The organism is Blautia sp. OF09-25XD (assembly GCF_003482095.1).
In the GTDB taxonomy this organism is placed as follows: domain Bacteria; phylum Bacillota; class Clostridia; order Lachnospirales; family Lachnospiraceae; genus Fusicatenibacter; species Fusicatenibacter saccharivorans.
Map to the genome: position 1 here is coordinate 1 of NZ_QUMG01000025.1, position 54,401 is coordinate 54,401.

The 54,401-nt window shown below is 46.2% G+C and carries 41 protein-coding genes, 1 tRNA gene and 3 pseudogenes; 34 read left to right on the forward strand and 11 right to left on the reverse strand.

Annotated features, from left to right (window positions below; genetic code table 11):
- Positions 1-153 precede the first annotated feature (153 nt).
- Positions 154-2,106, reverse strand: coding sequence for a glycoside hydrolase family 31 protein (locus DXA93_RS16340; RefSeq protein ID WP_118741629.1), 1,953 nt, complete (start codon positions 2,104-2,106; stop codon positions 154-156).
- A gap of 151 nt (positions 2,107-2,257) precedes the next feature.
- Positions 2,258-3,166, reverse strand: coding sequence for an AraC family transcriptional regulator (locus DXA93_RS16345; protein WP_117509328.1), 909 nt, complete (start codon positions 3,164-3,166; stop codon positions 2,258-2,260).
- 130 nt (positions 3,167-3,296) lie between these two features.
- On the opposite strand from DXA93_RS16345, the gene DXA93_RS16350 reads away from it, so the two are divergent.
- The gene (locus DXA93_RS16350) at positions 3,297-3,641 is read left to right on the forward strand and encodes an MATE family efflux transporter (RefSeq protein WP_117509327.1); all 345 of its coding nucleotides are present in this window, start codon (positions 3,297-3,299) and stop codon (positions 3,639-3,641) included.
- Entirely contained in the window at positions 3,641-4,261 is a 621-nt protein-coding gene (locus tag DXA93_RS16355; protein WP_022462409.1) for a sugar O-acetyltransferase, read from the forward strand. Before DXA93_RS16350 ends, DXA93_RS16355 begins: the two co-directional genes overlap by 1 nt.
- Before the next feature lie 169 nt (positions 4,262-4,430).
- On the opposite strand, the gene DXA93_RS16360 is transcribed toward DXA93_RS16355, so the two are convergent.
- A tRNA-Phe gene (locus DXA93_RS16360) sits at positions 4,431-4,503 on the reverse strand.
- Between the two features lie 180 nt (positions 4,504-4,683).
- On the opposite strand from DXA93_RS16360, the gene DXA93_RS16365 reads away from it, so the two are divergent.
- The 6 genes from DXA93_RS16365 to trmL all read left to right on the forward strand — a co-directional run bounded on the left by DXA93_RS16365 (position 4,684) and on the right by trmL (position 10,655).
- Positions 4,684-6,435, forward strand: a complete 1,752-nt coding sequence (locus tag DXA93_RS16365) for a B12-binding domain-containing radical SAM protein (protein ID WP_119208796.1) — start codon at positions 4,684-4,686, stop codon at positions 6,433-6,435.
- Between the two features lie 41 nt (positions 6,436-6,476).
- Positions 6,477-7,214 carry a 3'-5' exonuclease gene (locus DXA93_RS16370; RefSeq protein WP_055220616.1) on the forward strand — a complete coding sequence of 246 codons (738 nt, stop codon included), beginning with the start codon at positions 6,477-6,479 and terminating at the stop codon, positions 7,212-7,214.
- 24 nt (positions 7,215-7,238) lie between these two features.
- Positions 7,239-7,397, forward strand: a complete 159-nt coding sequence (locus DXA93_RS17900) for a hypothetical protein (protein ID WP_022462412.1) — start codon at positions 7,239-7,241, stop codon at positions 7,395-7,397.
- Positions 7,398-7,452: 55 nt separating this feature from the next.
- Positions 7,453-9,006 (forward strand): VanW family protein, encoded by a 1,554-nt coding sequence (locus DXA93_RS16375; RefSeq protein WP_119208798.1) that lies wholly within the window; start codon positions 7,453-7,455, stop codon positions 9,004-9,006.
- A gap of 135 nt (positions 9,007-9,141) precedes the next feature.
- Positions 9,142-10,122: an AIR synthase-related protein gene (locus tag DXA93_RS16380; RefSeq protein ID WP_158583309.1), complete on the forward strand. Its 981-nt coding sequence runs from the start codon at positions 9,142-9,144 to the stop codon at positions 10,120-10,122.
- A gap of 32 nt (positions 10,123-10,154) precedes the next feature.
- A complete protein-coding gene (trmL, locus tag DXA93_RS16385) occupies positions 10,155-10,655 on the forward strand; it encodes a tRNA (uridine(34)/cytosine(34)/5-carboxymethylaminomethyluridine(34)-2'-O)-methyltransferase TrmL (protein WP_117509323.1) in 501 nt (166 codons plus the stop codon).
- Positions 10,656-10,697: 42 nt separating this feature from the next.
- Here trmL and DXA93_RS16390 read toward each other — a convergent pair whose 3' ends face one another.
- The 4 genes from DXA93_RS16390 to DXA93_RS16405 all read right to left on the reverse strand — a co-directional run bounded on the left by DXA93_RS16390 (position 10,698) and on the right by DXA93_RS16405 (position 15,825).
- Complete coding sequence (locus DXA93_RS16390; RefSeq protein WP_022461605.1) at positions 10,698-11,189, reverse strand: CinA family protein; 492 nt, start codon at positions 11,187-11,189, stop codon at positions 10,698-10,700.
- A 63-nt stretch (positions 11,190-11,252) separates the two neighbouring features.
- Positions 11,253-12,671, reverse strand: coding sequence for a sensor histidine kinase (locus tag DXA93_RS16395; protein ID WP_022461606.1), 1,419 nt, complete (start codon positions 12,669-12,671; stop codon positions 11,253-11,255).
- Positions 12,671-13,375 (reverse strand): response regulator transcription factor, encoded by a 705-nt coding sequence (locus DXA93_RS16400; protein ID WP_022461607.1) that lies wholly within the window; start codon positions 13,373-13,375, stop codon positions 12,671-12,673. Before DXA93_RS16400 ends, DXA93_RS16395 begins: the two co-directional genes overlap by 1 nt.
- 74 nt (positions 13,376-13,449) lie before the next feature.
- Positions 13,450-15,825: an endonuclease MutS2 gene (locus tag DXA93_RS16405; protein WP_119208802.1), complete on the reverse strand. Its 2,376-nt coding sequence runs from the start codon at positions 15,823-15,825 to the stop codon at positions 13,450-13,452.
- Between the two features lie 501 nt (positions 15,826-16,326).
- On the opposite strand from DXA93_RS16405, the gene DXA93_RS16410 reads away from it, so the two are divergent.
- The 7 genes and pseudogenes from DXA93_RS16410 to rhaD all read left to right on the forward strand — a co-directional run.
- Positions 16,327-17,781, forward strand: coding sequence for a S1C family serine protease (locus DXA93_RS16410; RefSeq protein ID WP_119208804.1), 1,455 nt, complete (start codon positions 16,327-16,329; stop codon positions 17,779-17,781).
- A 237-nt stretch (positions 17,782-18,018) separates the two neighbouring features.
- The gene (locus DXA93_RS16415) at positions 18,019-18,969 is read left to right on the forward strand and encodes a 3'-5' exoribonuclease YhaM family protein (RefSeq protein WP_055228015.1); all 951 of its coding nucleotides are present in this window, start codon (positions 18,019-18,021) and stop codon (positions 18,967-18,969) included.
- Entirely contained in the window at positions 18,966-20,354 is a 1,389-nt protein-coding gene (gene rlmD, locus DXA93_RS16420) for a 23S rRNA (uracil(1939)-C(5))-methyltransferase RlmD (protein ID WP_118594968.1), read from the forward strand. The genes DXA93_RS16415 and rlmD overlap by 4 nt, the downstream gene beginning before the upstream one ends.
- A 396-nt stretch (positions 20,355-20,750) precedes the next feature.
- Positions 20,751-21,044, forward strand: a complete 294-nt coding sequence (locus DXA93_RS16430) for a ParB N-terminal domain-containing protein (protein WP_055267517.1) — start codon at positions 20,751-20,753, stop codon at positions 21,042-21,044.
- A gap of 540 nt (positions 21,045-21,584) precedes the next feature.
- Complete coding sequence (locus tag DXA93_RS17905; RefSeq protein WP_158583310.1) at positions 21,585-21,734, forward strand: hypothetical protein; 150 nt, start codon at positions 21,585-21,587, stop codon at positions 21,732-21,734.
- Positions 21,735-22,148: 414 nt separating this feature from the next.
- A complete protein-coding gene (locus DXA93_RS16440; RefSeq protein ID WP_118700810.1) occupies positions 22,149-22,385 on the forward strand; it encodes a hypothetical protein in 237 nt (78 codons plus the stop codon).
- Positions 22,386-22,475: 90 nt separating this feature from the next.
- Positions 22,476-23,017, forward strand: a pseudogene (gene rhaD, locus DXA93_RS20770) (rhamnulose-1-phosphate aldolase); the annotation flags it as partial.
- 8 nt (positions 23,018-23,025) lie between these two features.
- On the opposite strand, the gene DXA93_RS16450 reads toward rhaD, so the two are convergent.
- Positions 23,026-24,063, reverse strand: coding sequence for an AraC family transcriptional regulator (locus DXA93_RS16450; protein WP_158565064.1), 1,038 nt, complete (start codon positions 24,061-24,063; stop codon positions 23,026-23,028).
- Positions 24,064-24,277: 214 nt separating this feature from the next.
- Here DXA93_RS16450 and DXA93_RS18040 point away from each other — a divergent pair, with 214 nt between their 5' ends.
- The 14 genes from DXA93_RS18040 to DXA93_RS17910 all read left to right on the forward strand — a co-directional run bounded on the left by DXA93_RS18040 (position 24,278) and on the right by DXA93_RS17910 (position 46,062).
- Positions 24,278-24,769: a hypothetical protein gene (locus DXA93_RS18040; RefSeq protein ID WP_199605767.1), complete on the forward strand. Its 492-nt coding sequence runs from the start codon at positions 24,278-24,280 to the stop codon at positions 24,767-24,769.
- A 17-nt stretch (positions 24,770-24,786) separates the two neighbouring features.
- Entirely contained in the window at positions 24,787-25,368 is a 582-nt protein-coding gene (locus DXA93_RS18045; RefSeq protein WP_330415199.1) for an alpha/beta hydrolase, read from the forward strand.
- 35 nt (positions 25,369-25,403) lie between these two features.
- A complete protein-coding gene (locus tag DXA93_RS16460; protein ID WP_055267527.1) occupies positions 25,404-27,656 on the forward strand; it encodes a glycoside hydrolase family 3 C-terminal domain-containing protein in 2,253 nt (750 codons plus the stop codon).
- 62 nt (positions 27,657-27,718) lie between these two features.
- A complete protein-coding gene (locus tag DXA93_RS16465) occupies positions 27,719-30,514 on the forward strand; it encodes an alpha-L-rhamnosidase (RefSeq protein WP_119208806.1) in 2,796 nt (931 codons plus the stop codon).
- 14 nt (positions 30,515-30,528) lie between these two features.
- Positions 30,529-33,159 carry an alpha-L-rhamnosidase gene (locus tag DXA93_RS16470; RefSeq protein WP_119208808.1) on the forward strand — a complete coding sequence of 877 codons (2,631 nt, stop codon included), beginning with the start codon at positions 30,529-30,531 and terminating at the stop codon, positions 33,157-33,159.
- 109 nt (positions 33,160-33,268) lie between these two features.
- Positions 33,269-34,081, forward strand: coding sequence for an SGNH/GDSL hydrolase family protein (locus DXA93_RS16475; protein WP_082426248.1), 813 nt, complete (start codon positions 33,269-33,271; stop codon positions 34,079-34,081).
- A 103-nt stretch (positions 34,082-34,184) separates the two neighbouring features.
- Positions 34,185-35,561 carry an MFS transporter gene (locus DXA93_RS16480; protein WP_055267533.1) on the forward strand — a complete coding sequence of 459 codons (1,377 nt, stop codon included), beginning with the start codon at positions 34,185-34,187 and terminating at the stop codon, positions 35,559-35,561.
- Between the two features lie 23 nt (positions 35,562-35,584).
- Positions 35,585-37,840 carry a beta-glucosidase gene (locus DXA93_RS16485; protein WP_119208810.1) on the forward strand — a complete coding sequence of 752 codons (2,256 nt, stop codon included), beginning with the start codon at positions 35,585-35,587 and terminating at the stop codon, positions 37,838-37,840.
- Positions 37,841-38,053: 213 nt separating this feature from the next.
- Positions 38,054-40,864 (forward strand): alpha-L-rhamnosidase, encoded by a 2,811-nt coding sequence (locus DXA93_RS16490; protein ID WP_055267552.1) that lies wholly within the window; start codon positions 38,054-38,056, stop codon positions 40,862-40,864.
- Positions 40,865-40,878: 14 nt separating this feature from the next.
- On the forward strand, positions 40,879-42,231 hold the full coding sequence (locus tag DXA93_RS16495) for an MFS transporter (protein ID WP_055267537.1): 1,353 nt from the start codon (positions 40,879-40,881) through the stop codon (positions 42,229-42,231).
- A 266-nt stretch (positions 42,232-42,497) separates the two neighbouring features.
- Positions 42,498-42,854 (forward strand): family 78 glycoside hydrolase catalytic domain, encoded by a 357-nt coding sequence (locus tag DXA93_RS16500; protein WP_010782296.1) that lies wholly within the window; start codon positions 42,498-42,500, stop codon positions 42,852-42,854.
- Positions 42,851-43,945, forward strand: a complete 1,095-nt coding sequence (locus DXA93_RS16505) for an alpha/beta hydrolase (protein WP_055267539.1) — start codon at positions 42,851-42,853, stop codon at positions 43,943-43,945. The genes DXA93_RS16500 and DXA93_RS16505 overlap by 4 nt, the downstream gene beginning before the upstream one ends.
- A gap of 889 nt (positions 43,946-44,834) precedes the next feature.
- On the forward strand, positions 44,835-45,665 hold the full coding sequence (locus DXA93_RS16515; RefSeq protein ID WP_147326096.1) for an alpha/beta hydrolase: 831 nt from the start codon (positions 44,835-44,837) through the stop codon (positions 45,663-45,665).
- 82 nt (positions 45,666-45,747) lie between these two features.
- The gene (locus tag DXA93_RS17910) at positions 45,748-46,062 is read left to right on the forward strand and encodes a hypothetical protein (RefSeq protein WP_010782299.1); all 315 of its coding nucleotides are present in this window, start codon (positions 45,748-45,750) and stop codon (positions 46,060-46,062) included.
- A 2-nt stretch (positions 46,063-46,064) separates the two neighbouring features.
- On the opposite strand, the gene DXA93_RS16520 is transcribed toward DXA93_RS17910, so the two are convergent.
- Together DXA93_RS16520 and DXA93_RS20775 are read right to left on the reverse strand one after the other, a co-directional pair.
- Entirely contained in the window at positions 46,065-46,382 is a 318-nt protein-coding gene (locus DXA93_RS16520) for a hypothetical protein (RefSeq protein WP_010782300.1), read from the reverse strand.
- Positions 46,383-46,385: 3 nt separating this feature from the next.
- Positions 46,386-47,303: pseudogene (locus DXA93_RS20775) on the reverse strand (ParM/StbA family protein).
- Between the two features lie 220 nt (positions 47,304-47,523).
- Here DXA93_RS20775 and DXA93_RS16530 point away from each other — a divergent pair.
- From DXA93_RS16530 to DXA93_RS16550, 5 genes are all read left to right on the forward strand, one after another.
- Complete coding sequence (locus DXA93_RS16530) at positions 47,524-48,198, forward strand: response regulator transcription factor (RefSeq protein ID WP_014080778.1); 675 nt, start codon at positions 47,524-47,526, stop codon at positions 48,196-48,198.
- A complete protein-coding gene (locus DXA93_RS16535; protein WP_119208812.1) occupies positions 48,186-49,364 on the forward strand; it encodes a sensor histidine kinase in 1,179 nt (392 codons plus the stop codon). Before DXA93_RS16530 ends, DXA93_RS16535 begins: the two co-directional genes overlap by 13 nt.
- Before the next feature lie 116 nt (positions 49,365-49,480).
- Entirely contained in the window at positions 49,481-50,551 is a 1,071-nt protein-coding gene (locus tag DXA93_RS16540; protein ID WP_119208814.1) for an ABC transporter permease subunit, read from the forward strand.
- Positions 50,548-51,204 carry a transporter gene (locus tag DXA93_RS16545; protein ID WP_227093628.1) on the forward strand — a complete coding sequence of 219 codons (657 nt, stop codon included), beginning with the start codon at positions 50,548-50,550 and terminating at the stop codon, positions 51,202-51,204. The genes DXA93_RS16540 and DXA93_RS16545 overlap by 4 nt, the downstream gene beginning before the upstream one ends.
- Positions 51,205-51,207: 3 nt before the next feature.
- Positions 51,208-52,080 carry an ATP-binding cassette domain-containing protein gene (locus DXA93_RS16550; RefSeq protein WP_117509305.1) on the forward strand — a complete coding sequence of 291 codons (873 nt, stop codon included), beginning with the start codon at positions 51,208-51,210 and terminating at the stop codon, positions 52,078-52,080.
- 67 nt (positions 52,081-52,147) lie between these two features.
- On the opposite strand, the pseudogene DXA93_RS16555 reads toward DXA93_RS16550, so the two are convergent.
- Positions 52,148-54,363: pseudogene (locus DXA93_RS16555) on the reverse strand (tetratricopeptide repeat protein).
- Positions 54,364-54,401: the final 38 nt, after the last annotated feature.

Here is a 54,401-nt window from a genome sequence, read left to right on the forward strand (position 1 = left end):
CGAAAACAGAATAAAGCGAAAAGAAAAAAGCGGACCGGAGAAACATAGAGGGTTCCCGCCTTTTTGCGTGAAAAAACTGCAGGAGCTTCCGGAACCTGATGGCTCCGGGAAGCTCCTGCAAAGGGGGAGATGATTCAAAAACTGTTTTCTGTATCAGATACGGGAAACTCCGTCATCGGTATAACGCTCATAGGAAGCGCCTTCGTATCCGACCATGCGGATGCTTTCCTCTTTGATATCCGGTACGGATTCTGCAAAATCGGCAACCGGGATTGCGCAGCCTTTGCGGATGAAGAGAGGAACCTCATTCAGGGCAACTTCTACGTAGTGGATACCTTTCGGAAGAACCTCCTGGAACATGTTTCCATTGCCGAGGAATTTTACAAACATCATTTCTTCCGGCAGATATACATAACGGCCGATGGCATTCTGAGTGTAAACCGGTGCAATCATGATCTCATTACCGATCATCAACTGATCTTCTGTATTTCTTGCCAGCTTGTCGTCCGGATAAACGAAGGCAAGCGGTTTGAAGTACATATCATCGTTTAAAGCAGCCTTCATGTACTCGCTGTACAGATACGGAACGAGGCGGTAGCGGACGCCGATGACGTTGCGGAAGTCTTCGATATGTTCAAACTGGTAAGGTTCCTGCTCACGTGTTCCGAGTGCAGCATGGTTTCTCATCAGAGGAGTGAAAACACCAAGTGCCAGCCAGCGGAGCAGCAGGTCTCTTGTGGTATTTGCACCGAATCCGCCGAGGTCGGCTCCGGTATAGAGGAAACCGCACATGTTGAGGGACGGCATCATCTTCAGGTTCAGCAGGATGTGTGACCACCACGAGCAGTTGTCTCCGGTCCAGATTCCACCGTAACGGTGCATGCCGATGTAGGAAGAACGGGAGAACATCAGGATTCGCTTATCCGGGGAAATTCGTTCAAAAGCTTCACCTGCAGAACGTGTCATGTTGTAGCCAAACAGATTGTGTACCTTGTCATGGCGGACCTGTTCGCCGTTTACGTTGTGATAGAAGCGTTTATAGTCCTCATGGTTGTTTGCCAGTGCCTGAAGCTTTCCGCCTACCATGTAGTGCGGAACCTCCGGATCACCTTCCACGTATTTCTTTGCAGTCTCCTTGAAATCAGCAAGGCCTTCCTGGGAATAGAAGATGGATGGCTCGTTCATGTCATTCCAGAAGGCATCGATTCCCTTGGAAACGAGAACATCGTATTTGTCACCAAACCATTTTCTGGCATCTGCATTTAAGACATCCGGGAAATGAGTCCAGCCCGGCCATACAGTAGCTTCGAAGTAGGAGCCATCCTCGCGGCGGCAGAAGTAGCCTTTTTCACAGCCCTCTTCGTAAATGTCATAACCCTCTTCGACTTTCACACCGGCATCGATGATCGGAACGAGATGGATCTTTTCTTTTTTCATATCCTGTACAAAGCCCTCGAAATCCGGGAAACGTTCTTCATTTACGGTGAAGTCCTTGTAATCCTGCATGTAGTCGATATCCATGTAAACCATATCGAGCGGTACATGGTTTTCGCGGTATTTTTTCACTACCGTGCGGAAATCATCCTCTGTTTTGTAGCCCCAGCGGCTCTGACCGTAACCGAAAGCAAACTTCGGAGCAATGTAGCTGCGTCCGATGATGCCGCGGAACTGTTTTACGATATCAAGATCGGAATCACCGGTGATCATGTAAACGTAGAGATCTGCGTTTTCGCAGGAAACGGTCATTGTATCGGAAGTCGTGTAGCCGATATCGAAACGCAGGGTGCCCGGATAATCGAAGAAGAATCCTACGTGTGTCTTGCCGGAGATGATGATGAAGTTGTGTGCTGCATACAGAGAGGTTTTGCTCTCTACGTGATTTGGATCATCGGCGCAGTCACTGATGTAAAGAAAGCCGCGTTTGTTGATGCCGCGATTGGCTTCGCCAAGTCCGAATACCATGTCATCGTCAGCAAGCTTTGTAGTGAAAGAGAAGCCGTTCTCGGTGGAGAAGGTACCATAATCCGGGTTTCCTTCGGAAGAGGGGATCTCTTTTACAACAGCTTCGGTTTCAAATGGGGTTCCGTAGACAAATTTTTTTACCATGTCATCCTCCTTGTAAAATAAATGGAAAATATAGTGTTTTGGTTAGGTTTAGCGCAACACCTTTGTAATTTTATTATAACAGGGATCGGAAAAATGTCTAGCAAAATTCTTCCTTTTTTTAACAAAAAAACGTGTACAGAAAAAAATCCGGTTATGTTGGCAGGACTTCTGCGCGTTTCCGGAAATCTCTCGGCGTACAATGGTAAGTACGCAGAAAGATTTTGGAATAATAGCTCTGATGATTGAAACCGCATGCGGTACAGATTTCCGCGATGGACATTTTGGTTGTGTTTAGCAGATGACAGCTCACTTCCAGACGGTAATGATTCAGAAAATCAATCGGGCTCTGGCAAAGATAGCGGCGGAAAATCTGACAGCATTTATTGCGGCAGACTTTTCCGGCGGCGGCGATCTCTTCCAGATTGATGGATTCACTGTAGTGGCTGTAAATATAGGAAACCATATCGCGCTGGATCAGAAGATCTGGATCCTGTGAGACGGCGGTGTTGCCGTCCGGCATCATCGGATGCGTGCGCAAAAGACGGCACCACAAAAGGGAAAGCAGAGCAGCAGCCTCGATTTCGTAGGCGGTCGGCTGTTCCTTCTTCAGCCGGAGAATTTCCGGGAGGGTCTGCAGCGCTTCAGTATCTTCCGGATTTTCCGGCTTCAGATGAAGATATTCCAGAGCCGGATTCGAAAGCACCGGCGTAATATAAGACTGGTACAGAACGCTGTTCGCGGTGAGGATTTTCGGATGGCACAGGATACAGATAAAGTCACATTCCTGGCCGTTTTCAGAATATCCGTAGTGCATCTGGCGGGAATTGACGATAATCGCCTCCCCGGCGTTTAAAAGGACTCTTTTTCCATTGATATAGTAGTTCATCTGACCGGAGCGGATCTGTACCCATTCGATATCCTCATGCCAGTGGCAGAGCGCCCGGTGATCCGGATAGGAAGAAAGCAGTCCTTCCCGGATATAAAGCGGAATGCCGACTTCATCGTAGCGGACGATCTCGGATGCGTCCTGCATGACTTTTGTAATTGGGTCATTCATCATAAAAACCTCCGTGAAAAAGTACAATTATTATAAAAAATAAGGAATATTGTCGTAGAAAAAACGCAAAACCTAAGATAATATGATTATAACATATACGTGTATGGAATAAAACAGAAAAAAGGAAAAAGAAATGAAAAATCAGAGGGAAATCAAGAAAAAAGATCCAGAATTCTACCGGAAACTTCTTGCACTGCTGATCCCGATGGTTGTACAGAATCTGATGAATGCACTGGTAAGTGCGTCCGATGCGTTAATGGTCGGTACGCTGGACCAGAATTCCCTGTCTGCAGTTTCGCTTGCCACACAGATTTCTTTTGTCCTGAATCTCTTTTATGCGGCGATTACGATCGGAACAACGGTCATGGTCGTTTATTTCCTGCTGAATCTGGATGAAATGATTAAGCTTCCTGCCGTATACAGACACTATAAAAAATATCAGTGGGTGAATAATATTACCAGGGAGGATACAGAATAATGAAAAACGTAGAGAGAAGAGACAGACAGTTACCGTACATTTCCGATGCAGAGGTCATGGAGCAGCAGATGAATGCGAGAAGACTGACGCAGAAACTGAACACCATCGACCGTTCGGATTTTGACGGAATCGCAGCCATTGTAAAAGAACTGTTTGGAAAATCCGAGGGTGCATTTGTCAATCCGCCATTTTACTGTGACTATGGCTTTCATATTGAGGTTGGAAAAAATTTCTTTGCAAATTATAACTGCACCATTCTCGATGTGGCAAAGGTAAAAATCGGAGACAACTGCCAGATGGCGCCGAACGTTGCCATCTATACTGCAGGTCATCCGGTGCATCCGGCGGCAAGAAACAGTGCGTATGAATACGGCATTGAAGTTACCATCGGAGATAATGTCTGGATTGGCGGAAATACCGTTATTTTACCAGGCGTACATATCGGAGATAACGTTGTTATCGGCGGCGGAAGTGTTGTAACAAAGGACATTCCGGACTGGTCGATTGCAGCAGGAAATCCGTGTAAAGTCATTCGGAAGATTACCGAAGAAGATAAACAGTACTATTTCAGAGATAGAAAATTTGATGATGAAGCATGGGAGGTCATCAAAAATCTGTAAAAACGAAAAGCTTTCTTGGGCAGTTATGCGATGAAAAAAACTCTGTACCGTATCCATCCGGGAATTTCCGGGGATGCGGTGCAGAGTTTTTTTGCGATAGGGAGACAGGAGATTCTGCCAGATTTTGCTGTGGCAAAAAATGTGAATCCTGCTTTTGTGCAGCAAAAAATGCCCAGAGCCGGAATCGAACCAGCGACACGAGGATTTTCAGTCCTCTGCTCTACCAACTGAGCTATCTGGGCATTTTGATTTCCTGTTGGAAACCTTTGTTAATATAACATGGATTCGCGAAAATTGCAACTGTTTTATCGAAAATCGCGAAAAAATTGTGCTTTTGGAGGAATGGCGGTGTATTTTCGTTCGAGAATGTGGTAGTATAAAAGATATGCAAAGAGGAACCAAGGAGAAGTATTAGAAAGATTATGAAAATTATTCTGACTGCGGTCAACGCAAAATATATTCATTCCAATCTCGCAGTTTATACACTGCAGGCGAGCGCGGAGAAAGCCGGCGTGTTCCCGGAGATCCGCGAATTTACGATCAATCAGTCAAAGGATTCCATGTTGCGAAGCCTGTTTCTGGCGCGTGCAGACGTTGTCTGCGTTTCCTGCTACATCTGGAATATATCAATCGTAGAGGATCTGATTACAGAATATCATAAAATCAGTCCGAAAACAAAGATCTGGCTTGGCGGGCCGGAGGTTTCGTACCATGCAGAGGAGATGCTGGAGCAGTATCCGTTCCTTGCCGGAATTATGAAAGGCGAGGGAGAAGTGACTTTCCGGGAAATAGCAGTTTATTATCAGAACCAGGAGAATGGGATGGAGGGGAAAACGCTGGAGGAGATCCATGGCATTACATACCGTGATGCAGACGGTGCAGTCAAAAGCAACCCGTGGCGTCCGGTTATGGATCTGTCCGAGGTGGATTTTCCCTATGCAAACCTGAAAAAATTTGAGAACCGCATCATTTATTATGAGTCGAGCCGTGGCTGTCCGTTCTCGTGCAGCTACTGCCTTTCTTCCATTGATAAAAGGCTCCGGTTCCGAAATCTCGGTCTCGTAAAAAAGGAGCTTGCCTTCTTTTTGGAGCAGAAGGTACCGCAGGTTAAATTTGTAGATCGTACCTTCAACTGCAAAAAAGATCACGCAATGGCGATCTGGAAATTCATCGCAGAACATGATAATGGTGTGACAAATTTCCATTTTGAAATTGCTGCCGATCTGATTACGGAAGAAGAGCTGGAACTTTTGAATACGCTGCGGCCGGGACTCGTACAGCTCGAGATCGGCGTGCAGTCTACGAATCCGCAGACGATCGAGGCAATTCACCGGAAGATGGATTTTGGAAAAGTGACAGAGATTGTCAATCGGATTGCGAAAGGAAGAAACATCCACCAGCATCTGGACCTGATTGCGGGACTTCCCTACGAGGACTATGCAAGTTTCCGCCGTTCTTTTGCGGATGTCTATGCGCTCCGGCCGCAGCAGCTGCAGCTCGGATTTTTAAAAGTGCTTCGAGGCTCCTTTATGTATGAGCATACGAAAGAATATGACTGCCATTATCAGGAACGGGAGCCGTATGAGGTGCTTTATACAAAATGGTTGCCGTATGATGATGTGCTGAAACTGAAAGACGTGGAAGAGATGGTAGAAGTCTATTACAACAGCGGTCAGTTTGTCCACACGCTGCCGATGATCGAGCGGTTGTATGAGAACCCGTTCGACTTCTTCCAGGAACTCGGTGATTTCTACCGGGCGAAGGGCTACAGTGAGGCGGCGCATAACCGGATCCAGCGGTATGAAATTCTGCTCGAGTTTTTACGGGACGAAAAACAGCAGGACGAAGCATTCTTCCGCCAGATGATGGTACTCGATCTGTATGCGCGGGAAAATATGAAGACGCGGCCGCATTTTGCAAAGGATCCGTCGGAATGGAAAAACGAGTCGCGTGATTTTTACCAGAAGGAAGCCGAAACGAGAACGCTTCTGCCATCGTATACGACATACGATTGGAAGCAGCTGCAGCGCATGACGCATGTGGAAGTTTTTGATTACGATGTGCTCGGAAACGGGGAAAAGGCGCGTACGGTACTCCTGTTTGATTATCAGAAGCGCGATCCGCTGACGGGAAATGCGGAGATGATCGACTGTAGTGAGCTTTTTTACGCTTGACATTTCAAAAGAACATGAGATACTAGAAAAGGTAATAAAAGATGAAAATACAAGATTTTGTAGTGCTCGATCTTGAGACAACGGGTCTTTCTGTAAAGGAAGACCAGATTCTGGAGATCGGTGCAGTAAAAGTGCAGGGCGGAGAGGTCACGGCATCGTATGAGACTTTCGTCAATCCGGGCAGAAAAGTGCCGGAGCGGATCACGGAACTCACCGGAATCCGGGATGAGATGATTGCGAATGCGCCCGATGTGGAGACTGCTGTCCGCGGCTTTCTGGATTTCTGCGGCGGCCTGCCGCTTCTGGGGCACAATATTCTGTTCGATTACAGCTTCATCAAGCAGGCAGCGATAAATGCCCGTCTGGACTTTGAAAAAGAAGCGTGGGATACGTTGAAAATTGCACGGAAAGCCCTCCCGGATCTGGAGAGCAGAAGCCTTGAAGCACTCTGCGGCTACTATCAGATCCCGCGGGAACACGCACACCGTGCAATGGACGATGTGCTGGAAACGCTGGCACTGTTCCGAAAACTGGAAGAAGGATTTTCGGAAGATCACCCGGAATGGTTTGCCGCAGCGCCTCTGAAGGCCAAAATGAAACGTGAGGTTCCGGCGACGGAGGCACAGAAAAAATATCTGGCGGATCTGATCCGGTACCATGAGCTGGATCTCGAACCGGAGTGGGGAGCACTCACAAAAAGCCGTGCATCCCGCATGATCGATCAGATTATTCTGGCACATGGAAGAATGGAAAAACGACAGAGAACTGAGAAAAAATAGAAGAGAAAAAGAAAGGATGGAACGATGAGTAATAAAGTCAATCGAAAAGCCCCGACAGAGGCACAGAAAAAGAAGAAAGATCCGCTGGCAAAGAAGAGAAATGCAGCAAAGATACTGGCATTGATTCTTGCAGTGGTTATGGTGCTTGGTATGGTTCTTCCAGCACTTTTATGGCTGGTGTAAAGAGATTCTGTAAAAGACAGAGTGAAATGGGAAACGGATCAAGAAGAGGCACAGTATGAAAAACAGCAGAAAAATGAGAGGCCTGCTGGTGATGCTTATCGCATTCGCATTCTGCTTTCTGGCAGAACCAGTCAAAGCGGATGGCCGGACAGCGCTGGACGGAATCTATGTAGAAGACATTTCCGTCGGCGGTATGACCGAAGAGCAGATCACACAGGCAGTAAACGACAAAATTGAACAGTTAAAACCCTCGGTTATCAACCTGTCTGCCGGAGAGCAGAATGCACAGGTGACAGCAGGGGATCTCGGACTTTCCTGTGCCAACCCGGAGGTGGCAAGAGAAGCCGTCACAATCGGGCAGGAAGGCAATGTACTGAAGCGGTTCCTGACACAGAACCGGCTCAAAAATGGAGAGACGGTGACGTTTTCCCTGAAATATACAGTCGATGGCGAGGCAGCGCGCCAGGCGGTAGAAAACAACACGGTCGTGCTGAACCGCGAGGCAACAGATGCAACGCTGACCCGCGAAAACGGCGAATTTATCGTCAATCCGGGCCAGACCGGATGCAGCGTCAACGTGGATGAGTCCACGGCGAAGGTTGTCAATTACCTGACGACAAGCTGGCGGGGCGGCATCGGCGGCGTAGAACTGGTAACAGAAGAAACACCGGCAGGCGGTAATCCGGAGCAGCTTGCACTTGTCAAAGATCTGCTCGGCGAGGGTACGACGGAGTATGGCAACGGTACGAGCGGCAGAAAACAGAATGTCGCAGTCGGCGCAGAGAAGATTAACGGAACGCTGGTACAGCCGGGCGAGGAATTTTCCGTAGAGGCGGTCGTTGTGCCGTTTGATGCGGAAAATGGTTATGCACTGGCAGCATCGTATGAGATGGGCAAGGTCGTCGATTCGTACGGCGGCGGTATCTGCCAGGTTTCCACAACGCTCTATGTTGCTGTCTTAAAAGCAGAGCTTGAGGTGACGGAGCGGTACAGCCATTCCATGATTGTCCACTATGTGGATCCGTCGATGGATGCGGCGATTGCAGAGGGATTGAAAGACCTGAAATTCATCAACAATACGGATGCGCCGATTTATATTGAGGCGAGCGCGGACGGAAGCACCCTGCATTTTGCCATCTACGGCCATGAGACGAGAGATCCGAACCGCACGGTCCGCTATGAGAGTGAGACGACAAACACGGAGGATCCGACGCCGAGCCTGACGGAAGATGCGAATGCATCGTTTGGAACAATTGAACAGACATCGTACGGCTATCAGGGTTCGACGGCGCGGCTGTGGAAGATTGTGAATGACAATGGAAATGAGACGAAGGAGCAGGTGAATTCCAGCACTTACCGCATGACATCGGATGTCTATACCGTGGGAACAAAGACGGACAATGCAGCGGCGCGTGCGGAAATGCAGGCGGCGATTGCGGCAAATGATCTTGCAAAAGCAAAGGAAGTTGCAGCGAAATACAGCCAGAGCAGTTCGTCATCGAGTTCTTCGGAGAAGAAGGAAGACAGCAGCGATGATTCGGATTCGGATGGTACGGAAAAGACGGACGACAGCAGCGATACAGAGAAAACGGAGGACGATGAGGACTAGGCGTTTTCTGGTTACAGTTCGCTGGGAACCAGTGAACTGTAACATTTTCCGTGAAAAATGGGAAAGCAGAGGGAAAAGGAGTACGGATTCCGTCTGCTTTTTCGTTTGAAACAGGAAGTTCGAGGAGGACAAGGGATGCGAAAGGGTAAATTACAGCAGAGCGTGCTGGTGCGCTCGGTGTTTAAGATGCTGGGGCAGAAAAGAGAGGACGCAGCAGGGCCGGCGGTCGGACGCGGGGTATCGGCACTTGCAGGAGAAAAGGAGACGCAGGTGTTTTCGTGTGCGCCGGTGCTGGTGAAGGATCCGGAGGACGCGGTGCTCGCGGTCTGCCGGGTGTGCAACAGTGTGGCCGCGGCGGGGGCATCGGCAAAAGGAGTGCTGGTGTCGCTGATGCTGCCGGAGGCGATGGAAGAAAAGGATTTAAAGGAGCTGATGCGGGCGGTTGACGGTGCGTGTGTGCGGTATGGAACTGCGGTGATCGGCGGGCATACGGAGGTGACGGACGGGGTTTTGTATCCGGTGCTTACCGTGACGGCGGCAGGCGGGACAACGCGTGCTGGGCTGTTTGATCCGTCGTGTGTGACAGCGGATTTGGATCTTGTCGTGACGAAGGGGATTGCGCTTGGCGCGGTGTCTTATCTGGCAAAGACAAGAAGGGATGAGCTTCTGACGAGATTTTCTCCGGGATTTATCCATGGGGCGGCGGATTTTTCGGAGGATTACTCTGTCTGCCGTGAGGCGGAGATTGCGATCGAGCACGGTGCGGCTGCGATGCAGGATCTCTCGGAGGGCGGGATTTTCGGGGCGCTCTGGGAGATGGCGGACGGCGCGGGTATCGGGCTTGATGTGGCGCTGAAGAGGATTCCGATCCAGCAGGAGACGGTGGAGATCTGTGAATTTTTCGGGGTGAATCCGTATCAGATGCTTTCGACGGGGGCGCTGCTGATTGCGGCGGCGGACGGCGAGGGGCTGGTGCAGAAAATGGCACTCGAAGGGATTCCATCGGCGGTGATTGGGCGGACGACATCCGGGAAGGAGAGGATTCTCCGGAACGGGGAAGAGGTCAGGTATCTGGATAAGCCGCAGATGGATGAGATGTACCGGGTTGGCAGATAAGGCTTAAATATACGACAGGAGTGATTGGTAAAATGGCACATTTGAATATTGTTCTTCATGAGCCGGAGATTCCAGCAAATACAGGTAATATCGGACGGACGTGTGTGGCGACGGGGACGAGGCTGCATCTGATTAAGCCGCTGGGGTTTGATATTTCGGACAAGGCGGTCAGGCGCGCGGGGCTGGATTACTGGTCGAAGCTGGATGTGACAGTGTATGAGAGTTACGAGGATTTTCTGGAGAAAAATCCGGGGGCGAAGATTTACTATGCGACGACGAAGGGGCCGCAGACGTATGTGGATGTGCAGTATGAAGAGGACTGCTTTATCATGTTCGGAAAGGAAAGCGCGGGGATTCCGGAGGATATTCTGTACGATAATCAGGAGACGGCGGTGCGGATTCCGATGATTAATGATATTCGGTCGCTGAACCTTTCAAATTCCGTGGCGATCGTACTGTACGAGGCACTGCGGCAGAATAACTTTGACCATATGCAGCTCGCGGGGCATTTGCGGACGCATGAGTGGAGGTAGACGGACGGGACTCTGGTGATCGTAGACGGAGCTGCATTCTTTTTATAAGGAAGAAGTTAAGATCATTTCCAATTCGGCAAAGACCTGCTCTGCGTAAAGCTGTTTGATTTCGTGGCGGGTCATGCCGGAGACGTTGGTCTGGAAGGTGAAGGTGTGGGCTTGGGCTTTGTATAAAATACAGAAGTAGACGACGCCCTGTACGCTGTCAGCGTTGTTGGGGTCGAGATTTCCGGTTGTGCCGGTGATTCCGATGGCGATGGCGGTGTGCAGGTTTTCTTGTACTGTGCGGGCCATGGCTTCGGCGCATTCGGGGGAGTAGACGCCGTGGATTTCGATGACGGAAGGGTCGACGCCGACGAGGACTTTGGTTTCGTTCAGATACGTGACGTAGCCGCCGGGGAAAATGGCGGAGGCGCCTTCGGTGTCGGTGATCAGGGAGGCGATCAGACCGGAAGTGCAGCTTTCCATGGTGGAAATGGTGGTGTGGGATGCAATGAGCTGTTTGATGATGGAATCAATGGTGTTTGGGTTCATAGTGAAAATTACCTCCAGAGTTAGTTTGATATGTCTGGCAAAAAAGCCCCTCGGCGGAGGGGCTTATTTTGGTGCTTCGCCTTTGGCGAGTGTAAAGATAAATTCGGTACCAACGCCCTCTGTACTGATGACATTGATATTCTGGTTATGCGCAGTGATGATCTCTTTGACGATCGAAAGCCCAAGTCCCGTTCCTTTGCGGTCCTTGCCGCGGGAGGCGTCGAGCTTGTAGAAGCGCTCCCAGATTTTCGTGATGCTTGCCTTTGGAATGCCGCAGCCGGTGTCCTTGACGGAGACGAAGACTTTACCGTGCTTCTCCGTTGTCTCAACTGTGATGGTGGAATCGTTGTTGCTGAATTTGATTGCATTATCAATGAGATTGTACAGCACCTGCTGGATTTTTCCCATATCGGCGCAGACGTATAAGGTGCGCGATGCGAGGATCAGTGAAATGGAAATCCGCTTTTTTGTGCAGGTTCCCTCAAACGAAGCGGCGGTATCCTTGATGACGGCGTTGATGTCAAACGAGGTCAGATCGAGCATATTCCCTTTATCGTCGATGTCGTTCAGCGTCAGCAGGCTCTGCGTCAGCTTGTGCAGCCGTTCTGTCTCAAACAGAACGATTTTCAGATATTTTTCCTGCATTTCCGGCGGAATCGTTCCGTCTAGGATTGCCTCCACGTAGCCTTTGATCGAGGTCAGCGGTGAGCGGAAGTCGTGAGAGACGTTCGCCACAAATTTCCGCTGGTATTCGCCGGTCTTGTTCAGCTCGCCGGACATGTAGTTCAGCGTGGAAGCGAGATACCCCATCTCATCGTGAGATTTAACATCAATTTTGTGGGTCAGGTTGCCGGAGGCATACTCCTTTGCACCGTTGATGATCTTTTTCAGCGGCCGGTACACGACGAGGGAGAAAAAGATCAGAATCACAAACGAGAGTCCGAACACGAGCAGGAACAGAAAATCAATCCGTGCCAGCAGACTTTCCCTCTGCTGATAGACGTCCTGCAGCGGAAGGTGGATGGCGACATAGCCATTGATCCGGAAATCGGAGGTGACGGGAACCATGACGCTCAGCATCTTGTCTTCGAAATAGCCGAAAAACGTTCCCGTGCTGTAATACTCGCTGCCGAGCGCAACTGGATCAAAACCGTCGATGATCTCCGGGTTTTCCTCATCGAGTGCAGCTGCCGTGTTCAGCAGAATTTCCCCGTCTGCGCTGATGAGCCAGATCTGGGAATTGTGATAGGAAGCCAGTGCACTGAGCGAATTGTAAAGATCCGTCAGGGAACGCTCACTGTGGTAATAAAGGTCGCCCTGTTTGGAAGCGATCTGCGTGGCCTCCCGGTACAGACTGGTGCTCGCGCTGGAGACCAGACTGTCCTCCACCATGCGGGAGCCGACCGTTGAGATCAGCGTAAAGCCGGCAATGGCGAGAATGACATAAATGAGAATTAATTTCCGGTAAAGCGTGCGTCGCATTATTTTTTAACCTCAAACTTGTAACCGATGCCCCAGACCGTCGTGATGGCCCAGGAGGCATGGTCCTTGATTTTTTCGCGGAGACGTTTGATATGAACGTCTACCGTGCGGGTATCGCCGATGTACTCATAGCCCCAGATATGGTCGAGGAGCTGTTCTCGCGTAAAGACCTGGTTTGGTGAGGAAGCAAGGAAGTAGAGAAGCTCCAGTTCCTTCGGCGGCATATCGACGGTGCGGCCCTGGTAAATGACGGAATAGTTCGTCTGGTTGATGATAAGATCCGGGTACTCGACACATTTTCCTGCGGTCGCGGACACCGGGATCGTGCGTGATGGCTGAAATCTCCGCAGCACTGCTTTCACACGGGCAACGAGCTCCTTGGAATCAAATGGTTTGATGATGTAGTCATCCGCGCCGAGTTCCAGGCCGAGGACTTTGTCGAACACCTCGCCCTTTGCCGAGAGCATGATGATCGGAACATCGGAATCGTGCCGGATTTCGCGGCAGACCTGGTAGCCGTCCATGCCGGGCAGCATCAGGTCGAGCAGAATCAGGTTCGGCTGGAAGGAGTGAAACTCCCGGACAGCCTCTTCTCCATCGTTTACAATTTTTGTGTCATAGCATTCCTTGGTCAGATAGAGAGAAATCAGTTCTGCGATATTGTTATCGTCATCGACGATCAGAATTTTCTGTTTGGAAGCCATAAAAGATTCTCCTTCACTGGGGACAGGACGGAACCGCATACAGTATGCGTTCCGTCCCATATTTTCCTGAGTTTTTATTTCTTAAACGTAACAATCGTAACGCCGGCATCGCCCTCGCCGAATTCCGCTAAATGGAAGTCCGCTACGTGTTTCTGGCGGCGCAGATAATTGTGAATGCCTTTCCGCAGTGCGCCCGTTCCTTTTCCGTGGACAACGCGGACACTCGGCAGATGGGAGAGATAAGCGTCATCGAGATATTTGTCGAGTTCGGCAACCGCTTCATCCACCGTTTTTCCGAGCAGATTGATCTCGGTAGAAATCGTGGCAGCCTTGGAAAGCTTCGATTTTCCGCTGCTTGTGCGGGAGATGGACGGGCCGGTGATGACAGCCTCGTCGATCAGCACAAGGTCGGAGATATGCACTTTGGTCCGCATGATACCCATCTGGACGAAGAGATTTCCCTTCGAATCCGGGCGGGTGCTGACAGTACCTTTGAGATTCATGCTTAAGACTTTGACGGCATCGCCGAGATGAAGATCCTGCGGGCGGAGATTTCCGGTGCGCTTCGGTACTTCCTTCGCCTTTTTCTTATCGAGCTTGTTCATCTTTTCACGCAGAGCGGTACGTTTCTGCTCCATTTCGCGGACGGAAACATTCTCTTTTCCAAATTTCTGGAAATCGCGCATCGTCTGGTCGGCGTATTCCTTCGCCTCGCGGAGAATTCTCTGTGCCTCCTCGGTTGCATTGGAGATCATCTTTTCTTTTCTTGCGTCGATCTGTTCCTGATTCTTGGCAAGGCTCTGCTTCAGGGATTCGACTTCCGCGCGGGTGCGGGCAAGCTCTTCTTTTTCGCGTTCCAGCGTGATCCGGTTCTGCTCGAGAGTGGTCAGAACGTCCTCAAACGATTCATCCTGCTCGCTGATTTCGTCTTTTGCCTTGTTGATGATGTAGTCCGGCAGGCCGAGTTTGCTGGAAATCGCAAACGCATTACTCTTTCCAGGAACGCCGACGAGCAGGCGGTATGTCGGGCTTAAAGTCTCGACATCGAATTCACAGCAGGCATTCTCCACGCCCGGTGTGGATAAGGCATAGATTTTCAGTTCACTGTAGTGTGTCGTTGCCATGGTGCGGATGCCGCGCTCGTGGAGCGTAGAGAGGATCGCGATGGCAAGCGCCGCGCCCTCTGTCGGGTCGGTACCGGCGCCGAGCTCATCGAACAGGACGAGGGAATTGCGGTCTGCCTTGTCGAGGAAGGAAACCACATTCGTCATGTGGGAGGAGAAGGTACTCAACGACTGCTCGATGCTCTGCTCATCACCGATATCGGCGTAAACCTCGTCGAAAACGGAAAGGGAGGAGCGGTCGAGTGCCGGAATGTGAAGTCCGGACTGGCCCATCAGTGTTAAGAGTCCGACCGTCTTTAAGGAAACCGTTTTACCGCCGGTATTCGGTCCTGTGACGATCAGAAGGTCGAAATCTTCGCCGAGCGACAGATCAATCGGAACGACTTTTTTCGCATTGATCAGCGGGTGGCGTGCCTTGCGCAGGTGGATTTTACCTTCGGTGTTGAAGATCGGCTCATTGGCGTTCTGCTCCATTGCAAGAGCGGCGCGCGCGAAGATGAAGTCAAGCTCTACCATGTTTTCGAGGTCGTAACGGATCTCATCGCGGTGCAGGTCTGCCTGGGCACTCAACGTAGAGAGGATGACCTCGATTTCTTTTTCTTCTTCAATTTCCAGCTCACGGATATCGTTGTTCAGTTTGACAACGGCCATCGGCTCGACAAAGAAGGTGGAACCGGTCGAGGACTGGTCATGTACCATGCCAGGAACCTGGCCTTTGTACTCGGATTTGATCGGGATACAGTAGCGGCCGTCGCGCATCGTGATGACGGCATCCTGCAGATACGTGCGGTAGGAACCGTTGACGAGCGAGATTAACTGGCTGTGGATTTTTTCCTCACACGATTTGATGGAACGACGGATGCGGCGTAGATTCGGGCTTGCATCATCGCTGATTTCATCCTCGGAGAGAATACAGCGGCGGATTTCCGTGGAAAGCAGCGTCAGAGGCTCCAGTGTTTCGAAGAGATCTTCGAGGCTGTCCGGCGTCTGGTCCGCATTTTCGCGGCGGCCGTACGCTTTGACGCGTGCCGTGTTTTCCAGAAGTGCGGCGGTCTGCAGAAGCTCCGTGATGTTCATGGAGCTGCCGATTTCGAGACGCTTTAATGCGCCGCGGATATCTTTGGCATCACCAAAGGAAATGTGGCCTTTTTTAAAGAGCCGGGTGAGCGCGTCGTGTGTTTCGTGCTGCATCCGTGTAATCTGGGAAAGGGAAGAGGAAGGAACGAGTTCCAGACATTTCTTCCGGCCCAGCGGAGAACTGGCATACGAAGCCAGTTGTTCGATAATTTTGTCGTATTCGAGCGTTTTTAATGCTTTCTGATTCATAATACTTACCTTTTCGTAATTCATAATTCAGTCATTGTCTACAGATAACGCGGTATTTTTGATGCAATACCGCACGGATCTGATGTTACAGTTCACAGGTACCCTGCGAACTGTAACATTCGCAGCCCTCATTTAAAGTTTTGCTTCGCAAAAGGAGGGCTGCTCACACCTGAATCACTTTCTTACGCAGCGAAACAGCAAGTGTTTCACTGCTGAGTGAACAGTAGCGATCTGATCATATATCTGCACGGGAAGTACAGACCGGAAGTGGAATGTGGGTCACAGGTTTTTCCACTCCCCCAATTATACCTTAAAAAAGGAAAGAAAGAAACCCCAAGAACGAGAAAATGCAGGATGTTGCGCAAATGAGAAAAAAATGTAACAGTCTTCATAAAATGTTCATATCTATCTGGTAAAGTTTTTTATATATGTGAAGATTGCGGAAGCGCATATGCGCAGAGCAGTTCGGTATGGAATACAGATGTATGGAGAAAGAAATGTATGGAAAATGACCCAAAACCTTACAAATTCATGAAAGAGAGCATCAAAAAGCAGCCGCCCGACTGGAAAAAGATTGTTCTTCTGATTGCCGGATGGCTGGCACTTGCGGCGCTTGGCGGTCTGGTTGCGGCTGCGGTATTTGCGGTGACAGAGCCAAAGATTGCAGAAGCAGTTACCAGGGAAGAGCCGCCGGCGAAAGTGGATATCCCGGGAGATGAGGATCCAAACAGCGGACAGGAGCCGGATGAGACAATTACCGCATCTTCGGCGAGTGCGTCGGTAGACAGCAGCGGCTCCGGTTCGGAAATCAGCAGTTCTACAGTGGATAGCAGTACTTCAGAAAGCAGTGTATCCGAAAGTACGGTTTCCGAAAGCACAGAGGAGAATGGAGCGGCAGAGGGAACGGAAAGCAGCACTTTCGAAGAGCCGGAGGAGGGCAGCGAGGTTTCCAGTGTCGATGGGGAAACGGATACGGAGGAAAAGGACAGCAGCCTGAAAAATTATGAAGCGCTCTACCAGGATATGCTGGAAGTAACGGAAAAATCAAAACGAGCGCTGGTTACCGTCATCGGCATTACCAATCAGATGGACTATTTTAACCAGAACTATGAAAACCAGCAGCAGATTTCCGGTCTGATTGTTGCGGACAACGGGCAGGATCTCTTTATTCTGACGGAATACCGCATCGTGGAAAATGTGGAGCGGATTCAGGTCACCTTCTGGGACGAGACGATGGTGGATGCCACATACCAGCGCCACGATCCGAGCACCGGCCTTACGATTGTGAAGGTGGATGAATCGAAGCTGGATGAGGAAACACGGGACGGTCTTGCGGTTGCGCCGCTCGGCAGTTCGTATCTCGTCAGCCAGGGTGACCCGGTCGTGGCTGTCGGAAGCCCGGTCGGCTACAGCAATTCGATTGCGTATGGTGTGGTGACTTCGGTTACGAACAAGATTTCCGCGCTGGACAATGAGTACAATCTGCTGACCACCGACATCCTCGGCAGCACGGACGGCAGCGGCATTCTGGTAAATCTTGACGGCGAAATCGTCGGCATTATTGCGCAGAGTTACAGTGCCAAGGGAAACAACGTGGTGACGGGCATTGCGATTTCCCAGATCAAAAAGCTGATCGAAAATCTTTCCAACAACGTGAGCCGCGCGTATATCGGCATCCGCGGACAGGATGTCACAGAAGAACTTTCCGATAAAACCGGCATTCCAAAAGGCGTTCTCATCAGCCGCGTCGCAGACGATTCTCCGGCGATGATGGCGGGCATGAAAGAGTACGATGTGATTGTAAAGGTCGGGGAGCACAAGGTTGAGACGATCAAACAGTACCATGAACAGCTTGGCAAATACAGCACAGGAGACGTGGTTACCGTGACGGCGATGCGGAAAGGCGCTGAAGGGTATGCGGAGATGACGTTTGATGTGACGATGGGGGAAGTATAAAAAACAGAGGCTTTCGGGAGCAGAAAAAGCCGGTTTTAGCCGGTGGGGCTTCCGGAAGCTTTTCTTTTCGAATGGTTTTCCACTGGCGGATGAAAAAATACGTGCATTCTGCAGGAAAATCTGGTAGAATTGGTAAGGCATGCAGGAGCACAGGCTTTGCATCATAAAAACGGCATCATAGAAACAAAAACGGAACACTGTGTCCGCATTTATTTTAGAAAAAGAGGATTTATTTTTATGAAGTATATCAACGAACTCCGGGAAGGAAACCGCATTTCCGGAATTTATCTCTGCAAACATAAACAGTCGGCTGTTACCAAAAACGGAAAACAGTACGAAAACGTGATCTTACAGGATAAAACCGGTACGATCGATGCGAAAATCTGGGATCCGAATTCTATGGGAATCCGTGAATTTGAAGCACTGGATTATGTAGATATTATGGGAGATGTTTCCAGTTTCAATGGAGCACTTCAGGTTTCCATTAAAAATGCAAGAAAAGCGGAAGAGGGCGAATATAATCCGGCGGACTATCTGCCGACGAGCCGTTACGACATCAATACGATGTATCAGGAGCTGCTCTCCTGGATCGGAACGGTGAAAAATCAGTATCTCTCCGAACTGCTGACGTATTATTTTATCCAGGATCAGGAGACCGCAAAACGGTTCCGCATGAGCTCTGCAGCAAAAAGCGTGCATCACGGATTCGTCGGCGGCCTTTTAGAGCATACGTTAAGTGTCACCCGTTTCTGCGATTTTATGGTAAAATCGTATCCGATTCTGAACCGCGATCTGCTGATTACGGCAGCAATTCTGCACGATATCGGAAAGACGAAAGAACTCTCCTTATTCCCGCAGAACGATTACACCAATGACGGACAGCTGCTCGGCCACATCATGATCGGTGCGGAGATGGTACACGATGCGGCGCAGAAGATCGACGGTTTCCCACAGGAACTCGAGAATCAGTTAAAGCACTGCATTCTGGCGCACCACGGCGAGCTGGAATACGGTTCCCCGAAAAAACCGGCAATGGTAGAGGCGGTAGCGCTGAACCTGGCGGACAATGCCGATGCCAAAATGGAAACCCTGACCGAGCTGTTTGACGCAGCGCCGGCCGGCAATGAGTGGCTTGGCTACAACCGGTTCTTTGAGTCCAACATCCGCAGAACAGGAGACTTTTCATGAGCTATCAGAAAAATGATGTACTGACGGTGAAAATTGAAGATATGGGACACGACGGAGAGGGTATAGGCAAATGCGAGGGCTATACCCTCTTTGTCAAGGACACCGTCATCGGCGATCTTGCCGAGGTAAAAGTGATCAAAGCAAAGAAAAATTACGGCTACGCGCGCCTGATGCGCCTGATCGAGCCGTCCGCGCACCGCGTCGAGCCGGTCTGCCCGGTTGCACGTCCGTGCGGCGGATGCCAGTTGCAGATGCTCGACTATGCGGAGCAGCTTCGCTTTAAGGAGAAGAAAATCGCCGGAAATCTCCAGCGCATCGGCGGCATGGCGGAGATCCCGATGGAGCCGATCGTGGGGATGGAAAATCCGTTCCGCTATCGAAACAAAGCCCAGTTTCCGATCGGGCAGGATAGAAATGGAAAGCTGATTACGGGATTTTATGCGGGAAGAACGCATCAGATCATGGAAAACCGGAACTGTTATCTCGGCGTGGAGCAGAACGAGGAGATTCTGAACCGCATTCTTGCCTGGATGGAGGAGAACGGCGTTCCGGCATACAACGAGGAGACCGGCAAAGGCCTGGTGCGCCATGTGCTGATCCGGTTTGGATTTATGACGAAAGAGATTATGGTCTGTCTCGTTGTGAACGGAAAGAAACTGCCGGCCGAGGAGAAACTCATCAAATCGCTGACAGAACTCGAAGGCATGACAAGCATTACCCTAAGCGTAAACCGTGAGCGGACCAATGTGATCATGGGAAAAGAAATCCGCTGCCTGTGGGGACAGGGGTATATCACCGACTATATTGGAACCGTAAAATATCGGATCTCCCCGCTGTCCTTCTACCAGGTCAACCCGGCGCAGACGGAAAAACTGTACGGTCTTGCCCTGGAATACGCAGACCTCACCGGAAATGAGACGGTCTGGGATCTCTACTGCGGCATCGGAACGATTTCCCTGTTCCTCGCGCAGAAAGCCAAAAAAGTCTACGGTGTCGAAATCGTCCCGGAGGCAATCGCGGATGCGAAGAACAATGCGAAAATTAACGAGATCGAAAACGCTGAATTTTTCGTTGGAAAATCGGAAGAGATTCTTCCGGCCTACTACGAACAGTACGCCAAAGACCACCCGGGCGAACACGCCCACGCGGACGTCATCGTCGTCGATCCGCCGAGAAAAGGCTGCGAAGAAAACCTCCTCCACACCATGGCCAGCATGCAGCCGGACCGCATCGTGTATGTATCCTGCGATTCCGCAACGCTGGCACGAGATGTGAAGGTGCTTGGGGAGCTGGGGTATGAAGTAAAGAAAGTCCGAGGGGTTGACCAATTCCCGATGACGTGCCATGTGGAGTGCGTGGTTGCACTACATCGGGTCGATATGTAAGAATCCTTGATTTGCGCGAAGGCAACGAGGAGAGTTCCGAAGAAATAACTGGCTGTAAAGCCAGTGTTTATGCGGAATTCGACGACTGCCCGCGAGTCGGGAAGTTTGTAAAACTTCTCGACTTCCGGCACTTTGAGCGACATATGATGTTCTCACAGAGTGATAGAAAAACCTACAAAAAAGCAATTTCAGACGGTGTGAATGTCTCAGTCGTATTGGATGTGGGGTGTGGAAACACATAAAAGTACAATTAATATTTTGAAGTTATTCAATAGAATACGAAGCGTGAAAGACCGTTCATTTTCAAGTAATTGGAGATGAGCGGTCTTTTTCTGTTTGCAGATAACATTGACGTAACTGAGTAGAAGTTATTCTACCGGAAGAACGGAGGTTGTAATGGAAGAGATAAAGAGTATCAGAATAAGCGAGTTAAAGGACTTTAAGAACCATCCTTTTCATGTGCAGCAGGACATAGAGCTGTGTGCCCTTATGAAAAGTATTGAAGATGAGGGTGTGATTGTACCTTTGCTTGTAAGACCGAATCCTGACGGAGAAGGTTATGAAGTGATTGCAGGACACAGACGAAAGGCAGATGCCGGCTGGGCTGGTCTTGCGGAGGTTCCGGCAGTTATAAGAGAATTGGATGATGATCAGGCGATAGTGGCGATGGTAGATTCTGTGCGCCCGTAAGCGTTTGGGGTGGACACCCAAGCGACGTGGGTCATTATGATTTTGTTTTGAGAAAACAATAAGAAAAATTATCAAGTGTGAAGAACACAGTCTTATCGCCAACAACTAACCTTGAATGGAAACATAAAGGGGACAACAGCACGTTTGTAAAGGCACAAGTCAACAAAGCTTCCAAGTTGCGACTGAGTGTCGAGGTGAAAGGTACTATATGAGGATGAAGCTAAACTGCTTGAAGGAAAGTCAGAGGCTAGAGCTAACCATCTCCGCACCGAAGGGAAGATGTTACGGTGATGTATTGGCAGATTAGTATTTTGCTGTCTGCAATCTGCGTGATAATCAATGCAAGCTAGCCATAGGTTCATTTGAGGATGCATCTGAAATCAAGGAAAAATTCAGAGTATTTCTCGAGGATACTCTGCATCTTGAGATGTCCGAAAAAAAGACCAAGATAACACATAGTCAAGATAAAGCAAGATTTCTTGGATATGATATCACCACCGCAAAGAACTCAGCGCTTATGCAATCATCAGGCATACAGAAATGCCTATTCAGGCGGTTGGACAGGAACAACCTGTGCCTGACGATAAGGGTGCTTCTGGGAATATGGATTACACAGAGGAGGATGTGAAGAAGTATCAGATGGATCCTGATATCAATGAGTTGCTGGATTTCAGTTTTTGCGGGGAATGACAGCAGAAGGCTACAAAACATTTATAAATGGAAGTGTTATGGCATCATTTATGGAAGGAATTGTAGCCTCAATTTTAGAAGAAAAAAGTGGTGCCGGATACGGCACGAATTGTAGCCAATTAAATACAGTTATCAGCGTAATTGAAGCCATGTATCTTTGCGAAGGTATGTGGCTTTTTCCTTTTTGCGCTGAGGATAGATTTTTTAACCAGCCCTCGTGCATTTATGCGAGGGCTAAGCCTCGCAGAGCGAAATACACCCATCGCACAAAACTTCGTTTTGTACTCTGTGTATTTCGCCCTTGCAGGGGGCTATCACGCCGGATACGGCGGTGGGTTCGTAAACGGACACCTATATGTCCACTCACATTGGCATTAGAAGTGAAAGAAAGAGTTGCAGGAGCAGATTGCTGTATTGGATAGAAAAGCAGGGAGGATGAAATCAGAGCTTTCAAATGTGCTTCAGGATGCAGACTATGCAAATGCTTCGGAGTTTTATACCGAGCTATTCATGGTTCGTGAGGAGAGGCAAAGGTATGAAGAGGCTTGTAAGGAATGGCAGCAGAAGTGTGTTGAGGTGGAACTTGTAGCGGTGAAGGATAGTAAGTATTTTGGGGACGTAATTCCGATTAGCAGGAATAGAGGGCGATAAAGTAAGGCGATGCTATTAGTGAATCTGATAGCATCTGTGTAACTACATAGTGACAATTTTGCATCTTCGAAGTGGTAGTCTATGCAAAATATCATCGAATTGGATGAAAAAGGAGAGAATTACCGCATCCTTTGGGGTCTGGTAAACGGAGGCAGACCGACCAGTGAGCTGCCGAGTCACCTGATGAACCATGAAGTGAAAAAAGGCGTTACCAATGTTTATCATGCACATACCACGAATGTGATCGCACTGACATTTGTACTGCCGTTGGAGGATAAAGTATTTACTAGAGAACTCTGGGAGATGGCGACCGAGTGCCCGGTTGTATTTCCTTCCGGAATCGGTGTAGTAGGATGGATGGTGCCGGGCGGCCGTGAGATCGCAGTGGCGACAAGTGCCTGATGAAAGAATATGATGTGGCAATCTGGGCGCATCACGGCATGTTCTGCTCAGGGGAAGACTTTGATCTTACATTCGGATTAATGCACACCGTAGAGAAATCCGCGGAAATCCTTGTAAAGATGCTGTCCATGAGACCGGATAAAAGACAGACAATCTCACCTCAGAATTTCAGAGATTTGGCGAAAGATTTTAAAGTAACTTTACCGGAAAAGTTTCTATATGGCAAATAATGTACATATCACATATTTGGCGTATCAGAAGCATGAAGCATGTTTCGATATTCCATAGGCGTACATCCGTATTTCTTGCGGAACAGCTGAAAGAAAAAGCTGGTATTCTGATATCCGACGGCAAGGCTGATATCATTTGTGGAAAGTGCGGTGCTCCTTAACAATTTTGCCGCCTGAGAGAGCCGGTGTGTCTGGACCAGCTCTTTGTAAGTGGTTCCGGTATGCTGGCGTATGTAGGCAGAGAGATAGTTTGGGTGCATATTAAAAAACTCAGCTGTAGAAGAAAGGGTACAGTCCGCAAAGTTTGTTTCGATATATCGGAGTATGGTATAAATCTGATCCACAGAGGCGTGATCTAGAACCATACCGTGCTGGAACAGATTGATCATCTCGCAGGTAATCAGCGTAAAAAGACTGTCTAAAAAAGGTCCGGATGTTACGGACGGAGAATAAAATTCACAGAGAAACTGGTTGGCAAGATCTGCCAGCCGGTTTTGTTTTTGTTCCGGGGAAAAGACAATATACATGCTTTCCTGCATCGTGGTGTTCAGAGCCTCAATGAAAAAGTGTGTAAGGTAATTATCCTGAGACAGGCGTTCAAAAAAAGTACCGTTCAGATATTCGCGCGTCAGCAGAAAATTGATGATAATATCATTTTCTGAACATCTTTTGACAGAATGAGGTGCATTCTGGCTGATCAGAACCATCTGCCCGGCTTTTAGCCTGAATGTAGTCTTATTTATCGTCATTGTGCAGGAACCAGAATAAATATAACTCAACTCCAGCCACTCATGGATATGCAGAGGTACGTTTTCAAAACGATCCTGTTTTACAACAGCGAAGTTGTAATAACTCGGAAGCACTTTCTTTGAAAGAAATAAAGAACGCAGATCTTCAAGGTTCGTATCAAAACGGTAACAGGGTGTATCAAACTTACCTCTGGCAACAGGAAATTGTGAATAATCTTTCTTTACACCATTCAGACGCTGGGTTTCTTCGGTAGTGTGCTGCTTCAGAAATTGATTCAATGCAGATAATGTCATCATATATAATCTCTCCTTTTCGAGATATGAATGAACTGTGATTATAGTCATCAGCAGTTTATTTAACCTGTCTAAAATATACCATATTGGGGGCAAAGGTGTACAGAGTAATCTCGGATATTTATTAAGTTTGGTCGGTAAATCACTTATGTTTCGTTGATGTAATTTTAGTCTGTATAAAGTAAGATGTCAGTAAGAAAAGGAGGCATAGGTTAGGATGAAGATATTTTTTGCAGTAGTGGTGATTGTTTTATTATTTGTAATCGGTGCGACATTATATGTCTATAAAAAAAGTGCCATGTTTTTGCCGGCACTTCTTGGCATCTGCGGATTTCCAAAAATAAAGGAAAGCAGCTATTACGATGAAAACGGACATTTCCGTCCGGGAACGGGGGAGGACAAAGTTGGATTTTTCATGCAGCATCCGGTATTCGGCGGTTTTAAACATATGTTTTTCAATGTGGAGGACAACGTGCTGAAAGCTATTGCGCCTGTAAAGTATAAGGATTTTTTAAAGGCGCCGGGCCGTGAGGAACAATTGGATGCAGCCTTGGAATCTTTCAATTATCTAACCGGACTTGTTGAGAAAGGTCAGGCAAGGCTGGTGTCGGATCTGTATCCTGCGGAAGCAGTGAAGGGTCATCCGTACAGGTCACATCTGACGGGAATGTTTTATCAGGACAACAGGGAAAACCACTTGCCATTGTAGTTCCGGGAGGCGGATTTATCAGTAATGTAACTGATTGCGAGGGGTATCCTGTGGCGATGAAGCTGCATAAAATGGGATATTCTGTTTTCGTCGTAAGTTATCCGGTCGGCAGACAGCTGGGTGAGACAGAACAGGTAAAGCAGGGACAGGCTGCCGCGAGGGAACTGACACAAGTGATCCGATATCTGACGGAGCATCAAAAACAGTTTTCTGTAAACATGGATGATTATGCCATCTTTGGTTTTTCAGCAGGAGGACTTATGACCACGGCGTATTCATTTGCCAATTATGAGGACTGCTGCCACAAGAATCATCTGCCAAGACCGAAGGTGATCTTCCCTATGTATGGTCTGGACTGGAATATCAAAGCTTTGCAGGAGGACAAGGGACTGGCGGTATTTTCTATCGTAGGGCGGGATGATGAGTTCGGTTTTGCAAATGTGGAAGATAAACTGCCGGAATTAGAGAAGGTACTGGGCAAAGAAAATGTGTCGGTCAGAATCGTTGACGGACTGGGACATGGATTTGGAATAGGAAATGAAACAAAAGTGAAAAACTGGCTTCAGGAAGCAGTCATCTTCTGGGAAGCCCACAGATAGGAACAGATAAGAATTTATTTAAGGAGGATTTCATAATGAGCAGCAACCTGAAAGAATTGATCAGACAGATGACACTGGAGGAAAAAGCAGGACTATGTTCGGGAGCGGATTTCTGGAACACGATGGGAATCGAAAGGTTAGGGATTCCTTCCGTTATGATGACAGACGGCCCGCACGGCTTGCGCAAACAGGAAGGCGCGGCAGATCATCTCGGCCTGAATAAAAGTGTGAATGCAGTCTGCTTTCCGGCAGCCTGCGCCACGGCATCCAGCTTTGACGTGGAACTGATGGAATGTATGGGACAGATCCTTGGGGACGAGTGTCAGGCTGAGAACGTGGGCATGCTCCTCGGCCCTGCAGTTAATATCAAACGCAGTCCTCTCTGCGGAAGGAATTTTGAATATATGTCCGAAGATCCATATCTGACAGGAAAGATGGCGTCAGCATATATCCGGGGCGTACAGTCGAAAGGCATCGGAACCAGTATGAAACACTTCGCCGCGAATAATCAGGAAACAGACCGTATGCAGATATCGTCGGAAGTATCGGAACGGGCTTTCCGGGAAATTTATCTGCCGGCTTTTGAGGAGGCGGTGAAGAAAGCGCAGCCAAAGACTGTGATGTGCAGCTACAATAAGATCAACGGAGTATTTTCTTCAGAGAATAAGAAGCTTCTGACAGATATCCTGCGGGATGAGTGGGGATTTGAAGGATATGTGGTCAGTGACTGGGGAGCTGTAAATGACCGGGTGAAAGGACTGAAAGCCGGTCTTGACTTGGAGATGCCGGGATCAGGAGGATATAATACAAGAAAGATTATTCAGGCAGTGGAGAATGGAGAACTGGAGGAAGAAATTCTTGACAGAACGGTGGAACGCATACTGAAAGTAGTCTTCTCCTACACAGATAACAGGAAAGCGGAGACTGTATTTGACAGGGAAAAGGATCACAAAGCAGCGGCAGATATCGAAACAGAGTGCGCCGTACTTCTGGAAAACAGGGGAGTGCTGCCGCTGAAAAAAGAACAGAAAGTAGTCTATATCGGGGAATTTGCAAAGAAACCGCGATACCAGGGCGGGGGATCGAGTCACATCAATACGGACAGCGTAGTGTCGGCTCTGGAAACTGCGGTGAGAAAAGGCAGGGCAGTGGAGTACGTGAAAGGCTTCTCGTCAGAGCGTGACGAGATGACAGAAGAGGATCTGAAACAGGCGTGTGAAGCGGCAGCGGGCGCAGATGTAGTTGTAATCTTTGCCGGACTGCCGGACAGCTTTGAGTCGGAAGGATATGACAGAACATCCATGGAACTGCCAAAGTGTCAGAATCGCCTTATAGAGGCTGTGGCTGAGATACAGAAAAATGTGGTAGTGGTTCTTCATAACGGAAGTCCCGTAGAAACTCCATGGGCGGAGTCTGTAAATGCCATTCTGGAGATGTATCTGGGAGGAGAAGGCATTGGGGAGGCCAGCGACCGGCTGTTATTTGGGGAGGCAAATCCAGGAGGACGTCTGGCGGAGACGTTCCCATATCGTCTGGAAGACAACCCGAGTTACCTGAATTTCCCTGGAGATGGCAGGACTGTTCTCTATGGAGAAGATATCTTTGTCGGATACCGTTACTATGATGCGAAGAAAGTACCGGTGCGCTGGGCATTCGGCCATGGACTGTCATATACGGAATTCAGCTACAGCAATATGAAACTCTCTTCTGCGGAAATGAAAGATGGAGATATTCTGAAGGTGAGCATTGATGTGGAGAATACAGGGAAGAGGGCAGGAAGTGAAGTGGTTCAACTCTATGTCAGTGACAAGGACAGCACGGTGCCAAGAGCAGTGAAAGAACTAAAAGGGTTTGCGAAAGTATTTCTGAATCCGGGTGAGAAGAAGACGGTTACAATGGAACTTTGCGCGAGAGATTTTGCTTACTACGAGACAAAGATTCACGACTGGTACACTCCGTCAGGTACATATGAGATCCAGATCGGGCATGCCAGCGATGAGATCAGAGAGGCTGCAGAACTTACATTTACTACTGATGTGCTGCTGCCGTTCACTGTGGATATGACCACTACAATGGGGGAATTGATGAACCACCCGAAGACAGCAGGGAAAATGATGGAGTATCTTGAGGGGATATCACAGGGAGAAGAACCTAAGAAAGAAGATGGGGAGGTACAGCTTGTGACTCCGGAAATTATTGCGCAGATGCCGCTGAAATCATTTTTAAGCGTTATTCCGGGCGAAGCGATCGAGCAGATGATCGTGGAGTTAAATGCTCTGTGTCAGTAGTGGGAGGAACGGTTGGCTTATTATTGGATGAAAAAGTATCAGCATGAAAATGAGGAAGAATTATGGGCAAGATTTATGCGGCAAAAACAAATCATATCACAAACCCTTTAGGGTTTTATCTGAAACCGTTGGTATTTTCATGGAAAGTGAAAGGCGGCAGAGGACAGGAACAGAAACATGCAAGGATTGTGATCAGCAAGAACAAAACCTTTACAGATATCTGTCACGACACGGGGGAGGCAGAGCTGGACAGTCTCTCTGCAAGAGTGGAATTTGAACCGCAGCCGTATACAAGATATTACTGGAAAGTTATTGTGACAACAGATGCAGAGGAAGTGATCGAATCAGACACGCAGTTCTTTGAGACCGCCAAAATGGATGAACCGTGGACGGGCAGGTGGATTACCTGTGACAGCAGTCAGGAACGGCATCCGATTTTCTCAAAGAGGATTCGTCCGGCAAAAGAAGTGAAAAGCGCAAGACTGTACATTTGCGGCCTGGGATTGTATGAGGCATATTTTCTTGGGGAAAATAAAGAAAATCCTAAGAAAATCGGTGAAGAGTATCTGACTCCGTACTGCAATAATTATGACCGGTGGATCCAGTATCAGACGTATGACATCACAGAACAGGCAGAACGAGGAGGTGTGCTGTCTGTTCTTCTCGGAAACGGTTGGTATAAAGGCAGGTTCGGTTTCAATGATCCGGAGCGGGAAGCATATTACGGTGACGAGTGGAAGCTGATTGCGGAGATTCACATAGAGTACAAAGACGGAACGAAAGATGTGATCAGTTCTGATGAAACCTGGTCAGTTACAAGAAGCAATTTGTGGTTTTCCAATATCTATGACGGTGAGAGAAGAGATGATACGCTGCCGCCGGTAGAGGAGTCTCCTGCGCGGATCGCAAAGGTTCCGAAAGGCCGGCTTATGGAACGGTTATCTCTTCCAGTTAAGGTACAGGAGGAGATGAAGCCGGCAGAGCTGATCCATACTCCTGCCGGAGAAGAGGTATTTGATCTGGGGCAGGAGATCACGGGGATCTTCCGGCTGCGGGTGCATGAGCCGGCGGGGACAACTATCAGGATTCAGACGGGCGAGGTGCTTCAGGACGGATGTTTCTACAACGAGAATTTAAGAACTGCACTTTCGGAGTACATTTATGTTTCTGATGGTACAGAAAAGGTGATTACGCCTCATTTTACATACTATGGTTATCGATATGTGAAAGTGACCGGGGTTAGGGACCTTTCGTGTGAGGATTTTACGGCGCTTGTTCTTTACAGTGATTATGAGAGCATCGGGGCAATCGAGACAGGGAATGATCTTGTGAACAAATTAATCTCCAATATCGAATGGGGAATGAAAGGGAACTTTCTGGATGTGCCTACAGACTGTCCCCAAAGAGATGAGAGGATGGGCTGGACAGGAGATACACAGGTATTTTCCGCGACTGCAAGCTATCTGGCTGATACCTATGCGTTTTACCGAAAATATTTATACGACCTGTATCAGGAACAGCTTCTGGCGGGCGGAATGGTTCCGGAGATTGTCCCCACATTCGGACCGACAAAATGTTCCTGCGCATGGGGAGACGCCGCATGTATCATCCCCTGGAACGTATATTTGTTCAGCGGGGACAAAACAATACTCGAAAACCAAATTGAGAGCATGAAAGCGTGGGTCGATTATATCCGGAGAATTGATGGAGACCATCATGGATGGAGACAGGTTTTCCATTATGGTGACTGGCTTGCTCTTGACCGTACAGGTGCCGCTGCGAACAGCGTGTATGGAGCGACTGATGAAGCATACATTGCAGACATCTACTACGCGGCAAGTGCACAGATTGTTGCAAAAGCAGCAGAGGTGCTTGGACTGGAAGAAACGAGACAGGAGTATCAGAAAATCGCAGACCGTCAGTGGCAGGTCGTGAAAGAAGAATATTTTACTGCTACAGGCAGATGTGCGGTGAAGACGCAGACAGGGCTTATTCTTGCACTGAAATATCATCTGTCTGAAAATGAAGAACTGACAAAGCAGATGCTGCAAAAGCTTCTCAGGGATAATAAAAATAAATTAAATACCGGGTTTGTAGGAACCCCGCTTCTGTGCAATGCCCTGACTGATCATGGAATGACAGACGCGGCATACCGGCTGCTTCTGAATAAGGAATACCCGGGCTGGCTCCATGAAGTGAAGCTGGGAGCAACAACGGTGTGGGAGCGTTGGAATTCACTGGATGAGAGCGGACATGTCTCCAGCACGGGGATGAACAGTCTAAATCATTATTCTTACGGCGCTGTATTGGAGTGGATCTTCCGTCATGCGGCCGGGATTGATGTGACGGAACAGAACCCGGGAGGCAGGGTGATGCGGATCAGCCCGAAAGTGAATAATGGACTGAAATATGTAAAAGCTGTTTATGATTCGGCAAGCGGATGCTATCAGTGCGGCTGGGAGATATCAGAGGATAATAAAATCACGGTCACTGTTACGGTTCCGTTCGGCGGAAGTGCAGAAGTGGTTCTTCCATATGCGTCGGAATCTGTATATGAAGATAAAGAAAATCCATTATTTGAAGAGGTGGAAAATGGAATCTGCCGTGTGAGAGCCGGAGAATATGAAGTCGCTTATGAGGCGTCACAGCCTTTAAAGAAGAAATACAGCATAGACTCGACAATGGAAGAACTGCTGAACCATCCGGATATCCGCGCGTTTCTTTCTCAAATGATGGAAGTGGATATGATCCCCGATATTGCATATGGGCTTTCGCTTAGAGATGTCGCGAAAACATTCGCAGGAGAGATAAAAAAAGATGAGGCGCAGATGCTGGATGCGGCACTGGCAAAATTCTAATCAGGAGGGTTGCTATGGAGCTTATAAGGCTTAAAGTAAACAGTCAATATAGACCATGCGTGGACGAAGCACCTTATTTTTCATGGGTAATCACTAGTGATGAAAAGAATGTGATGCAGACATCCTATCATATCACAGTGAAAAATATGGACGAAGTAATGTGGGATTCTGGAATGGTAGAAAGTGATAAAAGTATTTTTGTGGAGTACTCCGGGAAACCATTACAAAGTCTCAGTGACTACAACTGGACAGTGGAAGTGACAGTTAATAACGGAGAAAAGGCGGCGGCATCCTCATCCTTTGAGACAGGATTTATGAAGAAAGAATGGACGGCCGAGTGGGTGAAATCTCCGTTTCCTATGAAAAAGGTAAAACCCGGAACCGGCGGGCAGAACCCGGCAGAATATTTTCGCAAAGAATTTGATGCACGAGACGGCATAAAACGAGCGCGCGTTTATGCCACCTGTCACGGAGCATATCAGCTCAGCATGAACGGAATGCGTCCGGATGACAGAGAGTTTGCGCCGGAATTTACCGTCTATTCTAAATATCTGTGCTACCAGACTTATGATGTGACCCCGTTTTTGAGAGAGGGAGGAAATGTCATAGGAATGCTGGTGGGGGACGGCTGGTATGACAGCGCGAACTTTAAACCGAGAAGCAGGAAGTTTAAAGCCGAACATTCTGTGTTATTTCAGATAAAGATTGATTATGAAGACGGAACGAGTGAAATGGTGCTGTCAGATGATACGGTGAAAGTTTCAGAAAGTCCGATTCGTTCATCAGATCTGTTTGCAGGTGAACTCTATGACGCACGGATGGAACAGGAAAACTGGAACTGCTGCGGATTCGATGACAGCAGCTGGAAAACCGGTATTCCATGCGGAAAAATTTACGTGAACCTGGTGGCTCAGTACGGGGAACCGGTGCGCCCGGTAAAAGAAGTGCCGGCAGTAGGAATGACAGTTAGCCCGAAAGGCGAGACGATCATTGACTTTGGACAGAACTTGGCAGGTGTTCTGCGGGTAAAAAGCAAACTGCCGGCCGGAACAAAAATGGTATTAGATCATTTTGAAACTCTTGATCAATATGGAAACTATTTCAACAATATTTTCATGTCAGAGAAAACAGGGCACAAGCAAAGTGATATTTATATCTCAAACGGGAAATTCACAGAATACATACCGCATTTTACATATCATGGATTCCGCTATGTGAGAGTGACATGCGATCAGCCGGTGAGCCCGGAGGATTTCACAGCGATTGTCCTGTCTTCTGACAATGAGGATCTGGGAACATTTGAGACGTCCAACGAAGATATAAACCGGCTTTACGAAAATACAAGATGGTCTCAGCGGTCGAATCTGTTTTCAATCCCCACGGACTGCCCGCAGAGAGAAAAAGGCGGATGGACCGGAGATATCCAGATTTATGCAAGAACAGCCATGCTCAACGAAAATGTAACCCCATTTCTGACAAGATGGCTGCGTAATATGACCTTCAGTCAGCAGAAAAATGGGGCAATCCCCAATGTGATCCCCCTTACCGGAATCTATGAATTACTGGAGAAACTGAATCGGATCGTATACCGCAATTTTGAACCGGTGGGAGAAGCAGGATGGGGAGATGCCGCCTGTATCGTACCGTGGAGCATGTATCAGCTTACAGGAAATATCAGGATACTGAGAGAGCAGTATGACACAATGAAAAAGTGGTGCGACTATATCATCAACACTGCAAAGAAGCGTAGAGGCAAGATGAAACATCCAAAAGAAATTGACCAGTATCTGTGGAATACAGGACATCAGTACGGGGAGTGGCTCATACCGAGCCAGACAGTAGACGGAGCAGACCAAAGCGCTGCAAAACTTATCAATACTTCTACATACTGCGCGCCAATTTTTGGATGGAATTCCTGCCGGATCATGGCAGATACGGCAGCACTCCTCGGGCATACATCAGACGAATTATACTATGATGACATTGCGTCCAGAATGAAATCTGCCATTCAAAAAGGAATGATCGATGATGATGGGAAGATGCCTCTTGATTTTATGGGCAGTTATGTGCTGGCAATCGCATTTGATCTTGCTCCTGAAAGGAAGAAAAAAAGTATCGCTGGACATTTGATCCGCAAGATAGAAGAAAACGGGGATTGTCTGGATACAGGATTCCTGACGACACCGTATCTGCTGGATGCACTCTGTAAGATCGGCAGGATGGACAAGGCATATAAAATCCTGCTCCAGACAAAGTGCCCGTCATGGCTTTATGAGGTGAAGCAGGGAGCGACAACAATCTGGGAAAATTACATTTCTTACAAGGAGGACGGGTCTCCGGTTATGACAAGCCTGAACCATTATGCCTTTGGATGCGTGGACGACTGGATGTTCTGGAAGATAAGCGGCATTGATATGGCTGCTTCCGGATTTAAGAAGATTGTGATTGCGCCGGAGACGAATAATGCGTTTACAAGTGCAAAACGTACCTATATGAGTGAGTACGGTAAAGTAGGGGCAGAGTGGAGTATGGAAGAGGGGAAATTTAAATTGAAAGTGGAGATTCCCTGTAACACAACTGCCACTGTAAAACTGCCGGATGGCAGATTGTATGAGGTGGGGAGCGGAATATATCAGTTTGAATAAAAGTATCAAAGGAAATAAAATGACAGTATTTGTGAGAACTGACCGGCAAAAGCAGACGGTCAGTTTTTCTTAATACGAAAGTTGAAAATAATACGAGGAGTTTAGGATTATGAAAAAGAAAATATTGAAGATTACCTTAAGTGTCGTTTTAATTTTGATTCTGGCTGTGGGTCTAGGTCTGGCATATTTAGTAGGGGCGGCAGGCGGTGGTGGACCGTTTGATTTTGTTTGGAAGAACAAACTGAAAAAAATGCCAGGAAACGCAGAAAAATACAGTCTGGAAAATATAGAACCGTTAGAAAACAGCCCTCTTGGAGGGAAGCGCATCTGCTACCTTGGATCATCTGTAACATTAGGTCTGTACTCAATGGATGTTTCTTTTGCAGATTATATCTCTTACAGAAATGGCTGTGAGTATGTAAAAGAAGCCGTCAGCGGCACTACTTTAGTAGATAACGGAAAGACGTCTTATATCCAGAGGATGAAAAATAATATCGGTACAGATGAGAAATTCGATGCATTTGTCTGCCAGCTTTCCACGAATGACGCGTCGAAGGAAATGCCGATAGGAGAACTCAGCCGTTCAGAAAATTTGGAAGATTTTGATACACAGACGATAACAGGAGCAATGGAATATATCACTGTATATGCAAAGCAGACATGGAATTGTCCCGTGATCTTTTATACTGGAACAAAATATGACAGTAAACAGTATCAGCAGATGGTAGATGTATTATTTGAGCTTCAGGATAAATATGGAATAGGCGTGATCGACCTTTGGAATGACGAGGAGATGAATGACGTTTCTGAAAAAGAATATGAAGTTTATATGGCAGATCCGGTTCATCCGACGCAGGCAGGATATCTGGAATGGTGGACGCCTAAGATGGAAGAATACTTATATCAATTTTTAGAAAGATGATTATTATATTAAGTTTCGTCGGTAAACCGCTTATATATCGTTGGTGATTTGCCCTTTGGGATTATTTATAATTGAATCAAACAATGAAAGGACGGATAACGAAATGGAAAATGCAGTTACAAAAAGAGAAAAAATCAGTTATGGTTTGTATTTTATGGGACAGAATGTATTCTATGGACTGATAGGATATATGACTACATATTTTACAGATATCGGCATAACGGCAGCATTGGTTGCAATCGTGGCGCTGATCACGAAAGTGTGGGATGCCATCAACGATCCGATCTTCGGTATGATCATGGATAAGGTAAATTTTAAGAAAGGGAAATTCCTGCCGTGGCTTCAAATATCTGTCATAGCGATTCCGGTGGCGACCATTCTTCTTTTTACAATACCTACCGGGATTCCCATGATGGCTAAAATCATATGGGCAACACTTGCTTATATGTTATGGGATACAGCCTATACCCTTTGTGATGTGCCGATTTTTGGTATTGTCACCACGATGACAACGGACCAGAAGGAACGTATTTCACTAAACAGTATAGGAAGGATGTTTGTTATTTTTTCAGGTATTGTTACAGGAATTGTCCTGCCGTTGGTACGGCAGCGGTTAGGCGGCTGGGCGACAACAGTAATTGTGTTATCTCTTTTGTCAGTTGTTATGATGATTCCAATCTGTCTGTTCGCAAAGGAGAGAGTAATTGAAAAAGAAAGAGCACTGGACGAAGGGGCAGAAGATAGTTATACGTTGCGCGATATGGCAGAATGTCTGCGAAAGAACAAATATTTATTGATTTTCTTTGCGGCTCCGCTCATCAGCAGCCTGCTTAATGTTGGTGCAAATTGGGGCTTATATGTTGCCCGGTACTGCCTTGGCGGTGAAGAAGCTGCCTCATATGTTTCGATGACGGTGATTATTCCGACCTTAATCGGTGCGGTTATGGCAGTAGAATTATGCAAGAAATATGACAAATTTAAAGTCTTCTATATTTCATATGTTTTCGCTTTACTTCTGGGAATTGTAAGATTCATGGCCGGGTATGAGAATATGACGGTGTATGTGACTTTAAATGCCTTAGGAGGAATTCCGCTGGGAATAGCAGTTATACTGCAGTATCAGTTTACGCCGGACTGCTACGAGTATGGACAGTACAAGACAGGATTAAAAATGCGTGGTGTAACGTTTGCAGCGCAGACATTTTTTACAAAATTAAATGGAGCGATCGCAACAGCAGTCAGTGTGTTTGCGTTAACTTTAATCGGCTTCCGGGAAGGAGAAGGCGTTGTTCAGGCGGCAGGATTTGCCGATAAATTATGGACATTCAGCTGTCTTGGCAGCATTATCGGGGGTATTTGCACTCTGCTTATGCTTCGCCTTTACAAGCTTAATGACCATGATGTCCAGCTGATGGCAAAATGCAACAATGGTGAGATTAGCCGTGAAGAGGCAGAGTCACAGATGATCAATCAGTATTAAGAAAAGAATGGAGGACTTTTGCGATGGACAGAATAAAGGAACTGATTTCAAAAATGACGCTGGAAGAGAAGGCAAGTCTCTGCTCGGGCGCTGATAACTGGCATACGAAAGAAATCAAACGACTGAACATTCCGTCAGTTATGATGGTGGACGGCCCTCACGGACTGAGAAAGCAGGAAGGGGAAACGGATCATCTGGGATTGAATGAAAGTGTGAAGGCCGTTTGTTTCCCAGCAGCCTGTGCAACAGCCTCCAGCTTCGATGTTGACCTGATGGAACGGATGGGAGAGACGCTGGGAGCGGAGTGTCAGGCCGAGAATGTAAGCATGCTGCTTGGCCCGGCGGTGAATATTAAAAGGAGCCCGTTATGCGGGCGGAACTTTGAGTATCTGTCGGAGGATCCATATCTGGCAGGTAGGATGGCATCGGCATATATCCGCGGAGTACAGAGTCAGGGCGTGGGGACAAGCATTAAGCACTTCGCACTGAATAACCAGGAAACACTCCGTATGACGATATCTTCCGAGGTGTCAGAACGTGCGCTCAGGGAAATCTATCTGCCTGCGTTTGAGGAAGCGGTGAAAGAATCAGCTCCAAGAACCGTCATGTGTAGCTACAACAAAATAAATGGAGAATATGCTTCGGAAAACAGATATCTTCTGACAGATATCCTGAGAAAAGAATGGGGATACAAAGGCTGCGTCGTCAGTGACTGGGGCGCTGTAAATAACCGTGTGAAAGGACTGCAGGCCGGACTGGATCTGGAGATGCCTTATTCCGGAGGATACAATGACAGACAGATTGTGAAAGCAGTACAGGAGGGAAGACTGGACGAAGCTGTGCTGGATGAAGCGGTGGAGCGGGTATTGAATGTTGTATTTGCCGGTGAAGAGCAGCATTGTCCGGAAATTATATCTGATAAGGAAACAGATCATAAAAAAGCAGCGGATATTGAGACGGAATGTGCGGTCCTGCTAGAAAATAACGGTATACTTCCGTTGAATACAGACAGAAAGGTTGCCTATATAGGGGAATTTGCCGAAAAGCCGCGGTATCAGGGCGGCGGCTCCAGCCATATCAATCCGTTCATGGTTGTTTCGGCATTAGATGCTGCCGGAGAAAAAGGGCGTAGCGTGACTTATGCAAAAGGATTTTCTATGGAAAATGACGCGATGACGGAACAAGAGCTAGAAAAAGCGCTTCGGACTGCTGCAGAAGCAGACGTCGCGGTGATCTTTGCCGGTCTGCCTGAGATATTTGAGTCGGAAGGGTATGACAGAACATCTATGAAGTTGCCCCAATGCCAGGACCGTCTGATCGAAGAAGTGTTGAAAGTACAGCCTAATGTTGTAGTTGTACTCCACAATGGAAGCCCGGTAGAACTGCCCTGGGCTGATAAAGTAAGCGCGATCCTTGAAATGTATCTCGGAGGTCAGGGCGTTGGCGAAGCCTGTGACCGGCTGTTATACGGAGAAGCGAATCCGTCCGGCAGGCTGGCGGAGACATTCCCGTACCGGCTGGAAGATAATCCGAGCTACCTTCATTTCCCAGGAAATGGAAAGCGGGTGTTATATGGTGAGGATATCTTTGTCGGGTACCGCTATTATGATACAAAGAAGGTTCCGGTGCGGTATGCATTCGGACATGGGCTGTCTTACACGGAATTTGCTTATGGGGACTTGAATTTGTCATCGGCTCAAATGACGGATGAGGATATCCTGACGGTCTCCTTCAAGGTGAAAAATACAGGAAAGACAGAAGGAAAAGAAGTCGTACAGCTGTACGTGGCTGACCTGTGCGGCATATCGGAGAGACCGGTCAAGGAATTGAAAGGATTTGCCAAAGTTCATCTCCTGCCAGGAGAGGAAAAAACGGTGTCGATGGAAATTTCGGCGAGGGATCTTTCCTATTATGAAGAACGTCTCGGGGACTGGTATGCGCCATCCGGAACATATCGGATCCTGATCGGCCATGCTTCTGATGACGTCCGATTACATGCTGATATTATATTTGAAACACAGAAAGAACTGCCCCTTTGCGTAGATTTCACAACAACGTTCGGAGAATTATTGGATCATACGAAAACCGCTCCCGTTATTACGGAACTGCTGGCTCCATTGGCAGCAGCAGCCGCATCAGCAGAAGGTATGAGTGACGAATACAAGAAGCTGGGAGAGCAAGTTATCCGGGAAATGCCGCTGAAATTTCTGCTGGGACAGATGCCGGGAGAGCAGGTGGAACAGCTGATCGGGCAGCTGAATTGTTTACTTGCACAATAGGATAATTGAGGATGAGGTAGCGGTAAATGGTATTCGTAATATGGCAGAAGAGATTGTGTTGAAAGAATTGATTTACAGGTAAACAAAGAGCTGAAATCTTAAGTTTGGTAGGTAAAATGATGAAATTCCGTAAATGATTTTATGAGGCAAATCCATTATACTCGAATTACAGTGTACACAATGAAAAAAGGAAGGAGCTTGGAAAACGGCAATATGAATCAGATTTACGCAGCAAAAACAAATCATATCACGAATCCGGTGGGATTTTTACTGAATCCGGTGGTTTTTTCGTGGAAGGTCAGAGAATGCAGGGGAAAGAACCAGAGATGTGCCAGAATCCTTGTGGCAAAGGATGAAACCTTCGCGGATGTTCTTTGGGACACCGGGGAGGCAAAGCTCGACAGTCTGGCTGTAAAAGCGGAGATGAATCTGGAGCCTTGTACCAGATATTACTGGAAGGTAATCGTTACTACGGACGCAGACGAAGTGCTGGAGTCCGACGTACAGTTCTTTGAGACGGCAAAGAGGGACGAGCCGTGGGTGGGAAAATGGATTACCTGCGACAGCAGGATGGAACGCCATCCCATTTTCTCAAAGCGAATCATTCCCCGTGGAAAGGTAAAAAAAGCCCGTCTCTATCTCTGCGGACTGGGGCTTTATGAGGCATATTTTACGGATGGAGAGAAAACCGAAACAGATATTTTAAAATCCGCGAAAATTGGGGAAGAATATCTGACCCCGTACTGCAATAACTACAATCAGTGGTTACAGTATCAGACGTATGATGTGACCGCGCAGATGCAGCGCGAAGGTGTGTTGTCCGTTCTTTTGGGGAATGGGTGGTACAAAGGGAGGTTCGGGCTCAATCAGACAGAACAGAAAGGATTTTACGGCGACGAGTGGAAACTGCTGGTAGAGGTGCATCTGGAATATGAGGATGGCACACAAGAGATAATCGGCACGGATGACACATGGGAAGTGACAAGGAGCAATCTGTTTTTTTCCAATATATATGACGGGGAGAAACGGGATGATACCTTGGAACCTGTCGAACCTGTCAGCGCGCAGCTTGCGGAGGCGCCGCAGGGGCGACTGACGGAGCGGCTGTCCCTTCCGGTGACTGTGCATGAACAGTTTACACCGAAGGAACTGATTCACACCCCGAAGGATGAATGGGTGTTTGACTTAGGGCAGGAGATTACCGGGATTTTCAAACTTCATGTCCATGAGCCGAAAGGAAAAGAAATCAGAATCCAGACAGGCGAAATCCTGCAGGACGGATGTTTTTATAACGAAAACTTAAGAACCGCTTTGTCGGAATATGTGTATATCTCTGACGGGGAAGAAAAAGACATTGTTCCGCATTTTACATTTTACGGATACCGGTATGTAAAAATCAGCGGGGTAACCAATGTCTCCTGTGAAGATTTTACGGGAATGGCACTCTACAGTGATTACGAAGGTACCGGTAGTATACAGACAGGAAATGAACTGGTAAATCAGTTGATTTCCAATGTGGAATGGGGCATGAAGGATAATTTCTTAGATGTGCCGACAGACTGTCCGCAGAGAGATGAGCGCATGGGATGGACAGGCGACACACAGGTGTTTTCGGGTACGGCATGTTATCTGGCGGATACCTATGCATTTTACAGAAAATATCTGTACGATTTGTATAAGGAACAGCTGATTGCCGGAGGGATGGTTCCGGAGGTGGTGCCGACCTTCGGTCCGTCGAAATGTTCCTGTGCATGGGGCGATGCGGCCTGTATCGTTCCGTGGAATGTCTATCTGTTCAGCGGGGATGCTGCCATATTGGAACAGCAGTTTGACAGTATGAAGGCTTGGGTGGACTATATCCGTAAGGTGGACGGAGAGCACCACGGATGGAGACATTCCTTCCATTACGGAGACTGGCTGGCGCTTGACCGGGTGGGAGCCGCGGCGGGAAATGTATACGGAGCGACCGATGAAGGCTATATTGCGGATATTTATTATGCGGCAAGCGCGGAGCTTACAGCGAAGGCAGCGGCGGTTCTCGGGCGAAAGGAAGAGGAAAAACAATATCGGGAAATCGCCGAAAAACAATGGCGTGTGGTAAAAGAAGAATATTTTACCCCGACCGGAAGATGCGCGGAAAAGACACAGACGGGTCTTCTGCTGGCTCTGAAATATCATTTGTCAGAGGACGAAGAGCTGACCAGAGAGATGTTAAAGAAACTTTTCCGCGAGAGCAGAAACAAATTGAATACCGGATTTGTGGGAACCTCTCTTTTGTGCAATGTGTTGACCGATAACGGAATGACGGATACCGCCTACCGCCTGCTTTTGAACGAGGAGTATCCGGGGTGGCTGCACGAAGTGAAACTGGGAGCCACCACAGTCTGGGAACGATGGAATTCACTGGATGAAGACGGTAAGATATCCAGTACCGGAATGAACAGTCTCAACCATTATTCTTACGGGGCGATTCTGGAATGGATGTTCCGCCATGTGGGAGGAATCCATCTTTTGGAAGAATCTCCGGGAGGAAGAAGGATTGCAATTTGTCCGAATGTCCATTATGATTTGAGAAGGGCAGAGGCAGTGTATGATTCGGCCGTCGGACAGTATGCATGCAGCTGGGAAATTATGGAGGATAACAGGATTAGAATCAAAATTACGATTCCGTTTGGCGGAGAAGGCGAGGTGCGATTGCCGCATGCTCCGGAGATTCTGTTTGAAGATAAGACAAATCCACTATTCGCAACAGTGGTGAACGGTATTTGTTATATCACTGCAGGAAACTATGAAGTCGTATATGAGGCAACTGAGAAGTTAAAGAAAATATACAGCGTGGAGTCAAAGCTGGAAGATTTGCTGAACCATCCGCAGATACGGGCATTTTTGTCGACGATGACCGAGGTGGATATGATACCGGATGCGGTCTATGGACTGTCGTTTCGACAGGTGGCGGAGATGTTTTCCGGACCGATGGATGAAGGGCAGACAGAGATGTTGAATACAGCATTATCACAATATTAACGAGGAGAGAACAAATGAGTGAGAAGAGTAAAAAACAAAAGGTTAGTATCGTGGAAAAAATGGGCTTATTTATGGTATGTGCGGGAAATATTCCACTGATGGGATTATTGTCAGGATTCTTTATGATTTACTATACGAATGTGGTTGGTCTGGAACCGGCAGCACTGGCGACCCTGTTTTTAATATCCAAGGTGGTGGATGGAATCAGCGACCCGATTATGGGATATTTTCTGGACAAATTTCCGGTAACAAAAATGGGAAAATTTCGCCCTATGATTATTCTGGGAACAATCATCTGTGTTATAAATTATATTTTACTGTGGTTTGGCGCAGTCTGGATTCCGGTCGGAAAATATGTGATTGTGTATGTGACGTATCTGCTGCTGGGCTGGACGTTTGATATTATGGATATCTCCAAGAACAGTTTGCTCCCGGTCATGAGCGCGGATGACAAGGAGAGAAACAGTTTGTCACTTTTCAACGCGTTGGGAACAATGATAGGTAGCGCGGTACTGGCTGTGGCAGCACCGATTCTTGTGGCGGAAGGAACGTTACAGAACTATTACGTGTTAATTTTCGGTTCCATGGCCATGGTGTTGGTTTTATCTATTGCAGGGGCTCTTTGTGTAAAGGAAAGAGTAGCTTTTGAAGGAAAAAAAGAAGAAAGTTATACATTCAGGGAATTGTTACAGTTTTTGCGGTATAAACCTGTCTGGGCACTGTTTTTAGTGGCACTGGTAGTCGGGGTGGGCAGTAATATAGCAGGAGGAGCCGGCGCTTATTTTTACACATATATATTGGGTGATATGACGCTTATGTCAGGGGTGTCACTTGTTTCAATGATAACTGCTCTGGTGGGAATTTTCCTTGGACCAATTCTGGCAAACCGGTTTGGAAAGAAACAGATTTTTGTAATGGCAATCGTCGTATCCATCCTGTTTTCCGCACTGCGTTTGATTGATGTGAGATCTATGCTTTTGATCTATATTAGTACAGTGGCAGGAGGTGTGGCAGGCGGATGTATAGCACCGCTGACAACCAGTATACAGGCAGATAATACTACTTACGTGCAGTATAAAACCGGAAAACGTGCAGAAGCGGCGATCGCATCGCTTACATCTTTTATTACAAAAGTGGCGCAGGGACTCGGAGGAGCGATTCCGGGGTATGTATTGGCAGCTACAGGTTTTGTTACCGGCTCGGTTGCCCAGCCGGAGAGTATCAATACAGGAATTATCCTCTGCGTACTGATACTTCCGACTATCCTGACTGCCGCAGGGGCGATTCTTTTTGGTACACAGTATACGTTGGATAAAAAAGCAGTAGAGGAAATGCACACGGCAATCGCAGCGCGCAGCAATAAGTAACATATTGAAGGAGAATGCGATGGAACTGTCAAGATTAAAAGTAAACAACCACAGCGACGGATAACACCGGTGATACCGCCACCGCCACATCCTCCTTTGAAACAGGTTTTATGAAAAGGGAGTGGAGTGCGCAGTGTTGTTTGAAACGAGAATTGAGTATGAAGACGGCACATTTGAGACAGTTCTCTCTGACGATAAGTTGAAAGTTGCCGATGGTACAGTATGGTGAACCTGTGCGGCCGGTGAAAGAAGTGGAGGCGGTCGGTATGGAGGTAAGCCCAAAGGGAGAGACCATTATCGATTTCGGTCAGAATCTGGCAGGTGTACTGCGGGTAAAGGTGGATTTGCCCGCAGGAACAAAGTTGATACTAGATCACTTTGAGACCAAGGATTCTCAGGGGAATTATTTTAATAATATAGCTGGTGCTGACATGACAGGTCATACACAGACGGATGTATATATATCTAACGGGAAACCCGCAGAGTACAGACCGCATTTTACATATCATGGTTTCCGCTATGTGAGAGTGATATGTGATGCTCCGGTAAAGCCGGAAGATTTTACGGCAGTGGCGCACGCAGGACAATTTTGGGCAAGAGATAAGGAGGAAAAGAACATATGAAAATTCTGGCAATGATAATGCTCGTGCTGCTCATTTTAGCAGTCGGCTTTGTGGGGTATGTTTATAAGAAAAATGCGATGTTTCTGCCGGCACTGTTTGGCATCGGCGGTTTTCCGAATATAAAAAAGAAAGATTATTATCAGGCAGACGGAACATTCCGGAAAGCGGAAAAAGATGATAAAATGGCATTTTTTATGCAGCATCCGGTGTTTGGCGGCTATAAGCATATGTTTTTTAATGTTGAGGATAACGTGTTAAAAGCGATTGCCCCGGCAAAATATGCAGATTTTCTAAAAGCGCAGGGCAGAAGTGATCAGATGGAAAATGCACTGGAGGCTTTTAATTACCTGACCCGGCTTGTGGAAAGTGGAGAGGCGCAGTTGATTTCCGATATTAACTCGAAAGAAATGATAGAACAGAATCCATATCAGTCTCATTTGACCGGAATGTTTTACAAAGGAAAGCAAGGAAAACCGTTGGCGGTGGTCGTTCCCGGAGGTGGATTTATCAGTAATGTGACGGACTGCGAGGGATATCCCGTGGCAATGAAATTACACAAGTTGGGGTACTCCGTATTGGTAATCAGTTACCCGATTGGCAAACAGCTGGGAGAAACGGAACATGAAAAACAGGGGCAGGCAGCGGTCAGGGAGCTGGTGCAGGTAATCCGTTATCTGAAGGAGCATGAGCAGGAACTGTCTGTGGATATGGATGACTATGCGATATTCGGTTTCTCGGCAGGCGGCATGATGACTACGGCATATTCCTTCGCAAATTACGAGGACTGCTGTCACAAAGTAAAACTGCCGAGACCGAAAGTGATTTTCCCGATGTATGGTCTGGACTGGAATGTGAAAGCGCTTGAGCAGGATAAGGGACTGGCGGTATTTTCCATCGCAGGGCGCGAGGATGAATACGGATTCGGAAATGTAGAGAAGAGACTTCCGCAATTGAAATCCGTGTTGGGTGAGGACAATGTGTCTGTACGGATTTACGATAATCTCGGACATGGATTTGGTATTGGTTCCAATACCATAGTACCTCATTGGTTTGAAGAGGCAGTGGAATTCTGGGAGGCACATCGGAAATAATTTTTTCAAGAACAGGAAGAGTGAATTTTGAGAGGTCAAGTGTTTTATAAAATTATAAAACATCTGACCTTTTTTTAAAGATGTTGGGGTCAAAAGCCCCCAACTATGATGCCTACGGATTGTTCCGTGCTTTGCACTCCCACAATCCTCCCAATTATTCGCAGAGTAGTCTCGGAAACTCAATAAATAATTGATATAATTCAGAGAGTATTCCAGCAAATCAGTAATACAGTGGTTTGCGAGCGGAGGAGATGATGTTTAGAAGAGCTGCAGTAAAAAAAGACATGGTAAGCAGCCATCTTGAATGAGAGCTGAAACAAACGCTATTGGGGAAAGAGTCCGCTTATATGTTGGATAGTTATCCATGGCAGAATCAAGGCACATATTTGATATGTGCAGGTCGGGCATGTGTTTTTCAAATTCATGGAAAGCTACCAGAAAACTGACAGAATCATGTCTTTTGGCACTGGTAAACCGCAAAAGGAGTGGAATATCAACGTGTAGTGAATGGCGCACAATTCACGAGAAATGACAATAGTTTTTTGGAAATTTGCTGAAAAAATTTAAAATCCCTCTCTGAAAATGGGAGGAAACGAAAAAAGTAACAAGTACAAAAAGAGCGGAGATTCGGGTTTTATGGAGTTTCCGAGACCGTTCTGAAATAGATAAGGAGGAAAAAAACATGGGTAAGTACAAAGGGCTGTTCTGGCCGGCAATCTTAGGCGTCAAGCATATGCCGAAGGTAAAGGAATCGGAGTTTTACAATGTCGCGGGAGGGTTCCGCAGGGCTACGATCAATGACAAGATTGCGTTCTTCCTGCAGCATCCCGTATGGGAGGGCAGGCCGGAGCTTTTTATGAAGACCGGGTCGCCAAAGGAAATATATGCCATGTCAGGCATGAGCGTCCATGGTTTGTGCAATCTTATCGGGCAGCCCGCACAGGCGCAGAGCATCGTGGATGGTTTCAACTATGTCGTGGAGCAGAAAGGGCTGAAAAAGGTGCATTTCATCAGCGGGCTTTATGCGGAGGATGAGGTAAGGCGTGATCCCGACAAGGGAAAGGTACAGGGGATCCTGTTCCAGGGGGAGCCAGGGAAGCCCGTGGCTGTGCTGATTGCGGGCGGCGGGTTTGACGGCGTAGCCTCTTATTTGGAGAGCATCCCGGCAGCCATGGAGCTGCACAGGAGGGGATACAGTGCGTTTGTGCTGGTCTACCGTGTGAATGTGGAGCTGCATGAAACCGAACCGCAGGCCAAGGGCGGGGAGGCATCCAAGGATGTGCTGCCGGCGGTAAGGTATCTGATAGGGCATCAGGCAGAGTACGGCTATACGATGGACGGCTTTGGTATGTTCGGGTTCTCCGCTGGAGGCCTGATGACGACAGCCTACGCATTTTCTGATTATAAGGACTGCTGCCATAAACATAATCTGCCAAGGCCCGCCGCCATCTTCCCCATCTATGGCCTGCACTGGGAGCTTAAGGTTCACGAGGAGGACAAGGGGCTTGCTATATTTTCCAGGGTCGGGCGGGATGACCCTACCGGTTTTGCGGCCGTGGAGAAGATCATCCCGGACATCAGGAAAGCGCTGGGGCAGGAAAATGTCGATATCGTCATGTATGATAAGCTGGGTCATGGCTTTGGCCTGGGGATAGATACTGCGGCAGAGGGCTGGCTGCGGGATGCAGTCGCATTCTGGGAGGAGCATCGGAAATGTTGATTTGCTCTTCACGGATTTCAACTGTTGTTTGTGCCGCGGTGCGGCATGTCCGAAAGCGTGGGAGAACAGGAGAAATGACAGTATGGGACAGGTAAAAAACAATGATTCTTTTTTGGGCAAGGCTGAAAAATTAAAGCCTGTGCTGAAGCACAGGATGCTCCGGCCGGTGGGCGTTGTGTCCTTTGAGCGGAAAAAGGCGGACAGCGGGGCGGATTTCTGGAATACGGTGGGAATTGAGCGGTTGGGGATCCTCTCCGTTATGTTATCGGACGAGCCTCTCGCATATCGTGGGATTGTCATCCCACTTTTAGGCTCATATTGGGGCGGGTCCCAAGGCCTTTCATCCACTTATGAGCAAGCTCATGTGGATTTAGACCTTTTGACCTTGGCATCATGACATTACCTGATTTGGGGCTCCCTTTGCGCCATGCCTGCAGTCAGTCCGGAAAGAAAAAGTGGCAATGCCTGTTTCAGACTGTTTTCCACTGCATCTACAATCTGTTTCACAAAAAGTTCTTCCCGTTCTCTTGTTTCCAGATAAGGATCAGCCCGTGTGCGGTAGTAGCGGTCAAAATAATCTACCAGTGCAAGAGAGATTACCTGACTGTAAGATTTAAAATCCTGCCTGTCCATTGTCTGTAAATATTCCCAGGCTCTCCGCTGCTGTTCTTTGTCCAGATTAAAACGCAGGTTTGTGTTGCGGATATTGTTCTGCATGGTTTATCCCCTCCTTTTCAGGCTCATATAAGCAAGAGATTCGTAACCTTTAGCGGTGGCGCAGATGTCATCAATGATGGTGACTCGTGATTTGTCATACGTTCCGAAGTTACGGAACAGGCATCCACCGCCGCCAACCACATACAGGCGCATCAGGTCAGGATTGTATTCATATTTGCGGAGCGTGGAAAAAAGTTCTGCCACATACTGTCTGGCAATAGAACTGATACAATCCAGATATGGTGCTGAAATGTCAGCTGTTCCAAACCGCAGAATCTGTTCTACTGTGGATTCTTCAATTTTCACTCCGAATTTGTCCAGAACAGCGTTCTTTGCAGCAATCATGCATTGGTTTACACCAAGTTTTTCTGTCCAGCATCGGCTCTCCTGCGCTTTCTTATTGTTGATATACAGAATGTTCATGGTTCCGTTTCCGATATCTGCAAGGAGATTGGTTCCCTTGAAATCTCCAAGTTGGTTTACGATAGCCGGATACCCCTGTGGGTAAAGGCTGCATCCCACAAAGTGGAGATGATACTCTTTGCTGTTAAAAAGGTAACGGACTTCTGGATTCTGGAGCAGATAGGAACGAAAAGCTTCTCTTTGAGTTCAGATCCATGTCAGAGGGAGTCCGGCAGCCAGATGAACATCTGCTTCACGGATGGAAAAGACATTCAGTTCCCTTGCAATAGCCATTAGCGTCAGAAGATAATATTCTTCGTCCATAGCTTTATCCGGGATAAATTCTTTGTGTCCTTCGCCAATCCGGTAGTAAATGCCGTTATATTCCAGAATATTTCCGGTGAAGATTGGTTCTGTTTCATAGGCTTTGATTCCGGTTGGTGTGACTGTGTTTGCTGTTTTCATGTTGCCGTAGCCATGATCTACAGCGATGATTTTTGTGTTTCTGAGTTCTCGCATAAAAAATACCTCCGTTTTCGTATTGATTGATTCAGCAGGTCATACCGGTGTGGTACTGCTTTGCTGTGAGATAAGCATACGAAAATCGGAGGTAAAAGACATTGAGTGGAAATTGAGCTGGAATTGAGAAAAAAGATATATTGTGCGTACGTTCTTCATGTACTCTTGTTGTGATTTCATTGTTTTTTATCGTATAATATGGATACTGGAGGTGGTTTGGATGAAATACAAGATTTTAGTTGTCGATGATGATAAAGAATTGGTGAAAATGCTTTGTAGTTATTTTAATATGAAACAATATGAAACCATTACGGCTACAGATGGAATGGAAGCATTAAATAAAATAAAAATGAAACCGGATATTATTTTGTTGGATATCAATATGCCACGCATGGATGGGATTGAAGTATGTCGTCTGATACGCAGTAAAGTGTTATGTCCAATTTTATTTCTAACAGCAAGAGTTGACGAAGATGATAAAATTAATGGGTTGCTTTCAGGTGGGGATGATTATATTACGAAACCATTTAGTCTTCGGGAGTTGGAAGCGAGGATTGTTACAAACATAAAGAGAGAAGAAAGGCATCAACAAAAAACGGAATACCGTTTCATGGATGAAATGCTGATTGATTATTCTGAAAAAATAGTAGCTATAGCTGGACACAGGATGGAGTTCACAAAAATTGAATATCAGATTATTGAATTCTTATCCATGCATCCAGGGCAGGTGTTTGATAAAGAACGTATATATGCACAAGTCTGTGGATATGATGCGGAAGGGGACAGTAGAACGATAACGGAATTAGTACGGCGTATAAGGAAAAAAATAGCGGATTATTCAGAAAAAGAATACATAGAAACTGTATGGGGGATTGGATACCGATGGAAAAAATAAGAAACTTGTCACTGAAAAAAACAATTCTGCTTTATTTTGTGATCAGCTTAACGGCAGCATTTCTGTTATCTGGATTTACAGTTCATTTTGCAAGAAATATGCAGAATAAAATATGGGAAAAATATATTGATTATGCAGATTATACGGACGTGTTTCAGCAATATGGAAAGAAATACGAGATTGAGATATCAAGACCTAATCAATCACAGATGAATCGTTTGGACCATCATCTTTCGGAAATGTGTGACTTTATGGGAACATATTCGGTACTGATTTTTTCGATTGTTGGGAGTGTTGTTGCGGTATTCTTTTTTTATAAAAATAAGTTAAAGACACCTCTACAGGAACTAAAAGATGCCTCACAAATGATTGCAGATAATGAACTGGATTTTCATGTGTCCTATGAAAATAAAGATGAGATGGGAACTTTGTGTAAAGAATTTGAAATGATGCGAAGTGATTTATCAGATAACAACAGAAAGATGTGGCGAATGATTGATGACGAGAAGGCTTTGCGGAATGCAATTGCACATGATATACGTTCTCCACTTTCCATATTGCGTGGGTATCAGGAAATGCTCTTAGAGTTTGTTTCTGCTGAGAGTATAAAAACAGAGGATGTTATTGATATCTTACAAACAGGCATGTATCAGATTGACCGTATAGAGCATTTCACGGAAAACATGAGAAAAATGTCCCATTTAGAACAGAGGGAACTGCAATGCTCAGAGATAGAATTATCGGAACTGGCAAAAAAGATTGAGGCAGAAGCTGCCATGCTGTCCAAGAAGGAAAGTAAATTATGTAAGGTAGAAAGAGTGCAGGAACAAAACATTGTGAAAGTGGATGAGGAACTTGTCATGGAAGTGACAGACAACTTACTGGAAAATGCGGTTCGATATGCACAAAAAAGTATTGCTTTGCAGATAAAGAAAAAGGATGGTTTTCTTATAATTTCTGTTGAAGATGATGGAATAGGATTTGTGGATACTGAGGAAAAAGTAACAGAACCATTTTATCATAAGAATCCACAAGATGATTTAAAGCATTTTGGCCTTGGTATGTATATTTCTCGTATTTTCTGTGAAAAGCATGGAGGAAATTTGAAAATATATAATGCCAGACAAGGCGGTGCTCATGTAGAAGCTCTTTTCAAAGCTGAATAAAAATACTTTATAAGGCTGAAATCACAAATAAAGTGGTTTTAGTCTTTTTTGTTGTGAATTTATTGAGAATTGATTTGTATGATGTTGTTAAAGAAATAAAGAAAGGAAGAGATACAATGAAAACAATCATAAAAAGAAGTATACTTGATTATTTAAAGAACCCTGTTTTGTGGATTGGCTTGATTATTATAGTTGCCAGTATGTATCAATGTCTGTCACCGTATTTGCAAATTCATTATATCAAACAGAATGAACAGGTCACACAAAATGATGTAGAATTGGAAGATGCCGATGTCATGGATGGGTACATTCCCACATCTGATGATAAAGAAAGAAGAAGGGAGTGGGAAGATACGATCAAAGAGACGTTAATGGACACCTCCCAAAATGGTTTTGGATTTAGCAGGCAGGAAGCGGATCATGTAATGAAAGAAATTCAGAATATGGATGTAAAGACTGCTTCTGAGTTTTTGGAATCCCAATATGGCTATTATAATGCAATATATGCTTATGAGGACCTTGAAATTCATAAGGGGACAGCAGAAGAAATCAATCATTATATCGAGCGGAAATTATCCGAACATTCTTTTTCCTGGTACTTTGCCAAAAAATTTACGGATTTTGCAGGATTGCATATGGCCTTTTTTGCAACAGTCTTGCTATCATTTTTATTTATTCAGGATACACGAAAAAGTACCTATGAATTATTACATACAAAGCCTGTTACGGCAATCCAATATATATGTGGGAAAGTAATAAGCGGATTCATTAGTATGCTGGGAGTATTAGTGATTTTGAATGTTATATTCTTTATGCTGTGTTTGAAAACGTCTTTAGAATCGGGCTTTCCAGTAACACCAATTGATTTTTGCGTGAATTCGCTGATCTATATTGTTCCGAATCTTTTGATGATATGTTGTGTCTATACAATTACAGCATTAATATTTAAAAATCCGCTTCCGGCAGCACCAATCTTGTTTTTACACATTATATATTCAAATATGCTGACCATGAAGAATGATATTTATTATATGAGACCGTTCTCTATTATGGTGCGATTCCCTGGCAGATTTTTTGAAACACATGCAGCCAAAATGTCAAACATAAATCAGATTATTCTTGTAATTTCATCAGTTATATTAGTATGTATTTCTGTTACAATCTGGAAAAGGAGGAGGGTTCATTGAAAACGGAACTAAAAAACTGCCTGTCGTTATATAAGATTTTTTATTCATGTGCATTTATACTGATATTGTGTGCTATTCATCCGATTATATACTATGAAGAAATCGGTTCAGCGATTCAGTCTCCAATAGCATTTTTAACAATTATTTTTTGTAGTGACACATATTTGATGGAAGTAAAAAGTAAGCGTGCCGATGTATTTCATTTGTATGATCAAAAAAAGCAGTTAAAAGTAATATCACAGAGAGTGTGCGTTCAAATATTATATTTATTAATACTTTCCTGTGTTGGATATGTTTTGTTTTTCTGGCAAAAACCGGGCAGTGTAAACGAAGGCATTTCGGGTATTCAGATATTTCTTTTATATTTCATTGCAATGTTTGGAACTATCTGGTTTTGGAGTATATGCTCTGTGATTTTGTGTACATTGCTTCGAAATATGTGGGCAGGTATTGGATGTTTATTTGGAATTGTCATTGGACTTATATCAAAAGCGGGAAGTTCATTTTTCGGAAATCTGGGATTGTTTTCTTTCAGCTTTTGTGAACCTACTCAATTAATGTCCGAGAGTTGGATTTATGGAACGCTTGTGTCTTTTATAGCGGGGCTGTTTTTATTTGCAGTATTACCAATTACTTTAAAGAAAAGAGGATAGATTATGAGTATTAGAATAAATGATTTAACAGTTAGATTTAAAAATGGTGTAGTTGCAGTAAATAAGGCATCTCTTGAAATACCTAAGGGAATTTACGGACTTTTGGGTGAGAATGGTGCTGGAAAAACCACTTTGATGAGGGTTCTTACAACTGTTTTAAAACAAACGGAAGGAATGGTTTCCCTTGATGGAATTCTGTATAACGAGGGAAATTATGAGAAAATACAGAAAAAGATTGGTTATCTTCCACAGGAAATCGACTTATATCCGAATCTTACGGTGAAAGAATGTCTTGTATATATGGGGGGACTGTCAGGAGTATCCAGAAATGACCTCGAACAAAGAATTACCTATTATCTGGAAAAGACTTCTCTTACAGAGCATCAGAATAAAAAAATGCGGCAATTATCTGGTGGTATGAAGAGACGTGTCGGACTCATACAGGCACTTCTTAATAATCCGGATTTTTTGATTATTGATGAACCTACCACTGGGTTAGATCCGGAAGAAAGGATTAGGATCCGCAATCTTCTGGTTGATTTTTCAAAGGATAGAACTGTGCTGTTTTCCACTCATGTAGTAGAAGATTTAGCAGCAACCTGTACACAGCTTGCCATTATGAAAAAAGGAAGTTTTTTATATTCCGGAAGCGTGAGTGGGTTGCTGGAAAATGCAAAGGGTTGTGTTTGGAATTGTACGGTACAAAATGCAGAAGAAGCCCGTTTGTTAGAAGCCAATTATTCTATTTCATCTAAGCAGTATGTAGAAAATGGAATTCATATGAAAGTATTAAGCAAAGGAAAGCCAAATGAGAATTGCGCCCCGGATAATGATATCACTTTGGAAGATGCATATATTTATTTGACGAATAGTTGAATATAACGGCGGGCAAGTTGCCCGCCGTAAATTGTACTTATTTTGTTAAAAGACCGGATAGAGTTTTTCAAATGGAAAATCCAATCTGTGGATATAACTCCTGAATCTCCAGATATTTTGCTTCAATCATTTCAGGCTCATCAGCCAGATCTTTTCATATATTTTGAAAGCTCTTTTAAAATGTGTTTTGGCTTGCGGAAGATTGGCAGTCATCAGATAAATGGTTCCAAGGGTTTCCTGTACTTTGGCATAATCCAGACAGTCATCGGAATGGTATTCCTTGATGATGCCGGATAATTTTTGCAATTCGGAGATGCCTCTTTCGGGTTCCTGCTGTTCTGTCAGGAACATTGCATAATTGGCAATCTGAGGTATGCTGTCATTTATATGAAGCAGGTTAAATTGGTCAAGCAGTGAGATACTTTTTTCCATGTGTTCTCTTGCAAGATCGGGATGACCGTTCATGCGGTAAAGTCCACCGAGATTGGCATGAAGGTTGGAAACAAGGCGAGCATTGTCGGCAGTGATATTTTCTATCTGGGCAAGTGCATCCTTTTCCAGTTTTATTGCTTTTTCAGGTTTGGTTTCAAGAGTTGCCTGAAAATCTAGTAATAATGCCCGGTCAGAGTCGGTTCCAATGTTTTTTGTCTTTAACAGCCCCGTCAGTTCCTGAATGATTCCATTCATACCTTTGTGGTAGTTATAGTTATCCATGTATGGAAATGTATTTTCCAGAAAAAGCAGATACTTTGGTATATCATCCTTTTCAATCAATACTATGATATTTCCGATTGTTTGAAATAGCTTTTTGTAATAATCTACTTCCATTCCATGCATTAAACATATTTTCTGTAAAGAATCCAGTAATATGTGGCAGCGAGTTACAGATGGTTTTGTCTCTGAAAGGGTGATTTCCTGAATCATCGGATGCAGAGAGATAGTGCGACGTGTTGTTGTCTGAACGAAACCAGTCTCAATTAAATCGTTGATTTCATTTAGTGTGGGCATTTCCAGCCATTTGGCAAATATACGGGCAGAAATACCGGTGGAAGGAAGAAAGCACATATTACACATGATATCCTGCTGTTCAAGAGATAAAGTGTATAAAGAAAACAGCGTATGGATATGACTGTAATAGGTGGCTTTGCTGCTTTGTCCATCTTTGATTATTTTAATTTTATCTTCGTTATGGAAAGATGCTTTTTCCACCTGAAGTCTTGTTAATAACTGGTCTGGAGTTGAGATTCCATTTTTCAGAAGTTTTGCTGCCAGTTCCACGGCAAAAGTATGAGAGTGAACAGTTTCGATGATCTTTTCAACTGTTGCCCGGTACGTGTCTGCCTCTGAATAAAATACTGATGCCAGCTGGAAGAGAGCGTTCATATCCTCTATTTCTTTTAATGGCAGAGTACAGTATTCATCCAGTTTGCTTCGGGTTGTAAACAAAATCTGGCAGCGATATTTTAATACTACTGACAGAAAGCTGTCCTGTGTCGCAGTGACATTAAAATTATCTATGATAAGCAGAGTATCAGATTTCAGGGAACGCAGAAAACGGTTATGTCTTTGAAACCGTTCCTGGTCAGTGCTTTCCGGCGGATCGTCAATAAAATCCATGTCAGTAATATCCTGATGAAGATTGCCGGTATATTCTATATAAAGTATATTGGTGTATTGCTTTATGTACCGCTTTGCGTAGGCTTTGACAAGTTCACTTTTTCCGATTCCGGCGATTCCGCAAAGAAAAACATGACGGTTTTCCTCAAGCACGGTATATAATTCTTCCAGTTCTTTATCTCTTCCGATAAAATGACGGCATGGTTTCGGAACCTCACTGTCCATAATATAATCCAGCACAATGGGGGATAAAGCGCCTCCGGCGAGCAGCTTCTGATTTTTGGTATTACGTTTGATGAATTGGCGTTCCATGCCAAAAGAAATCAGTTTTGCAAGAAACAGCAGTCTTGAACTGGCTGGTTTATATAAGGGAGTCAGATTTTTCTTTTTTGCATCTGAGATGCTGTCATCCTGAATGAATAAAGTGTAAATATCTTGTATAGCCATATTACAGTCAGACATCAGTGGAAGAAGATTCTGGTGGATGGTATGGGCTAATTTTTCCTGATTGGATGGCTTGGAATAGTAAGCGGATATTTTAGGACTGATTTTAGCCTGACCAGTCATCCAGCGGCAAACCAGACCGTTGTCCATTGAAAAATCCTGATTTGCCGGATCATCCATAAAATCTTCAAATAATTCGTATAAAAAATCAGGCTGACTCATTTGATTACTTTCGCTGATATGATTTTTTAAGCAAGTGC

What these genes read in the sequence shown, in the direction of transcription:
- DXA93_RS16550 (WP_117509305.1), top strand. Translation starts at nt 51,208, where the DNA reads ATGAGTATTAGAATAAATGATTTAACAGTTAGATTTAAAAATGGTGTA.
- DXA93_RS16500 (WP_010782296.1), top strand. Translation starts at nt 42,498, where the DNA reads ATGGAGGTAAGCCCAAAGGGAGAGACCATTATCGATTTCGGTCAGAAT.
- DXA93_RS16485 (WP_119208810.1), top strand. Translation starts at nt 35,585, where the DNA reads ATGGACAGAATAAAGGAACTGATTTCAAAAATGACGCTGGAAGAGAAG.
- DXA93_RS16400 (WP_022461607.1), bottom strand. Translation starts at nt 13,375, where the DNA reads ATGGCTTCCAAACAGAAAATTCTGATCGTCGATGACGATAACAATATC.
- DXA93_RS16410 (WP_119208804.1), top strand. Translation starts at nt 16,327, where the DNA reads ATGGAAAATGACCCAAAACCTTACAAATTCATGAAAGAGAGCATCAAA.
- DXA93_RS16370 (WP_055220616.1), top strand. Translation starts at nt 6,477, where the DNA reads ATGAAAATACAAGATTTTGTAGTGCTCGATCTTGAGACAACGGGTCTT.
- DXA93_RS16340 (WP_118741629.1), bottom strand. Translation starts at nt 2,106, where the DNA reads ATGGTAAAAAAATTTGTCTACGGAACCCCATTTGAAACCGAAGCTGTT.
- DXA93_RS16460 (WP_055267527.1), top strand. Translation starts at nt 25,404, where the DNA reads ATGAGCAGCAACCTGAAAGAATTGATCAGACAGATGACACTGGAGGAA.
- DXA93_RS16465 (WP_119208806.1), top strand. Translation starts at nt 27,719, where the DNA reads ATGGGCAAGATTTATGCGGCAAAAACAAATCATATCACAAACCCTTTA.
- DXA93_RS16345 (WP_117509328.1), bottom strand. Translation starts at nt 3,166, where the DNA reads ATGATGAATGACCCAATTACAAAAGTCATGCAGGACGCATCCGAGATC.
- DXA93_RS16350 (WP_117509327.1), top strand. Translation starts at nt 3,297, where the DNA reads ATGAAAAATCAGAGGGAAATCAAGAAAAAAGATCCAGAATTCTACCGG.
- DXA93_RS16490 (WP_055267552.1), top strand. Translation starts at nt 38,054, where the DNA reads ATGAATCAGATTTACGCAGCAAAAACAAATCATATCACGAATCCGGTG.
- DXA93_RS17900 (WP_022462412.1), top strand. Translation starts at nt 7,239, where the DNA reads ATGAGTAATAAAGTCAATCGAAAAGCCCCGACAGAGGCACAGAAAAAG.
- DXA93_RS16415 (WP_055228015.1), top strand. Translation starts at nt 18,019, where the DNA reads ATGAAGTATATCAACGAACTCCGGGAAGGAAACCGCATTTCCGGAATT.
- DXA93_RS17905 (WP_158583310.1), top strand. Translation starts at nt 21,585, where the DNA reads ATGCCTATTCAGGCGGTTGGACAGGAACAACCTGTGCCTGACGATAAG.
- DXA93_RS16515 (WP_147326096.1), top strand. Translation starts at nt 44,835, where the DNA reads ATGTCAGGCATGAGCGTCCATGGTTTGTGCAATCTTATCGGGCAGCCC.
- DXA93_RS16395 (WP_022461606.1), bottom strand. Translation starts at nt 12,671, where the DNA reads ATGCGACGCACGCTTTACCGGAAATTAATTCTCATTTATGTCATTCTC.
- DXA93_RS16430 (WP_055267517.1), top strand. Translation starts at nt 20,751, where the DNA reads ATGGAAGAGATAAAGAGTATCAGAATAAGCGAGTTAAAGGACTTTAAG.
- trmL (WP_117509323.1), top strand. Translation starts at nt 10,155, where the DNA reads ATGGCACATTTGAATATTGTTCTTCATGAGCCGGAGATTCCAGCAAAT.
- DXA93_RS16470 (WP_119208808.1), top strand. Translation starts at nt 30,529, where the DNA reads ATGGAGCTTATAAGGCTTAAAGTAAACAGTCAATATAGACCATGCGTG.
- DXA93_RS17910 (WP_010782299.1), top strand. Translation starts at nt 45,748, where the DNA reads ATGGGACAGGTAAAAAACAATGATTCTTTTTTGGGCAAGGCTGAAAAA.
- DXA93_RS18040 (WP_199605767.1), top strand. Translation starts at nt 24,278, where the DNA reads ATGAAGATATTTTTTGCAGTAGTGGTGATTGTTTTATTATTTGTAATC.
- DXA93_RS16540 (WP_119208814.1), top strand. Translation starts at nt 49,481, where the DNA reads ATGAAAACAATCATAAAAAGAAGTATACTTGATTATTTAAAGAACCCT.
- DXA93_RS16365 (WP_119208796.1), top strand. Translation starts at nt 4,684, where the DNA reads ATGAAAATTATTCTGACTGCGGTCAACGCAAAATATATTCATTCCAAT.
- DXA93_RS16355 (WP_022462409.1), top strand. Translation starts at nt 3,641, where the DNA reads ATGAAAAACGTAGAGAGAAGAGACAGACAGTTACCGTACATTTCCGAT.
- DXA93_RS16495 (WP_055267537.1), top strand. Translation starts at nt 40,879, where the DNA reads ATGAGTGAGAAGAGTAAAAAACAAAAGGTTAGTATCGTGGAAAAAATG.
- DXA93_RS16450 (WP_158565064.1), bottom strand. Translation starts at nt 24,063, where the DNA reads ATGATGACATTATCTGCATTGAATCAATTTCTGAAGCAGCACACTACC.
- DXA93_RS16520 (WP_010782300.1), bottom strand. Translation starts at nt 46,382, where the DNA reads ATGCAGAACAATATCCGCAACACAAACCTGCGTTTTAATCTGGACAAA.
- DXA93_RS16530 (WP_014080778.1), top strand. Translation starts at nt 47,524, where the DNA reads ATGAAATACAAGATTTTAGTTGTCGATGATGATAAAGAATTGGTGAAA.
- DXA93_RS16380 (WP_158583309.1), top strand. Translation starts at nt 9,142, where the DNA reads ATGCGAAAGGGTAAATTACAGCAGAGCGTGCTGGTGCGCTCGGTGTTT.
- DXA93_RS16505 (WP_055267539.1), top strand. Translation starts at nt 42,851, where the DNA reads ATGAAAATTCTGGCAATGATAATGCTCGTGCTGCTCATTTTAGCAGTC.
- rlmD (WP_118594968.1), top strand. Translation starts at nt 18,966, where the DNA reads ATGAGCTATCAGAAAAATGATGTACTGACGGTGAAAATTGAAGATATG.
- DXA93_RS16475 (WP_082426248.1), top strand. Translation starts at nt 33,269, where the DNA reads ATGAAAAAGAAAATATTGAAGATTACCTTAAGTGTCGTTTTAATTTTG.
- DXA93_RS16375 (WP_119208798.1), top strand. Translation starts at nt 7,453, where the DNA reads ATGAAAAACAGCAGAAAAATGAGAGGCCTGCTGGTGATGCTTATCGCA.
- DXA93_RS16480 (WP_055267533.1), top strand. Translation starts at nt 34,185, where the DNA reads ATGGAAAATGCAGTTACAAAAAGAGAAAAAATCAGTTATGGTTTGTAT.
- DXA93_RS16535 (WP_119208812.1), top strand. Translation starts at nt 48,186, where the DNA reads ATGGAAAAAATAAGAAACTTGTCACTGAAAAAAACAATTCTGCTTTAT.
- DXA93_RS16390 (WP_022461605.1), bottom strand. Translation starts at nt 11,189, where the DNA reads ATGAACCCAAACACCATTGATTCCATCATCAAACAGCTCATTGCATCC.
- DXA93_RS16405 (WP_119208802.1), bottom strand. Translation starts at nt 15,825, where the DNA reads ATGAATCAGAAAGCATTAAAAACGCTCGAATACGACAAAATTATCGAA.